The organism is Methylobacterium sp. ap11 (assembly GCF_900110515.1).
GTDB lineage: Bacteria > Pseudomonadota > Alphaproteobacteria > Rhizobiales > Beijerinckiaceae > Methylobacterium > Methylobacterium ajmalii.
On record NZ_FOEB01000001.1, the window covers coordinates 453,207 to 509,623 of the forward strand.

The window sequence follows — 56,417 nt, forward strand, 5'->3', positions numbered from 1 at the left end:
TCCGCTCGCCGACCCGTCTTTTGCGGAGATCGCCCGTGACGACCTCGACCCAGTGGCAGCGGACCCTCGACGCGGTGGTCGAGCTCGCCGAGGAGATCGCCCGCCTCGCGCCCGACTGCGCCGACCGGGCGGTCCAGATCGTCCGGCTGATCCGCGCGGTCGACCCGCCGGACCGGGAGCTGGAGGGAGACGCCCTCGCGGTCGACGACGTGCTCGACGGGCCCGATGTCGGCCCGCTCCGTCGCAGCCGCCCCGCGGACCTGGCGTGACCCGCGCGAGGCCGCGAGCCGACCTCCGGACGCGGGCGGGAGCCCGCCGGCCATGAAAAAGGGCGGGCGCCGGTCTGGCGCCCGCCCCGTCCGTCCAGGGCCCGGAGCCGCCGGGGCTCCGGACCGAAGACGGTCGATCTTACTCGGTGATGGAGGCGACGACGCCGGCGCCGACGGTGCGGCCGCCCTCGCGGATGGCGAAGCGGAGCTTCTCCTCCATGGCGATCGGCACGATCAGCGTGACGTCCATGGTCACGTTGTCGCCCGGCATCACCATCTCGGTGCCCTCGGGGAGCTGGCACACGCCGGTCACGTCGGTCGTCCGGAAGTAAAACTGCGGACGGTAGTTGGTGAAGAACGGCGTGTGGCGGCCGCCCTCCTCCTTCGTCAGGATGTAGGCCTCGGCCTTGAACCGGGTGTGCGGCTTCACCGAACCCGGCTTGCACACGACCTGGCCGCGCTCGACGTCCTCGCGCTTGGTGCCGCGCAGCAGCACGCCGACGTTGTCGCCCGCCTGGCCCTGGTCCAGCAGCTTGCGGAACATCTCGACGCCGGTCACCGTCGTCGTCGTGGTCGGGCGGATGCCGACGATCTCGACCGACTCGCCGACCTTGACGATCCCGCGCTCGACGCGGCCCGTCACCACCGTGCCGCGGCCCGAGATCGAGAACACGTCCTCGATCGGCATCAGGAACGGCAGGTCGATCGGACGCTCCGGCTGCGGGATGTAGGCGTCGACCGTCTTCATCAGCTCGAGCACCGCTTCGTGGCCGATCTTCGGCTCACGGTTCTCGAGCGCGCACAAAGCCGAGCCCTTGGTGATCGGGATGTCGTCGCCCGGGAAGTCGTACTTCGAGAGCAGCTCGCGCACCTCGAGCTCGACGAGCTCGAGCAGCTCCGGATCGTCGACCATGTCGACCTTGTTCATGAACACCACCAGCGCCGGCACGCCGACCTGGCGGGCGAGCAGGATGTGCTCGCGGGTCTGCGGCATCGGGCCGTCGGCCGCCGACACGACCAGGATCGCGCCGTCCATCTGGGCGGCACCCGTGATCATGTTCTTCACGTAGTCGGCGTGCCCGGGGCAGTCGACGTGCGCGTAGTGGCGGTTGGCGGTCTCGTACTCGACGTGGGCGGTCGAGATCGTGATGCCGCGCGCCTTCTCCTCCGGCGCCTTGTCGATCTGGTCGTAGGCGGTGAAGGTCGCGCCGCCGGACTCGGCCAGCACCTTGGTGATCGCCGCGGTCAGCGAGGTCTTGCCATGGTCGACGTGACCGATGGTGCCGATGTTGCAGTGCGGCTTCGTCCGCGAAAACTTTTCCTTGGCCATATCCATCACCTGCGGCAAGCCCGCCCACGACGTCCAGCCGGGCGGAAGGCGCGGCCCGCTTAGAGGGTTAGCGCCGGTTGATCAAGTGCGCGCATGCGCCCGGAGGCCTGCGCGACGGTCGGCACGGTCCAGCCATGCGTCGCGGCTCACGGCTCGGCGCCGCCCGCCACGCGCCGGCGGCCGACGCTGCGCGCATAGGCCTCCGCCGTGTCGCGCTCGTGGTCGGAGAGCAGCTGCTCGACGGCGCCGACGAGGTCGGGCGCCTCGGTGAAGCCCGCCGCCACCAGGGCCACGGCCTTCGCCCGCGCGGCGTCGCGCTTGGCCGGCAGGCAGATGTGCTGCGCCCGCACGGCGAAATGCTCCGGCGTCTCGCGGCGAACCCGCGCAGCCGCGGATTCCCGGGCGAGGCAGCCCTTCAGCCGCGCGATCGCCGCCGCCTCCCGGTTCGGCCGCGCCCCGTCGAAGGCGTGGCTCGCGGTGACGTGGATCGGTCCCGACAGGGCGACGAGCAGCAGCGGCATCACGGCGCGCATGACGGTGTCCCGGGGCGTTTGTTCCTGTTACGTTCCATACCACCACTGATTCCCTGCTGCCAAGGTAAAGCGGTGGATGGATGGGGACAACGCCCAAGGGAGAGGCCCCGCCGCGTTCCGGCGGGGCCCGGCAGATCCTCAGGCCGCCTGCGGCGTGCCGCGGCTTTCGAGGAACGCGGCGTGCTCCTCGGCGAGCGCTCCCGACAGGGCGCGGGCGATGAGCGCGCGGGTCTCCGCGACGCCGTAGAGGGCGACGAACGAGCCGAAGCGCGGGCCCCGCGCCTCGCCGAGCAGGATGCCGTAGAGCGTCGTGAACCAGGTCTGCGACACGCCCGGGCGCCCGTCCGGGCTCTTCGACTTGCCCGACAGGTCGGGGAAGTGGCGCCGGCCGACCTCGTAGACCGCGGCCTGCAGGGCCTCCGGGTCGGTCGACCCCGCCTGCGCCGCCAGCGTCTCCGACAGGTCGGCGAGCGCCGCCGCTTCCCCGGCGCTCGGCGTCCGGTAGGTCTTCTCCGGGCGCACGAAGTCGCGGAAGTAGCGCACCGCGTGGTGCACCAGCCGGTCGAGGCGCGGATGCGTCTCCGGCGAGGCCTCCGGCGCGTAGCGGCGGATGAAGCCCCACAAGACCGCCGGGTCTTCGGTGTTGGCGACCGCCACGAGGTTCAGGAGCATCGCGAAGGGCAGCGCTCCGCCCTCCCCCACCCGCTCGGGCTCGGGCGGGGTGCCGGCATGGAGGTGCCAGGTCGGGTTGCCGAGCTTCAGCTTCGGTTCCTGGCCGGAAAACTTCTCTAGGAACGACAGGTAGTCGTCGACGTGGCGCGGGATGACGTCGAAGTGCAGGCGCTTGGCCTCGCGCGGCTTGTTGTACATGAACAAGGCGAGGCTCTCGGGCGTGCCGTAGGCCAGCCACTCGTCGATGGTGAGCCCGTTGCCCTTCGACTTCGAGATCTTCTGGCCCTTCTCGTCGAGGAAGAGCTCGTAGTTGAAGCCCTCGGGCGGCTCGGCGCCGAGCACGCGGGCGATCTGCCCGGAGAGCTTGACCGAATCGATCAGGTCCTTGCCGGCCATCTCGTAATCGACGCCGAGCGCGACCCAGCGCATCGCCCAGTCGGGCTTCCACTGCAGCTTGGCGTGGCCGCCGGTGACCGGGGTCTCGTAGGCCTCGCCCGTCGCGGGGTCGCGCCACACGATGGTGCCGGACGAGACCTTCACCTCGTCGATCGGCACCTGCATGACGTGCCCGGTGACCGGGTGCAGCGGCAGGAACGGCGAGTACGAGGCCGAGCGCTCGGCGCGCAGGGACGGCAGCATCACCGCCATCACGGCGTCGTAGCGCTCCAGCACCCGCAGCAGCGTCGCGTCGAAGCGGCCCGCGCGGTAGCACTCGGTGGCTGAGAGGAACTCGTACTCGAAGCCGAACTTGTCGAGGAAGCGGCGCAGTTCGGCGTTGTTGTGGGCGCCGAAGCTGTCGTGGGTGCCGAACGGGTCCGGCACCGCGGTCAGCGGCTTGTTGAGGTTCTCCGCGAGCAGCGCCTTGTTCGGCACGTTCTCCGGCACCTTGCGCAGGCCGTCCATGTCGTCCGAGAAGGCGACGAGGCGGGTCGGCACGCTGTCGTTGGTCAGCGTCCGGAAGGCGTGGCGCACCATCGAGGTGCGAGCGACCTCGCCGAAGGTGCCGATATGCGGCAGGCCCGAGGGGCCGTAGCCGGTCTCGAACAGCACCTCGCCTTTGCCCGTCCGTTCCAGCCGGGCGACGAGCTTGCGCGCCTCCTCGAAGGGCCAGGCGGACGCGGAGGCGGCGGCCTCCGCCAGGGCGGGATCGATGCGGAAAGGTGCGGGCATTCGCGTGTCGAGGCCGCGCGGACGCGGCCTTCCGGTGAGCGTTGAAGGGAGCCCGGCACCCTATGGGCCGCGCTCCCGGGGGTCAACGCGATGCGATCGTCTTACGCGGGGACGGGTTCGCGCGACGCCGCTTCCGTTCGCGCCCCGGCCATGATGTCGGCCAGGATCTCGTAGGAACGCAGGCGCGCCCGGTGGTCGTAGATCGCGGCGGCCACCATCAGTTCGTCGGCCTGCGTACGGGCCGAGATCGCGTCGAGGCCGCGCCTTACGGTGTCGGGCGAGCCGACCACCGAGCAGGCCAGCATCCCGGCCGCCTGCACCTTCTCGTGGCCCGACCAGTAGGTCTCGATGTCGTCGATCGGCGGCGGCAGCTGGCCGCGGGTGCCGCGGAAGATGTTGGTGAAGGCCTGCTGGGCCGAGGTGAAGAGGCGCCTCGCCTCGCCGTCGGTCTCCGCCGCGATGACGTTGACGCCGACCATGGCGTGGGGCTTCGCGAGCTGTGCCGACGGTTCGAAGCGGGCGCGGTAGACCTCGAGCGCCTGCATCAGGGCGTCGGGCGCGAAATGCGACGCGAAGGCGTAGGGCAGGCCGAGCATCGCGGCGAGCTGCGCCCCGAACAGGCTGGAGCCGAGGATCCACAGCGGCACGTTGGTGCCCGTGCCCGGCACCGCCTGGATGACGCGGCCGGCATCGAGCGGCCCGAGCAGCGTCTGGAGCTCCAGGACGTCCTGCGGGAAGTGGTCGGAGGCGGCGGGATCGCGCCGGAGCGCCCGCAGGGTGCGCTGGTCGGTGCCGGGCGCGCGCCCGAGGCCGAGGTCGATCCGGCCCGGATAGAGTTCGGCCAGCGTGCCGAACTGCTCGGCGATCACCATCGGCGAGTGGTTCGGCAGCATGATGCCGCCCGCCCCGACCCGGATGCGGTGCGTGCCACCGGCGATGTAGCCCACCACCACCGAGGTCGCCGCGCTGGCGATGCCGGTCATGTTGTGGTGCTCGGCCACCCAGTAGCGGGTGAAGCCCCACCGGTCGGCGGCTTGCGCCAGGTCGAGGGTGTTGCGCAGCGCATCACCCGGCGAGGCACCCTGCGGAATCGGCGCGAGATCGAGGACGGAGAGTGGCGGCATCGGCGGGTCCCGGAGGTTGTGAGTGCATGTCCCCTGCTGGGCCCCAAGATTTGGCCTGGGGGCGGCGGATACAAGCGCCCCGGACCGATGCGTGACATGCAGGGGTTGCGTGGGCAGCCGTCATCCGCCCGCGAGAGGCGCGGCCATACCGCCTGTTCCGACCGACGGAATGCCTGAGCGACAGCGCCCATCCCGGCCGTTCGAAACCGGACCTTGCCCGGCCCGAACGATTCCCCGATGCTGACGCCCGCGCTCGCGGCGGCAGTGAGACGGGCGGCGATCCGGGGAGGAACCATGGTGGGCTTGTTCGATCTCACCGGCCGGGTGGCGGTGGTCACCGGCGGCAATGGCGGCATCGGGCTCGGCATGGCGGAGGCCCTGGCCGGCGCCAGCTGCGCGGTCTCGATCTGGGGCCGCGACGCGGAGAAGAACCGGCGGTCGCTCGAACGCCTCGGCCGGACGGGCGCGCCGGTGGCGGCCGAGACCTGCGACGTCGCCGATCCGGAGGCGGTGCAGCGCGCCTTCGACGCGACGCTCGCGCGCTTCGGCCGGGTCGACGGGATGTTCGCCAATGCGGGCGTCGCCGGGGGCGGCCGGCGCTCGTTCCTGGAACGGGACGCGGCGGAGTGGCGGCAGACCTTCGCGGTCAACCTCGACGGGGTGGTGGCGAGCTTTCAGGTCGCGGCCCGGCACATGGCCGAGCGCGCCGGCGCGGGCGACGCCTTCGGGCGCCTCGTCGCCACGTCGAGCGTCGCCTCGCTGCTGGGGGCGGCGCGCAACGAGCATTACGGCGCCACCAAGGGCGCGCTCAACGCGATGGTGCGGGCGCTCGCCGTCGAACTCGCCCGCTACGGCGTCACCGCCAACGCGATCCTGCCGGGCTGGATCGAGAGCGACATGACGGCGGGACTGATGGCGAACGAGAAGTTCGTGAGCTTCAACCTGCCGCGCATCCCCGCCCGCCGTTTCGGCCGGCCGGAGGATTTCGGCGGCATCGCCGTCTACCTGATGAGCGGGTCGTCGTCCTACCAGACCGGCCAGGTGGTGGTGATCGACGGCGGCTACACGGTGGCGTGACGGGATTCGCACGATGGCACGCTTCACCGACAGGGCGGTTCTCGTCACCGGCGCGGGCAGCGGCATCGGCCGCGCCTCCGCCCTGCTGTTCGCCCGCGAGGGCGCGGCGGTCGCGGTCGTCGACCGGGACGCTGCCGGAGCCGAGGAGAGCGCGGCCCTGATCGCCGCGGAGGGCGGCCGGGCGCTCGCGCTCCCGGCGGATGCCGGCCGCGAGGCCGACGTGACCGGGTGCCTGGCGGCGGCCGAGCGGACTTTCGGCCGGCTCGACGCGATCCACGCCAATGCCGGGATCGGCGGCGGCACGGTGCCGTTCACCGAGCAGAGCGTCGAGCAGTGGGAGGAGGTGCTCCGGATCAACCTGATCGGCGCCTTCCTGGCGATCAAGCACGGCGGGCCCCTGCTCCTGCGCCATGGCGGCGGGGCGATCGTCTGCACCGCCTCCGTCGCCGGGCTTCGCGCCAACGCGGCGGGCGCGGCCTACAGCGCCAGCAAGGCCGGGGTGATCAGCCTGGTCCAGACCGCCGCCGACGCCTTCGCGGGGACGGGGCTCAGAATCAACGCCGTCTGCCCCGGCTTGATCGAGACCGGCATGACGGCGGGCCTGTTCGCCGCGGCGCGGGCGAAGGGCAGGCAGGACCGCATCGGCCAGTTCAACCCGCTGCGCCGGGCGGGCCTGCCCGAGGAAGTCGCGTCCGCCGCCGTATTCCTGGCGAGCGACGAGGCGGCCTACGTCAACGGGCAGGCGCTCGCGGTCGATGGCGGGCTGTCGAGCACCCATCCGTTCGTGCCGCGGGCGCCGCGGGGCTGAGCGCCGGCCGTCTCCGTCGCGTCTGCGGCGTCCCTGACGGCGGCGCTCTCTCAGGCGGCCCGGTCCAGGGGCGTGATCCGGGCGATCTCGTCACCGATCTCGCGACCGATCGCTTCGAGCTCGAATTGCCGCTGCAGGTTGAGCCAGAAATCCGGCGTCGTCCCGAAATAGCGGCCGAGGCGCAAGGCGGTGTCGGTCGAGATGCCGACCTCCTCCCCGGCGATCCGCTCGATGCGGGTGCGGGGCACGCCGCAGGCCTTGGCGACCACACCGGCCGATAGCCCGAGCGGAACCAGGAACTCCTCGCGCAGGACCTCTCCCGGATGCATCGGCGGGAGAACCGTGTCGGTCTCGAACTCGATGGTCATGCCGGCCTCCTCGGGCCCGGGGTCAATGGTAATCGACGATCTCCACACGGTCCGGTCCGGCCTCCGTCCAACGGAAGCAGAGCCGGTACTGGCTGTTGATCCAGATCGCGTGCTGACCGAGCCGGTCCCGCTCGAGCGGATGCAACTTGTTGCCCGGAGGCTGCTTGAGGTCGTCGAGTATCCGGGCGGCGTCGAGCATCTTCAGCGTCCGGCGCGCCGTGCCGACGATCGTGGCCGGAAGTCCCTTCGGTGCCCTCCCCCGGAACACCGCTTCGGTCCTTTCGTCCGCGAAGCTCTGGATCGCCACGACACTCCCGCTCTCAGCGAGGCATCAGTATCAAGCAATGATACAATATCGTCAAAGGTTTGGTCTCGGGAACCGGGGCGAATTCACGCCCGTCGTCCGAGCGGATGCGCTCAGAACGGGCTCACCGGAAAGAACCGCAGGTACAGCTCGGCATACTTGCCCTCGTCCCACAGGCGCTGGAGCGCGTCGTCCAGGGCGCGGGCCAGCGCCTCGTCCTCCTTGCGGGTGACGAAGCCGATGCCTTCGCCGAAATAGCGGTTCTCCAGGTAGTCGCCGCCGGAGAAGGCGCAGCACCCCGCCGCATCCGTGCCGCCGATCCAGAGCGCCAGCGCCAGCCCGTCGCCGAACAGGTAGTCGATCTCGCCCCGGCGCAACGCCGCCTCGGCGGTGCCGAGATCGGGATAGGTCTTCGGGGTGACCTGGAAGAAGGTGCGCAGATACGCCTCGTGCGCGGTGCCCGAGACCACGCCGACCGGGTGCTGGGCGAGCCCCTTCGGGTCGGGCGCGGGCAGGCCCTTGTCGCCGCGCACGACGAAGCGGGCGGGCCAGCGGAAATACGGCCGGGTCACCTGGTGGCCGGTCCGGAGCGAGGCGGTGAGCGGGATCGCGGCCGCCACCACGTCGCCCTGGTTGGCCTGGAGCGCGTCGAGCAGCGTGTCGAAGCGGCGCGCCTGCACGGTGCAGGTCAGGCCGAGCTTCTCGCAGGCCGCCCGGGCGAGCTCGACCGAGAACCCGGTCGGGTGGCCGTCCGGCCCGGCGAAGTGCAGCGGCGGGTATTCGTCGTCGGTGAGGAAGCGGATCGGCCGGGTAGCCTGCGGCGGATCGGGCCGCTCCAGCCGGGCGCGGGGATTCCAGAAGTTCGGGATCGTCACCGGCTCGGCCGCCAGCGCCGGACCCGCGGCGAGCGCCAGAAGCGCCGCGAGCAGCGCCGCCAGCAGATCTGCCGGCAGACCTGCCACTTGGCCGCGACGATGACGCTGCGGCATACGCGCAACGATTGCGAAAAAACCGCCGGTCGGGCGGCGGGGCGCTGTTGCGGAAGCGGGACGAGCCATAGGCTCCCGATACCACGAACCTCCGCCGGAGGGAGTCCGCAAGTTCGGGGTCAGCAGGTTCGGAGCCCGTCATGTTCGTCGAGGTCCGGTCTCCCCACGGCGCCACCGCCATCGTCCTGCCGGGCGAGCTGGCCTTCCTGCTCGGCCAGGGGGTCGACCTCGCGGTCGTCCGGGAGGCGGCCGTGCTCGCGCGGCGGGAGGGGACGGAGCCGGTCGCGGCCCTGCTGCGCGCCGGCCTGATGAGCGAGGCAGCCTATTACGCCGCCCTCGCCCGGGCGCTCGGCCGGCCGTTCCGCGGCGCCGGGCTCGTCCTGGATCCGCGGGCGCGGTTTCCCGAGGACGTCCGCCAGGGCGCGACGCGCGGGGCCGGCGGGGAGTGGCTGCTCGCGCCGCCCCCCGGTGCCGTGGCCGCCCTGCTGGCCGCCGGCGTGCCGCCGAACGCGGTGTTCACGACGCCGGCGGCGCTCGCCGCCGCGGTGCTCGCCACCGCCGGTCCCCGCGCCGCCGCCCGGGCCGCGGAGGCGCTGGAGGTGCGCGCGCCCGACTGGGCCTACCGCCCGGGGCTGCATCCGGGGCAGATCCTGGCCCTGATGCTCGCGGGCGCCGCGTCCCTGCTCCTTCTCGACGCGGCGCCCTGGATACAGCTCGCCATCCTGTCGCTCCTCAACCTCACGGTGCTGGCGGTGATCGTCTTCCGCCTCGCCGCCCCCCTCCTCGTGCCCGATCCGCCGCCCGCTCCCGGCCGGGTGCCGGACGCGGAACTGCCGGTCTACACCGTGCTGGTGGCGCTCTACCGCGAGGCCGAGGTGGTGCCGCGCCTCGTCGAGGCCCTGGAGCGGCTCGACTACCCGGCCTCCAAACTCGACCTCAAGTTCGTGATCGAGGCCGACGATGCGGCCACCGCGGCGGCGCTCGCCGCCCGTCCGCTGCCGGCGCGGTTCGAGATCGTGACGGCACCGCCGGGCCTGCCGCGCACCAAGCCGCGGGCCCTCAACGTCGCCCTGCCGCTCGCCCGCGGCGAGCACCTCGTGGTCTACGACGCCGAGGACGTGCCCGATCCCGGCCAGCTCCGGGCCGCCGCCGCCCTGTTTCGGGCCGGCCCGGCGCGGCTCGCCTGCCTGCAGGGGCGGCTGGTGATCGACAACACCGACGATTCCTGGCTCACGCGCTGCTTCACCCTCGAATATTCGGCGCTGTTCGACGTGGTGCTGCCGCTGCTCAGCGCCGCGCACCTGCCGGTGCCGCTCGGCGGCACGACCACCCATTTCCGCACCCGGGTGCTGCGCGAGGTCCATGGCTGGGACGCCTGGAACGTCACCGAGGATGCCGATCTCGGCCTGCGGCTGGCGCTCGCCGGCTACCGGGTCGGCGATCTGCCGCTCTCGACCCTGGAGGAGGCGCCCGCCCACCTGCATCCCTGGCTGCGCCAGCGCGTGCGCTGGATGAAGGGTTTCGTCCAGACCGCGATCACCCACAGCCGGCACCCGGTCCGGGCGTGGCGCCGCCTCGGGCCCCTCGGCCTGCTCTGCGCGGTGGCGATGGTGCCGGGCACGGTGATCTCGGCGCTGGCCTGCCCGTTCGGAATCGCGCTGGCGGCCTGGGCCCTGACCGCCTACCCGCTGCCGGACGCCCCTGACTTCCTCGCCAATCTCCTCACCGCCACGGGCGTCACGGTGTTCCTCGCCGGCCTCGGGGCGATGTGGCTGCCGGCGCTCGCCGGTTGCCGGCGGCGGGGCTGGTGGCGCCTCGCCCCCTGGGCGCTCGCCCTGCCGGTCTACTACCTCTTCGTCAGCCTGGCGGCCTGGCTCGGCCTCGTCGAGCTGCTGCTCGCGCCCTACCGCTGGAACAAGACCACGCACGGGCGCGCCGCCACCTCCCGCACCGGGGCGATGCGGCGCGACCGACTCAGAGCTGACGCGCCACCTCGGCGGCGGCGTCCGCGGCCGGGCGCATCAGGTTGAGCGACCCGACGAAGTGGCCGCGTCCGTCCATGATGTAGACGAGCGCGGTGTGCTCCATCGTGTAGTCGCCCTCCTTGAGCGGCACCTTGCGGCTGTAGGCGCGGTAGGCCTTGACGGTGGCGGCGACCGCCTCGGGCGAGCCGGTCAGCCCGACGATGCGGGGATCGAAGCTCGACAGGTACTCCTTGAGCGCCGCCGGCGTGTCGCGCTCGGGGTCGACGCTGACGAACAGGGCCTTCACGTCGCGGCCCTTGGGGCCGAGCGCCACCAGCACGTCGGAGATCTGCTGCAGGGTGGTCGGGCAGATGTCCGGGCAGTGGGTGAAGCCGAAGAACACCAGGTGCGGCGTGCCGGAAAAGTCGCGGTCGGTGACGGTGCTGCCGTCCTGGTTCACCAGGGTGAACGGCCCGCCGACCGTGCTGGTGCCGGTGGCCGGGCGGCCGAGCATCAGGCTGGCGGCGAGCCCCAGCACCGCGAGACCGAGGGCGAAGACGAGGAGCGGGATCGCGGCGCTGCGCATCCGGGGCGTGAGGGGCATCGGCGGTCTCCATCCTGGCTTGCCGGGGGCGGACGGCGCCGGTGGAGCATCACCCGCCCCCGGCGGCAAGGGGGCACGGGGTCGCCCCGGTGAAGAAATCGGGCACGGGGTCGCCCCGAGGAAGAAAGCGGGCGCGGAGCGCTCCCTGGGGACGGAATCGTCCCGCGGCGGCGGCGGTGGCGGCGGGGCGGATGCCCGCGCGATGGGCGCAGCACTGCCCTGCGTATGGGCAGCCCTCCGCGGCCGGCCTCCGTGTTGCGTTGCGGCGCGGCCTCTCCTATCGCTCGCGCCCAGCGGTGCCGTGCCTGACGCGGTGTCCGACCCCGTTTTCAAGACGACCTGCCAAGAAGACCGCCATGGCCGACAAACTCTCGCTGCCCAAGGACAAGATTCGCGTCCTGCTGCTCGAAGGCATCAACGACAGCGCCGTCGCGCTGCTCGAAGCCTCGGGCTACGTGACGGTGACCCGGCTCGCCAAGGCCCTCGATCCGGCCGACCTGCGCCAGGCGATCAAGGGCGTCCACATCGTCGGCATCCGCTCGCGCACCCAGCTCGACGAGGCCGCCTTCGAGGCCGCCGACCGGCTGATGGCGGTGGGCTGCTTCTCGGTCGGCACCAACCAGGTCGATCTCGAGGCGGCGCGCCGGCGCGGCATCCCGGTCTTCAACGCGCCGTTCTCCAACACCCGCTCGGTGGCCGAGCTCGTCATCGGCGAGATCGTGATGCTGCTCCGCCGCATCGTGCCGCGCTCGGTCTCGGCCCATGTCGGCGGCTGGGACAAGTCGGCCAACGGCTCGTTCGAGGTCCGCGGCAAGACGCTCGGCATCGTCGGCTACGGCAACATCGGCTCGCAGCTCTCGAACCTCGCCGAGGCGATGGGCATGCGGGTGATCTTCCACGACCTCACCGACCGCCTGCGCCACGGCAACACCGAGCCGGTCGACAGCCTGAACGCCCTGCTGTCGCAGAGCGACGTGGTCTCGCTGCACGTGCCCGAGACCACCTCGACCCACAACATGATCGGCGAGGCCGAGATCCGGGCGATGAAGCCGGGCTCGTACCTGATCAACAACTCGCGCGGCACGGTGGTCGACCTCGACGCCCTGGCGGCGGCGCTGAAGGACGGCCACCTGCGCGGTGCGGCCGTCGACGTCTTCCCGGTCGAGCCGAAATCGAACCAGGACCGTTTCGTCTCGCCGCTCCAGGGCCTCGAGAACGTGATCCTGACCCCGCATATCGGCGGCTCGACCGAGGAGGCGCAGGAGCGCATCGGCGCCGAGGTGGCGCGCAAGCTCGTCGACTACTCGGATATAGGCTCGACGGTCGGCGCGGTGAACTTTCCGCAGGTGCAGCTGCCGGCCCGCCCGACGGGCCTGCGCTTCATCCACGTCCAGCGCAACCTGCCGGGCATGCTCGGGCGCCTCAACGACACCTTCGCCCGCAAGCAGATCAACATCGCGGCGCAGTTCTACCAGACCGACGGCGAGGTCGGCTACGTCGTGGTCGAGACCGATGCCACCGACGTCGACCCGGAGGCCCTGCTCGAGGAGTTGCGCGCCATCGACGGCACGATCCGGGCCCGGCTGCTCTACGAGCGTCGCTGAATCGACGACGGCGCTCGGCCGCAAGGCCGGGCGCCACTGTCACAGAGACACCGTTCGCAAAGCCCCGACCCGTCGGGGCGTTTTCTTCTAGTGTGCGGCCGACGCCAACGCCTCGGTCACCACCGCCTCGCGCTCGCCGCGGCCGAGCGCATCGCCCACCATCACGATCGCCGGGCCTTCCAGCCCCGACGCCTCGACGCGGTCGGCGAGGTCGTGGGCCGTGGCCTGCACCACCGCTTGGTCGGGCCGGGTGGCGTTGAAGACCACCAGCGCGGGGGTCGCGGGCGGCAGACCCTCCGAGATGGCCTGGGCGAGGAGCGCACGCATGGTGCGCTTGGGCATGTAGATCACCGTGGTGACCGTCGGATCGGCGAGCGCCGCCCAGTTGAGGTCGTCCGGGAGCGTGCCGCGGCGGTCGTGGCCGGTGACGTATTGCAGGCGGCGCGCCGCGTCCCGGTGGGTGAGCGAGATGCCGAGCGAGGCCGCCGCCCCTTGCGCCGCCGTGACGCCGGGCACCACCGTGACCGGGATGCCGGCCTTGCGGCAGGCATCGATCTCCTCGCCGGCCCGGCCGAAGACCAGGGGGTCGCCGGACTTGAGCCGCACCACCCGCTTGCCGCCCTTGGCGAGCGACACCATCAGGGCGTTGATGTCGTCCTGGCGGCAGGACGGGCCGTGGCCGGTCTTGCCGACCAGCATCGTGCGGGCCTCGCGGCGCGCGTAATCCAGGATCTCCGGGGCGACGAGGTCGTCGTACAGGATCACGTCGGCGCTGCGCAGGGCCCGCAGGGCCTTGAGGGTGAGGAGTTCGGCGTCGCCCGGGCCGGCCCCGACGAGGACCACGCTGCCGCCGGTCGGCGCGGCGTCGCTCTCGGCGATGAGCGCGTCGAGATCGGCGCGGACCGGCGCCCGCTCGGGATTGGCGAAGGCGAGGTCGGTGAAGCGCTCCCAGAAGGCGCGGCGCTCGCCGAAGACGTGGTAGCGGGCGCTCACCTCGGCGCGCCAGTCGCGGGCGGCGGCGACCCAGGCCTTGAAGCCCGCCGGCAGCATCGCCTCGATGCGGGCCCGCACGGTCTGGCCGAAGACCGGGACCGCGCCCTCGGTCGAGATGCCGACGACGAGGGGCGAGCGGTTGACGATGGCGCCGAACGAGACGTCGCAGAGATGCGGCCGGTCGATGGCGTTGACGATGGCGCCCGCCGCGCGGGCCGCCCCGACGAAGCACGCGCACTCGCCCTCGTCCTCGAAGGCCGCGATGGCGAAGGCGGCGCCCACGAGGTCGGCCGGCGACCAGTCGCGCTCGTGCAGCACCACCTTGCCGGCGACGGCCTCGGCAGGCGCGCCCCGCATCTCCTCGGTCGGTTCGGGGGCGAAGACGTCGACATGGGCGCCGGCGGCGGCGAGCAGCTTCACCTTCCAGGCCGCGCCGCCATTGGCGCCGGCCAGCACCGCGCGCTTGCCCGTGAGCGTCACGAAGACCGGCAGCACGGCCAGGGGCTCGAGGCCCGGGGAGCGGGTCTCGCGGGGAGCACGGGGGGTACGCATGGGAGGGTGAGCTTCTGCAACCAGTCTCGGGAAATCCTGAGCCATCAGATGCGCCTATGCGGAAGCCGGTGCAAGTTCCGAGGCCAGCAGCTTGCGGATCTCCGGGATGCACGAGCCGCAATTGGTGCCGGCCTTGCAGGCCGCCCCCACCGCCTCGACCCCGTGCGCCCCGCCCTTGATCGCCGCCCGGATCGTGTCGAGGCCGACGGTGTGGCAGGCGCAGACGAGCGGACCGGTGCCGGGCCCCTCGGCCCGTCCCGAGATCAGCGCCCGACGGGCCGAGGGCTCCAAGAGTTCCTGGGTGCGGAAGAACGCCTTGGCAGCGTCCCAGGTCGGGCGCTCCGAGGCCGGCGCGAGCGCCAGCACGCCGAGAAGCTTCCCGTCCCGGAAGGCGGCGGCGCGGTAGCGGCCGCGGGCCGGGTCGGCGTACTCGCTGAACGTCGCGCCGGGGAAGAGGTCGCGCATCAGAGCGCTCGCCTCCGGCGCCCCGTCCTGGCTGGCGAAGATCAACCCGGTCGCGCCCTCCAGGCTCGCCCGCGCCCACCACCAGCCGTAGGGCGCCACCGCCGTGTCGCGGGTGATGAGGTAGCCGCGGGAGCGGTAGGGCTCGGGGGCGATCGAGGCCGGGGTCGCCTTGAGCTCGGGCTGGCCCGAGACCGGATCGACCGCGCCCTGCGCCAGCGCGCCGACGCGGCCGTCCGAGGTGTTAGCCTCGCTCCAGTGCATCGGGGCGAACAGCACGCCCGCCTGCGCGCCCGGCGTCACCATGACCTCCAGCACCGCCGCGCCGTGGGCGGTGCGGACGCGGGCGAGGTCGCCGTCGGTCAGGCCGGCCGCCGCCGCGTCGTCGGGATGGATCTCGACGAAGGGCACCGCGCGGTGGGCCGAGAGGCGCGGGCTCTTTCCGGTGCGGGTCAGCGTGTGCCAGTGGTCGCGCACCCGCCCGGTATTGAGGCGCAAGGGAAGCGCATCGCTGGTGGCTTGCGCGAGCGCCGGCTTCTGCACCGCGACGAAGCGGGCCTTGCGGTCGCGGGTGAAGAAGCCGCCCTGGGCGAAGAACCGGGTCTGCGGCGCCCTGGCCTTGCGGGTCAGGGGCCATTGCACCGGCGCCGCCGCGTCGTAGGCGGCGTCCGTGATGTCGGCCAGCCCCCCGAGATCGAAGTCGCGGGTGCCGCGATTCTCGAACTCCGACAGGGCGGCGTGCTCGCGAAACACCGCGGCAGCGTTGCCCCAGGCGAAGGCCTTGGCGTGGCCGAGGCGCTTGGCCACCTGCGCCATGATCCACCAATCGGCCTTCGCCTCGCCGGGGGCGGCCAGGAAGGCGCGCTGGCGCGAGATGCGGCGCTCGGAATTGGTCACCGTGCCGTCCTTCTCGCCCCAGGCGAGGGCCGGGAGGACGATGGCGTTCCGGGCCCGCACCGTGTCGGTCTCCGCCACCACCTCGGAGACGACGTAGGTGTCGAGCTTTTGCAGCGCCGCCCGCACCCGGTCGGCCCGGGGCATCGAGACGGCGGGGTTGGTGCCCATCACCCAGAGCGCCTTGATCTTGCCCCGCTCGATCGCCTCGAACAGGGCCACCGCCTTCATGCCCTCGCCGGTGATGATGTTCGGCGCGTTCCAGAACCGGCGCACCAGGTCCACTTCTTCCGGGGTGAAGTGCATGTGCGCCGCCAGCATGTTGGCGAGCCCGCCGACCTCGCGCCCGCCCATGGCGTTGGGCTGGCCGGTGAGCGAGAACGGCCCCATGCCGGGCTGACCGATGCGGCCGGTGGCGAGGTGGCAGTTGATGATCGCGTTCGCCTTGTCGGTCCCTTGCGCCGACTGGTTCACCCCCTGCGAGGTCGCGGTGACGACCCGCTGCGTGGTGCGGAACAGGGTGAAGAAGGTCTCGACCTCGGCCTCGCTCAGGCCGGTCGCGGCGGCGGTCGCCGCGATGCTCGGCGCGATCTGGCGGGCACGCTCGAGCGCCGGCTCGAAGCCGGCGGTGTGCTCGGCGATGTAGCGCGGATCGAGCGCGCCGTGGTCCGCGAGGTGGACCAGGAGGCCGGAGAACAAAGCGGTGTCGGTCCCGGGCTTGATACCGAGGAAGAGGTCGGCCTCCTCCCCGGTCTGGGTCTGGCGCGGGTCGATCGCGACGATTCTGGTGCCGCGCTTCTCCCGCGCATCGAGCATGCGGCGAAACAGGATCGGGTGGCACCAGGCGGTGTTGGAGCCGACCAGCACCAGGAGGTCGGCCTCGTCCAGATCCTCGTAGCAGCCCGGCACCGTGTCGGAGCCGAAGGCCCGGCGGTGCGCGGCCACCGAGGACGACATGCAGAGGCGCGAATTGGTGTCGACGTGCGGCGTGCCGATGAAGCCCTTCGCGAGCTTGTTGGCGACGTAGTAATCCTCGGTGAGTAGCTGGCCCGAGAGGTAGAACGCCACCGAATCCGGCCCGTGCGCGGCCATGGTGCGCTTGAACCCGTCGGCCACGGCATCGAGCGCCTCGTCCCAGGTCGCCCGCCGCCCGGCGATCTCCGGGTGCAGCACGCGATCGTCGAGGGAGAGGGTTTCCCCGAGCGCCGAGCCCTTCGAGCACAGCCGGCCGAAATTCGCCGGATGCTGCGGATCGCCCGCGACGCTCGCACCCCCCTGGCCGTCCGGCCGGGCGAGCACGCCGCAGCCGACGCCGCAATACGGGCAGGTGGTGCGGGTGTTAGCGGCCTCGTTAGGGAGGGCCGGCACGTGCAGGTTCATCGCGGGAGCCTTTCGCCGGGCGTGGGGTGAGGCCGGTGGGTTATGGGCAAGCAAGGGGTGGGCCGGCGGGCACAGGACGGCCCTTGCGTCAGTCAAGACAAACGTCCTGCCCGGCAGCGCGGAATGCCCCGCACGTCGTTCCGGTTCACCCCACCCGCGACCTCATCCTGAGGTGCGAGGCGATCTCCGATCGCGGAGCCTCGAAGGAGGGCTCCCGTGATTGCAGAGACTACTGGAACCCTCCTTCGAGGTCAGTCCATCTTCGATGAACTGACGCCTCAGGATGAGGTCGCGAGTGGGAAGGAGAGAATACTTGGATGACCGCCCTCAGTAAACGTCCGCCTGATACCGGTTCGCCTTCTTGAGCGCCGCGAGGTACGCCACCGCCTCCTCGGGGCTCTTGCCGCCATGGGTCGCCGCCACGTCGATGATCGCGCGCTCGACGTCCTTGGCCATGCGCTTGGCGTCGCCGCAGACGTAGAAATGGGCGCCCTCCTCGAACCAGCGCCACAGCTCGCGGCCGTTCTCGCGCATCCGGTCCTGGACGTAGGTCTTCTCGGTCCCGTCCCGCGACCAGGCCAGCGACAGGCGGGTCAGCACGCCCTGGTCCTTCAGGCCGTTGAGCTCGTCGCGATAGAAGAAGTCCGAGGCCTGGCGCTGGTGGCCGTAGAACAGCCAGTTCCTGCCCGGCGCCGCGGTGGCGGCGCGCTCGCGCAGGAAGGCGCGGAACGGCGCGATGCCGGTGCCCGGGCCGACCATGATGACCGGGGTCTCGGGCGTCGAAGGCAGGCCGAAGCCGTGGGCCTTCTGGAGGTAGACCTTCACCTTCGCGGTCTCGGACAGGCGCTCGCCGAGATGGGTCGAGGCGACGCCCAGCCGCAGGCGCGAGCGGTGGCTGTAGCGCACCGCGTCGACGGTGAGCGAGACCCGGCCCGGATCGGCCTTGGGCGAGGACGAGATCGAGTAGAGCCGCGGCTGCAACTCGTCGAGGGCTTCGAGAAAGACCTCGGCGTCGGGGCGCGCGCCCGGGAACTTGTGCAGGGCGCCGAGCACGTCGAGATAGGCCGCATCGCCGTCCGGATCCTCGCCGGCGCTCAGCGCCTGGGCCTTCTTGCGCTGCGCGCCCGAGGTCAGCAGCGAGAGGAGCTGAAACAGCCCGTCGGGGGCGCCGCCGAGCGAGTAGTTGGTGAGCAGGTGATCGCGCAGCGTCTTCTCGCCGAGCTTCGTCGCGATGATCCGCTCCGGCCGGGCCCCGAGCTCGGCGATGACCGCATCGGCGAGCGCCGGGGCGTTGGCGGGAAACAGGCCCAGCGAATCGCCGACCACGTAGTCGATGCCGGTACCGGCGAGGTCGATCTCGATGTGCCAGGTCTCCTTCTCGCCGCCGGGCGCGTTGAGGCGGCGGCGCGACAGAAAGACCGCCTCGGCCGGGTTCTCGCGGCAGAGGCCGTAGGGGCCAACCGGGGCGTCGGCCTTCGGGGCATCGTCGGAGGCGGGCGCCGCGGTGCCGGCCGGGGCCGCGGCACCGAACTCCGCCTCCAGCTTCTTCAGCATCCGGAGCGTGTCCTTGCCGCCGGGCTGGCACAGGTTCAGGCGCTCCTCGGTCTTGAGGAAGAGGGCGTTGGCATAGTCGGCGCAGTTGTAGCCGCACTGGCCGCAATCCTGCTGGGCCATGGCGGCCATCAGCTTCTGCGGCTCGGAGCGGTCCTTGGCCAGCACCATGCGGTCGTCGAGCGGCATCGACGGGTCGTGCCAGGGCGCGTCGCCGTTGTCGGCGAGCGCCGGCCCGCCGGGCGCCGCGCCGGGGCCGAGCGCGGTCGCGCCCTCGACCGCCGGCCCGAGCAGGGCCGCGAAGTAGCCCGACAACCAGGCGCGCTGGTCGGTGGTGAAGGGGGCGGATTCGGGGATCAGGACGAGCGGGGGAGCGACGTGCTGGGTCATCGAAGGCTACCGGAGAAGAGTGGCGTTCCGCCGGTGATGCACCGGCCGTCTCCTCTCCCCACAGATCCCGGGCTCGCCAGGGATCTGCAGGTGAGGAGTGAAGTCGGGCGAGCCCGACTTCGTTGCGGGGAGAGGAGAAGGGCGCCTTATTCGGCCGCCTGCAGCAGCCGGGCGTCGGCGAGGCCCTTCAGTGCCTCCGGCCCGCGGCGGGCGGTGTAGGCCTGGAAGGTCTCCTCCGGGCCGGTGCGGTTGGCGAGGTAGTCGTTGAGCAGGGCCTCGATCCGGCCGGGACACTCCTCGGCCTTCACGGCCTTCCAGATCTCGGTGCCGATCCTGGCGGCCTCGCCGAAGCCGCCGCCGACCACGATGTCGTAGCCCTCGACGGTGTCGCCCTCCTCGCTCACCGTCACCTTGGCGCCGATGAGGCCGATATCGCCGATGTAGTGCTGGGCGCAGGAATGGTGGCAGCCGGTGAGGTGCACGTTCACCGGCACGTCGAGCCCCGGCACCGCCGCCTCGACGTGGTCGGCGATGAGGAGCGCGTGGCCCTTGGTGTCGGCGGCGGCGAACTTGCAGCCGCGGTTGCCCGTGCAGGCGACGAGGCCGGCGCGGATGCTCGACGCCTTGGTGGACAGCCCGAGGGCCGCGACGCGGGCCTCGACCTCCGCCACACGATCGTCCGACACGCCCGAGAACAGGAAGTTCTGCCAGACGGTGAGCCGGATCTGGCCGTCGCCGCACTCGCGGGAAATCTCGGCGAGCGCCCGCATCTGGTCGGTGGTCAGCTTGCCGACCGGCAGGACCACGCCGATCCAGTTGAGGCCGGGCTGGACTTGGGCATGCACGCCGACATGGGCGTAGCGGTCGAACCCGCCGCGGGGCTTCACGTGGGCCGGATCGACCCGCTCCAGCTTGCGGCCGAGCGTCTCCTCGACGGCGGCGAGGTACTTGTCGTAGCCCCAGGCGTCGAGGACGTACTTCATCCGCGCCTTGTTGCGGTTGGTCCGGTCGCCGTTCTCGATGAAGACCCGCAGGATCGCATCGGCGACGGCGTTGCACTCCTTCGGCCTCAAGACCACGCCGGTGTCGCGGGCGATGTCGCGGTGGCCGGTGATGCCGCCGAGCACGAGGCGCATCCAGATGCCCGGCTCGATGCCCGCGCCCTCCATCACCTCGACCGCCTGGAAGCCGATGTCGTTGGTCTCCTCCAGCACCGGCAGCACGCCGCCGCCGTCGAAGGCGACGTTGAACTTGCGCGGCAGGCCGAAGAGCGAGCGGTCGTTGAGGACGTGGTTGTGCCAGGACTTGGCGAGCGGCCGCGTGTCGAGGAGCTCCTGGGCGTCGATGCCGGCGGTGGGCGAGCCGGTGACGTTGCGGATGTTGTCCGCCCCCGCCCCCCGTGCCGTCAGGCCGAGATCGATCAGCCCGTCGAGGAAGGGCTGGCCGTGCTCGGGAGAAATCTCCCGCACCTGGAGATTGGCGCGCGTTGTGACGTGGCTGTAGCCGCCGCCATGGGCGTCGGCGAGGTCGGCGATGCCGGCGAACTGCCAGTGGTGCAGGATGCCGTTGGGGATCCGCAGGCGGCACATGTAGGAGTTCTGGGCCGGCGCGACCCAGAACAGCCCGTGATAGCGCCAGCGGAAATTGTCCTCGGGCTTCGGGGCCTTGCCGGTCTCGGCCTCGGCGATCAGCCGGTTGTGGCCGTCGAACGGGTTCTCGGCCCGCTTCCACTTCTCCTGGTCGGCGAGCTTGCCGCCGTTCTTCACGGTGCGGTCCTGCGCCTTGATGTGGATCGCGTCCGGCCCGGTCGGCTCGGCGGCGGGAGCCGTGGCGGATCCGCCGCCGGCGAGGCCGCCGGTCATGCGGAGGGCGGCGATGCCGTGGGAGAAGCCTTCGAGGTAGCGCTTCTGCTCGGCGTCGAAGTCGTCGGCCATCGCGGGCTCCTTCACGCTGCGAGGGGGTGGGAGACGGGACGCCCGAACATCAGGTCGTCCCGGTCGTCGGACGTGAGGGTGTCGCCGGTGCGGATCAGGGCCTTGCACCAGCCCTGCTCGGCGACGTCGCCGACGAAGACCGCGCCGATCAGCCGGTCGCCGTCGATCACAAGCTTGCGGTAGAGGCCCGTCGCCGGATCGCTCCAGGTCACGGCCTCGGCGCCGTCCGGCACGTCGACCGCGCCGGCGGAGAAGACCGGCAGGCCCGACACCTTGAGGCTGGTCGCGAGCGAGGTGCCGGCGTAAGTCGCCTCGATCCCGCAGAGGTGGCGGGCCAGCACCTCGGCCTGCTCGTAGGCCGGCTCCACGAGGCCGTAGGTCTGGCCCCGGTGCTCCGCACACTCACCCAAGGCGTAGATGCCCGGGACCGAGGTCGCCATCGTGTCGTCGACCCGGATGCCGCGGCCGACCGCGAGGCCGGCACTGGCAGCGAGAGCCGTCGAGGGACGCACGCCGACCGACATCACCACGAGGTCGGCCGGCAGCACCGTGCCATCCGAGAGGATCAGACGCTCGACCTTGCCGTCGCCCTCGACCGACGCGGTGTCGGCGCTGAGCAGAACCCGCACGCCGCGGGCCTCCATCGCCTCTCGCACGAGGCCTGCGGCGGCGTGGTCGAGCTGGCGCTCCATCAGCCGGTCCATGACGTGAAGGAGCGTGGTTTCGACGCCGAGGCGCGCCAGGCCCACCGCCGCCTCCAACCCCAGCAGCCCGCCGCCGATGACGATGGCCCGGGCGCCCGACACCGCCGCCCGGCGGATCGCCGTCACGTCGGCGAGATCCCGGAAGGTGATGACGCCCGGAAGGTCCATGCCGGGCTTCGGCAGCCGGATCGGCACCGAGCCGACCGCCAGGACCAGCTTGTCGAAAGGAAGCACCAGCCCTTCGCCGACACGGACGATGCGCTCCGCCGTGTCGATCGCGGTGGCGGGCGCGCCGGTGACGAGGGTGATGCCGTGCTCGGCGTACCAGTCGAGCCCGCGGAAGGTGCAGGCCGCCTCGTCGACCTCGCCGCCGAGCAGCGACGACAGGAGCACCCGGTTGTAGGCCGCCACCGGCTCGGCGCCGACACATGTGACGGCGTAGCGGCCGGGGGCGGCATCGAGCAGCCGCTCCAGGAAGCGGAGCGAGGCCATGCCGTTGCCGATGACGACGAGGCGCTCGGACATGCGCGTCAGGCCGCGATCGCGGGTTTGGCGTGGCGGGCGTAGAGGAATTCCAGCACCTCGGCCCGGGCATGGGTGTAGGTCGGGTCCTCGACGAGCTCCAGGCGCTTGCGCGGCCGGGCGAGCGGCACGGACAGGACCTCGCCGATCGTCGCCGAGGGGCCGTTCGTCATCATGACGATCCGGTCGGAGAGCAGCACCGCCTCGTCGACGTCGTGGGTGATCATGATCACGGTGTTCTTCAGCCGCAGGTGGATCTCCATCAGCTGATCTTGCAGATGGGCGCGGGTCAGGGCGTCCAGCGCACCGAAGGGCTCGTCCATGAGGAGCACCTTCGGCTCCATGGCGAGCGCCCGGGCGATGCCGACGCGCTGCTTCATGCCGCCGGAGATCTCGTGCGGGCGCTTCTCGGCGGCGTGGGTCATGTTGACGAGCGCGAGGTTGTGCTCGATCCAGTCGCGGCGCTCCGCCCGGCTTTTCTTCGACCTCAGGACCTTGTCGACGGCGAGCGCCACGTTCTCGCGCACCGTCAGCCAGGGCAGCAGCGAGTGGTTCTGAAAAACCACGGCGCGTTCGGGGCCGGGGCTGTTCACTTCCTTGCCGTCGAGGAGCACGCCGCCGGTGGAGGCCTTGAGCAGGCCCGCCACGATGTTGAGCACCGTCGACTTGCCGCAACCGGAATGGCCGATCAGGGAGACGAACTCGCCCTTGGCGATCTTCAGGTCGACGTCGCGCAAGACCTCCGTGGTGCGCCCGGCGCGGGTGAAGCTGATGCCGACCTGTTCGAGGCTGAGATGGGTCATGGTTGGCCTCCTCAGGCCGTGGCGGTGCCGCGGGTGACGAGGTGGCCGAGGCCGGCGACGAGGCGGTCGAGCACGAAGCCGATCACCCCGACATAGACCAGGGCCACGATGATCTCGCTGATGTGCGAGGAGTTCCAGGCGTCCCAGATGAAGAAGCCGATGCCGACGCCGCCGATCAGCATCTCGGCCGCCACGATGGCGAGCCAGGACAGACCGACGCCGATGCGAAGACCGGTGAAGATGTAGGGTGCGGCGGACGGCAGCATCACCTTGGCGAAGAACTCGAAGGCGTTGAGGCGCAGGACCGCCGCGACGTTGCGATAGTCCTGCGGGATGTTGCGGATGCCGACCGCGGTGTTGATGATGATCGGCCAGATCGAGGTGATGAAGATCACGAAGATCGCCGAGGGCTGGCCGTCCCGGAAGGCGGCGAGCGACAGCGGCAGCCAGGCGAGCGGCGGGATGGTGCGCAACACCTGGAAGATCGGGTCGAGCCCGCGCATCGCCCATTCGGACTGGCCGACGAGGGTCCCGAGCATCACGCCGGCGATGACCGCCAGGGTGAAGCCGAGGGCGACGCGCTGGAGGCTGGCGCTGATGTGCCAGAAGAGCCCCTTGTCGGTGCCGCCGTTGTCGTAGAACGGGTGGGCGATGATGTCCCACGCCTCCGTGACCACGCGCGAGGGCGGCGGCAGGCCGGCGCCGGGGCGCTGGCACAGAACCTCCCAGAGCAGCAGGAAGACCGCCAGCACGACGAGCGGCGGCACGATCCTGAGCGCCAGCCCTTTCAGGGCGGCGCGGGTGACGAGGGGGCGGCGGGCCCCCTCCGGTTTGGCCGCGGCGACGCGCCCGAGGGTGGTTCCGAGAGCCATGTCACGCCACCTTCTTGATGCCGAGGCTGTTGAGGTAGGCGGACGGATCCGCCGGATCGAAGACCTTGCCGTCGAAGAAGGTCTCCTTGCCGCGCGAGGTCGAGGACGGGGCGGTCACGCCCATGGTCTTGGCCACCTCGCGCCAGATGTCCTCGCGGTTGACCTTTTCGATGAGGGCCTTGGTGTCGGTCTGGGGATCGAACTTGCCCCAGCGGATATCCTCGGTGAGGAACCAGAGGTCGTGCGACTTGTACGGGTACGAGGCGTCGTCGGCCCAGTACTTCATGATGTGGGGGCTGTTCATGACCTTGCGGCCGTCGCCGTAATCGAACTCGCCCTTCATCCGCTTGACGACGTCGCTCGCCGGAACGTTGATCCACTGGCGCTTGGCGACGATGCCGGCGAGCTCGTCGCGGTTCTCCGGCTTGTCGCACCAGGCTTGCGCCTCCATCACGGCGGCGAGCAGGGCCTTCGCGGCATTCGGGTACTTGTCGACCCAGGAGGCGCGCATGCCGAGCGCCTTCTCCGGGTGGTCCTTCCACAATTCGCCGGTGGTCAGCGCGGTGTAGCCGATGCCCTGCGTGATCAGCTGCTCGTTCCACGGCTCGCAGACGCAGAAGCAATCCATCGTGCCGACCTTCATGTTCGCCACCATCTGGGGCGGCGGCACGACAATGGTCTCGATGTCCTTGTCGGGGTCGATGCCGCCGGCGGCGAGCCAGTAGCGGATCCAGAGGTCGTGAGTGCCGCCCGGGAAGGTCATCGCGGCCTTCACCGACTTGCCGGACGCCTTCTTGCGCTCCAGGGCCACCTTGAAGGGCTTGGCGTCGAGGGCGACCTTGTCGCCCATGTGCTCCTTGGCGACCGAGATGCACTGGCCGGCGAGGTTGAGCCGGGCGAGGATGTACATCGGGACCGGAACGTTGTTCTGCGTCACCCGGCCGGCGCTGATCAGGTAGGGCATCGGGGTCAGGATGTGGGCCCCGTCGATGCCGTTGCCCTCCGAGCCCAGCACCAGGTTGTCGCGGGTGGTGCCCCAGCTCGCCTGTTTCAGCACCTCGACGTCGGGCATGCCGTGACGCGCAAAGATCCCCTTCTCCTTGGCGACGAAGAGGGGCGCGGCATCGGTGAGCGCGATGAAGCCGAGCTTGGCGCCCTTCACCTCGGGTCCGGCTCCTTGCGCGAAGGCGCCGCCCGGCAGGGCGACGCGGCTGGCCGCTGCCAGCGACAGGGCGCCGGCCGCCCCCTTGAGGAGACCGCGACGCGTGGTGTGCTCAACGCTGCTCATCGATGACTCGCCCTCAAGTCGTTCGCGCCGCCGAGGCGCTCGATCCGGTTCGGAACGCAAAAAGCCGCTGCCCAAGGTCTTCCGCCGGCCGCGCGGATGCGGGCCCGTCGGGAACTCGGGTCAGCGGCTTTGCTGACGGTCGGTGCCCGTCGACGCTGACGGACGAGAAGGGGTGAGCAGGTTTCGTGCCAACCGCCTCGCGGGCGATTCAAGCGATTGAAATCGAAACCGTTCGCTGCGTGACCGGCAGCGATGGAGCCTCGGCTTGGCCGGTTGGTGCAATGCACAAATGATGGGCTGGGCGGGCGGCGAAATGGGCAGGGAGGGGCGATGCCCAGGATTTTGGCGGACCCAGAAGAAGGCGCATCTGCCCGGAGAAGGCACACCTGCCCCTTGCGGCAGGATGGTTCGAAGGAAGAAGTGGCGCGTGTTTCTCCCGCCCCATTCCCTTTCCCGGACAGTCCGTCCCTATGGTTATGAAAAAACTTTTCCTTACAGAAGCTTAGACCTATGACCACCCGCCATCACGCCACCGCCAGCAGGTCCGGCCGGTACAGACCCACCGCCTCGGCCCGGACCGTGCCCGCCGCGACCTGCCCGGCCGCCGCCATCTCGTCGGCGAGCCAGTCGAGGGATGCCGGGTCGGGGGTCAGTTCCCGCTCCCCGAGCACGAGATATTCCGCGGCCTCGACCACCGGCCCGCCCGGCGCGAGCCGCAGCGTCCCGGCCAGGCCTCTCAGGATCAGCGCCGGATCGAGGCCGAGATGGCGCCGATCCCCGAGGAGCGCGGCCAGCGCCTCGCGATTCCCCGGATCGCCGCACCAGCGGGCGCTGCGCTTCAGGGCGCGCAGGAGCGGGGCGGCGCGGTCCGCCACGTCGGCGGTCAGGGCCAGCACCTTTTCCGGGCAGTCCGGCGCGATGTGGGCGCCTAGCGCCGCGATGCGGCCAACCCCGGCCTCGACCGCGACGGTGCTCCACGGCGCGCCGACGCAGAACCCGTCGATCAGCCCGCGCTCCAGCGCCTCGACGGTGCGGGGCGGCGGGACCACGACGAGGCGCACCACCGACAACGAGCTGCCGCCGAGCGCCAGCAGGCGCCGCAGCTGGTAGGTGTGGCTGGAGAACGGATGGACGGTGCCGAGCGTCAGCGGCCGCCCCTCCCCGGCCCGGTTCTCGGCGACCCGGGCGAAGGCGCGGGCGACGTCCGCCACGGCGTCCGATCGGGCATCGAGTGCCTGCCAGAGCGGCAGCGACAGGGTCACGGCGTTGCCGTTGCGGGCGAGCGCGGCGGGCGCGATCAGGCGGGCCTGCGGTCCGGAGAGGCCCAGGTGGCAGGCGAGGGCCAGAGGCGCCAGCATGTGGGCGCCGTCGAGGAGGCCGAGCGCCAGGTGATCGCGCAGGGTGGCCCAGGACGGCGCCGGGGCGAGGTCGACGCCGAGCCCCTCCTCCTCCGCAAAGCCGCGCTCCACCGCGGCGATCAGCACCGCGGCGTCGGTGAGCGGGACGTAGCCGAGCTGGAGCCTCATCCGAGCAGGTCCGCGGCGGTGACGATGGCGCGGGCGATGTCGACGATCTTGCGCTTCTCGTTCATGGCCTTGCGCCGGAGCTGCTTGTAGGCCTCGTCCTCGGTCAGCCCCTTGGCGCTCATCAGGATACCCTTGGCGCGCTCGATCAGCTTGCGGTCGGCCAGCTCGCCCTTCGCCTCGCTGAGCTCGCGCTGGAGCCGCGCGAAGGCGTTGAAGCGCAGGATCGCGATCTCGATGATCGGCTTGATCCGCTCGGCCCGCAGGCCGTCGACGATGTAGGCCGAGATGCCGGCATCCACCGCCGCCTGCATCATCGGCGTATCGGAGCGGTCGACGAACATCGCCACCGGCCGCTCGACGAGGCGCGAGACGCCGAACATCTGTTCGAGGAGGTCGCGGCTCGGGCTCTCGAGGTGGATCACCACCACGTCGGGCGAGACGGCCGACAGCCGGTCGAGGAGGTCGGCGGTGTCGGGGATCACCACCACCCGGGCGCCCTCGACGGCACGCAGGCCCTCCTCCAGGATCGCCGCCCGGGCACGGCTCGGGTCGACGACGGCGATGGTCAGGCTGTCGCCCGGGGACGGGGCGGGGGTCGCGCGGTCGGGCATGTCGGCGTCGGATCACGCAAAAGTCGGGCCGTGCGGGCGGAAGCCCGCGCGACGACCCGGGAACGGGGTGGTCACGTCCGCTCCCTAACCCAAGGGCGGGCACGTGGCATCCCCGCCCTGCGTCCGGGGCGGCCGCCGCCCGGACCGCACGCGGACACGAAAGCGCAAAGAAACGGCCCCGCTTCGGCCCGAAACCGGGGCTTCACTGCGGCATCGGCGGCGAGGAGGCTGGGATGCGGGACAAGGGGTGGATGCGCGAGACGGCGACGACCGGCGCCATCGGAAGCCTGCCCGGCGCCTCGCGGGGCTACCTGCCGCTGCTCCCCACCGCCTGCGTGGCGATCTGCCTCGCCGCGGGCTCGCTGTACTGGCGCGAACCGGAGCCGCGGGCGCCGGAGGGCCAGGTCGTGGCAATGCAGCCGCTGCCGCCGGGGGCGGACCTGTTCCGCGTCCCGGAGGGCGACGGGCGGGTGCGCGCCCCCTACCCGTTCGAGTTCGAGCGGCAATTCCCCCTGGTCGCGACCCTGCCGCCCGAGGCCGCCATGCCGGCGGAGTCCACCATGCTGGTCCTGCCGGTGATCGCCGAGGCCAGGATCGCCGAGAAGGCCGCCGAGGAGAAGCCGGAGGGCAAGGCAGCCCGCCGCGCCGCCACCCCCCACCGCTCCCGTGCGGTGCCGGCGCTCGCGGGCCTGCGCCCGCCGGCCCGGCCCGAGATGCCGAAGGCCAAGGCCCAGATGGAATCCGCGCCGGAGACCGGGCGAACCCCCGCGACCCGTACGGCGAGCACCGGCCCGGAGACCGGGCGGTCCTCCTCGCCCTGGCTGCCCTTCATGCCGACCGGCCGGGTGGTGACCCAGACCGTGGCGGCGATGGGCGACGGGATGGTGAATGCCGGCGCCGCGATGATCGACCTGATCGACAGCCGGCGCTGAGCGAACGCGGCCGGAATCGGGTTGGACCGAGGGGAAGGCCGCTCTAGCTACGGGCGTCACGGCTTACGTTCGGGACGCATCATGGCGTTGCTCATCGAGGATTACGCGCTCGTCGGGGACGGGCGCAGCGCGGCGCTGATCGGGCGCGACGGCAGCGTCGACTGGCTGTGCTGGCCGCGCTTCGACGCGTCGGCCTGCTTCGCGGCCCTGCTCGGCACCCGCAAGGATCACGGCCACTGGAAGATCGCGCCGGCGGGCGCGGCCACCACCACCCGCCGCTACCTCGACGACACGTTGGTCCTCGAGACCATCCACGAGACCCCCGAGGGGGTCGTGCGGGTGCTCGACTACATGCCGGTCGAGGACGGCACCCACCTGGTGCGGCTGGTCGAGGGCGTGCGCGGCCGGGTGGCGATGCGCATGGACCTGGTGGTGCGCTTCGATTACGGCTCCGCCGTCCCCTGGGTGTCGCGCAGCGAGAACGACGACCTGCGCGCCATCGCCGGGCCGAACAAGCTGGTGCTGCGCACCCGTGCGCCGCTCAAGGGGGTCGGCCAGTCGACGGTCTCGGACTTCACGAGCGAGGAAGGGCGCAGCACCGCCTTCGTGCTGAGCTGGGGCCTCTCGCACGAGGAGGACCCACCGCCGATCGAGCCGCGCAAGGTGCTCTCCGGCACCGTCGATTACTGGCGCTCCTGGTGCCGGCGCTGCCGCGGCGGCACGCCCTGGGACGCGGTGCTGACGCGCTCGCTCCTGACCCTCAAGGCGCTGATCTACCGGCCGACCGGCGGGATCGTGGCAGCACCCACCACCTCGCTGCCCGAACAGATCGGCGGCGTGCGCAACTGGGACTACCGGTTCTGCTGGCTGCGCGACTCGACCTTCACGCTGCTGGCGCTCATGGATGCGGGCTACATCGACGAGGCCCGGGCCTGGCGCGACTGGCTCACCCGGGCGGTGGCGGGCAGCCCCGCCCAGGCCCACATCCTCTACGGCATCGCCGGCGAGCGCCTGCTGCCCGAGATCGAGCTCGACTGGCTGCCGGGCTACGAGGGCTCGCGCCCGGTGCGGGTCGGCAACGCCGCCGCGCAACAGTTCCAGCTCGACGTCTACGGCGAGCTGTTCGACGCCCTCTACCAGGCCCACCAGCGCGGGATGCGGGCCGACGAATCGGGCGTGCGGGTCGGGCGCGCCCTCCTCGACCACCTCGAGCGGGTCTGGCGCGAGCCGGACGAGGGCATCTGGGAGGTGCGCGGCGGGCGCAAGCACTTCGTCCACTCGAAGGTGATGGCCTGGGTCGCCTTCGACCGGGCGGTCAAGTTCTACGAGGAGCACGTCGCCGACGAGGAGCCGACCGCCGGTGACGAGACCGCGGTGGCGCGCTGGCGCGCCGCCCGCGACGAGATCCACCGCGAGGTTTGCGACAAGGGCTTCGACAAGGAGCGCAACAGCTTCGTGCAGTACTACGGCGCCAAGGATCTCGACGCGAGCCTGCTGCTGATCGCCCATATGGGCTTCCTGCCCCAGGACGACCCGCGGGTCGTCGGCACCGTGGAGGCGATCGGCCGCGAGCTGATGCATGACGGCTTCGTGCTGCGCTACGACACCAGCGGCCAGACCACCGACGGCCTGCCCGCCGGCGAGGGCGCCTTCTTGCCGTGCAGCTTCTGGTACGCCGACAACCTGATCGGGCTCGGCCGCTGCGACGAGGCCCGCGCCCTGATCGAGCGGCTGCTGGCCTTGTGCAACGACGTCGGGCTGCTCGCCGAGGAATACGACCCGGTGCGCAAGCGCCAGGTCGGAAATTTTCCGCAGGCGTTCAGCCATGTCGCGTTGGTCAACACGCTTCTGAACTTCAGTCGCGCCGTCGGACCCGCTAAGGAGCGCGGCGGAGACCCTGACGCGGCGGGGCAGACGGGCGAGCGCCCGGTCATGCTGCCGCAGGCGGCCCAGGACGCGACGTCGTGAGGCGGCGCATCCCGACACCCCATTTCGACGAGGCCCAGACATGAGCGCAGCCGACACCAAGGCGAAGGCCGGCACCAGCGAGATCGACCAGCGCTGCATCGACACGATCCGCACGCTGACGATCGATGCGGTGCAGAAGGCCAATTCCGGCCATGCCGGCGCGCCGATGGGCCTGGCCCCGGTCGCCTTCACCCTGTGGAACCGCTACCTCCGCTACGACCCGGCGAACCCGCACTGGCCGAACCGCGACCGCTTCGTGCTGTCGGTCGGCCACGCCTCGATGCTGCTCTACAGCCTGCTCCACCTCGCCGAGGTGGCGGAGAAGGACGGGGGCAACGCCCCGGCGGTGAGCCTGGAGGACATCAAGAAGTTCCGCCAGCTCGACAGCCGCACCCCGGGCCACCCGGAATACCACTTCACCACCGGCGTCGAGGTGACCACCGGGCCGCTCGGCCAGGGCGTGGCGAATTCGGTCGGCATGGCGATGGGCGGCCGCTTCCTCGGCGAGCGCCTGGCCCACGGCGACCGGCCGGTCTTCGACTACAACGTCTACGCCATGTGCAGCGACGGCGACCTGATGGAGGGCGTCTCGGCCGAGGCCGCCTCGATCGCCGGGCACCTGCGCCTGTCGAACCTGTGCTGGATCTACGACAACAACACCATCACCATCGAGGGCCACACCGACCTCGCCTTCAGCGAGGAGGTCGCCGCCCGCTTCCTGGCCTATGGCTGGCAGGTGCTGCGCGTCGCCGACGCCAACGACACCGCGGCGGTCGCCCACGCGCTGGAGACCTTCCTGCAGTCGGGAGACCGCCCGACGCTGATCATCGTCAACTCGGTGATCGGCTACGGCGCGCCGACGAAGCAGGGTACGCCGAAGGCGCACTCGGACGCGCTCGGCCCCGACGAGGTCAAGGGCGCCAAGCGCGCCTATGGCTGGCCGGAGGATTCGCAGTTCCTGGTGCCGGACGGCGTCTACGACACCTTCCGCAACGGGATCGGCGCCCGCGGCAAGGCCCTGCGCGAGGAGTGGCTGGCGCTCGTCGAGGAGGTGAAGGCCGGGGATGCCGGCCTCGCCAAGGATCTCGACGCCTATCTCGCCGGCGAGCTGCCGGAGGGCTGGGACGCCGAGATCCCGGTCTTCCCGGCGGACGCCAAGGGGCTGGCCACCCGCGAATCGTCCGGCAAGGTGCTCAACGCCATCGCCAACCGGGTGCCGTGGCTGCTCGGCGGCTCGGCCGACCTCGCGCCCTCGAACAAGACCAAGCTCGAGAGCCCGGAGGCCGGCACCCTCGGGCCGTTCACGCCCGGCGGGCGCAACATCCATTTCGGCGTGCGCGAGCACGCGATGGGCTCGATCGTCAACGGCCTGGGGCTGGTGGGCCTGCGCGCCTACGGGGCGACCTTCCTGGTCTTCTCCGACTACATGCGTCCGCCGATCCGGCTCGCCGCCCTGATGGAGCTGCCGGTCTTCCATGTCTTCACCCACGATTCGATCGGGGTGGGCGAGGACGGGCCGACCCACCAGCCGGTGGAGCACCTGCTGGCGCTGCGCGCGATCCCCGGCCTCGTCACCTTCCGGCCGGCGGACGCCAACGAGGTGGCGGAGGCCTACCGGGTCATCATGACGCTCAAGCACCAGCCGGCGGTGCTGGCGCTGAGCCGCCAGCCGCTGCCGACCGTCGACCGCGACACCTACGCGCCGGCCTCCGGCACCGCGAAGGGTGCCTACGTGCTGGCCGGCACCGAGGAGGCGAAGCCCGACGTGATCCTGATCGGTACCGGCTCGGAGGTGCAGCTCTGCCTCGGTGCCTACGAAACCCTGAAGGCCGAGGGCGTGAAGGCCCGGGTGGTGTCGATGCCGTCCTGGGAGCTGTTCGAGCAGCAGGACGAGGCCTACCGCAACAGCGTGCTGCCGCCCGAGGTGACGGCCCGCGTCGCGGTCGAGCAGGGCTCGGTGATCGGCTGGGACCGCTACACCGGCAGCGCCGGCACGATCCTGGGCATGCACACCTTCGGCTCCTCGGCGCCGATCAAGGACCTGCAGTCCAAGTTCGGCTTCACGCCGGAGAAGGTGGTGGAGGCCGCCCGCGCCCAGGTGGCGAAGACGAAGAGCTGAGAATCAAGTCGAAGAGCTGAGACAAGACGAAGGGCTGAGAACCGTGTGCAGCCCGCCGGATGTCTCCGGCGGGCTGCACCGCCTCCGTCATCTCCCGGGGTCGCGCCGCGGAGCCCGGGATCCATGGCCGGTGACGATGCCCGATGGAGCGGGATGGGCTCCTCCTTCGATCGGGAGCTTCCGGCCCACCGCCCGCTTTGGTCATCGCTGGGCGAGCACCTGCGCCCCGTCAGCTCACCGAGCCGGTCGCCGCCATCGAAAGACCCCGCCCGGCCCAAGCCCCCGGCCATCGCCGTCAGCTACAGGGCGGTGATCAAGGCGCTGAAGGCGGCCTGCGCCGAGGTTGAAGCCGCCCTCGAGGCACGCCCGACCACAAGGCGGCAGCTTCGTGCGGGACCCGGCATGAGTTCACGGCACTATGCCGGCAGCACCACCACCTTCGTCTTCACCGGCGTCTGGCTGTACAGGTGGATCATGTCCTGGCTCAGCAGGCCGACGCAGCCGCTGGTGATGCCGGAGCCGATCGAGTCCGGCTCGCTGCTGGCGTAGATCGTGTAGAGCGTGTAGGCGCCGTTCTGGTACAGGTGCAGGGTGCGGGCCCCAAGGGGGTTCTCGAGGCCGCCCGGCATGCCGCGGGCCCACTTCGCCACCTCGGGCTGGCGCTTGATCATCTCGCGCGGCGGGGTCCAGGTCGCCCACTCGCTCTTGCGGCCGACATAGGCGTCGCCGCTCCAGCGGAACCCGTCGCGACCGACATTGGCGCCGTAGCGGGTGGCGAGGCCGCCCTCCTCGATCCGGTAGACGTAATAGTTCTTCGGGTCGACGACGATCGTGCCCGGCGCCTCCTTGGAGGCGTACTGCACCGTGCGGCGGTAGTATTTCGGGTCGACCTTGCTGATGTCGGTCGCCGGGATCGGGAACTTCTCCGTCGGGACCGGCCCGTAGAGCGCCGAGGCCTCGGCGAGGCTCATGCCGTCGCGGGTGGCGCAGCCGGCGAGCCCGAGGGCGCCGAGGCTGGCGGCCGAGCCGGCCAGGAAGGAGCGGCGGTCGAGGAGCCGGGCGCGGTGCGTCGGCGAGGTCGCAATCATGAGTCTGGCGTCCCGTCTTCCTGCCATCCGGCCGGAGAAGGGGTCGGCATCCCCCCGCCGCATGGTCGTTCCGGCGCGGACCCTGCCGCCCCACGGCCGCGCTGGCAAGATCGCGCAGGCCACGGTGCGAGACTTTCCGGCCCCGCCGGCGTTGACGGGGCGTTTCCAGGAGGACGATGCGATGCTGCGCGGCCATCCCGATCCCGATCCCGCGGGTCCCGGCCAGGAGAGCGTGTGGGACTATCCCCGCCCGCCCCGGCTGGAACCGGTGCCCGAGCGCCTGCGGGTGGTGTTCGACGGCACCACCATCGCCGACACGATGCGGGGCTGGCGCGTGCTGGAGACCTCGCACCCGCCGAGCTACTACCTGCCGCCCGACGACATCCTGCCCGGTTCGCTGGCGCCGGCCGGCGGCGGATCGCTGTGCGAGTGGAAGGGCCGGTCTCTCTACTACGACGTGGTCGGGCGCACGCGGCGGGCGGAGCGGGCGGCCTGGGCCTATCCGCGGCCGACCGCCGCCTTCGCGGCGCTCGCCGGGCACGTCGCGTTCTATGCCGGGGCGATGGAGGCCTGCTTCGTCGGCGACGAGCGCGTGACGCCGCAGCCCGGCGGGTTCTACGGCGGCTGGATCACCCGCAGGATCGTCGGCCCGTTCAAGGGCGAGCCCGGCACGATGGGGTGGTGAGACGGGCGACGGCGGGGGGCGACCGCCCCTCCCCTCACGCCGCCTGGTCGGCCGGGCGCTCCTCGACGAGGGTCACGACATCCTCCCAGCGCGACAGGAAGGCGGCGACGCAGGCCGGGTCGAAATGCGCGCCGGACTGCTCCTCGAGGAAGCGGCGGGCCCGATCGAGGGGCCAGCCCGGCTTGTAGACCCGGGCCGAGATCAGGGCGTCGAACACGTCGGCCACCGCCGTGATGCGGCCGGCGAGCGGGATCTCGGTGCCCTTGAGGCCCTGCGGGTAGCCGCCGCCGTCCCAGCGCTCGTGGTGGGTCAGCGCGATCTCGGCGGCGAGCCGCAGCAGGGGCGAGGGGCTGTCGTGCAGCATCCGGTAGCCGCGTAGCGCGTGCTGCATCATCTCGGTCCGCTCGGCGTCGGTGAGCGGCCCGGCCTTGCGCAGGATGCTGTCGGCGACGCCGATCTTGCCGATGTCGTGCATGGTCGAGGCGAGGGCGATATCGTTGCCCTCCTCCTCCGACAGGCCGAGCCCGTCGGTGATCGCCAGCACGCAGCCGGCGACCCGGGTCAGGTGGCCGCCGGCCTGGTCGTCGCGGTACTCCGCCGCCACCATCAGCCGCCGGATGGTCTCGCGCTCGCGCTCCTGGCTCTCGGCGAGCGCCCGCTCGACCTCCTGCGCCAGGGCGCGGTTCCGCCCCTCGGCCGCGCTCTGGGCCCGGGCGAGCGCGATCAGGTTGCGGCCGCGTAGGGCGAGGTCCGAGGCGTCGAGCGGGGCGAGCACCACGTCGGTGGCGCCGGCCGCGAGCGCCCGGTCGCGGGTCTCCGTCGGGTCGCCGGCGGCGACGACGAGGATCGAGGCCTGGGCAAGGAGAGGGCGCCCGCGCAGGTCGCGCACGAATCCGAGTCCGGTCCCGAGCGCGTCGAGGCCGGGCCCGGCCTCGATCAGCACGAGGTCGGCCGGCCGGCGGTCGAGGATCGCCAGCGCGGCGGCGGGATCGGAGACGGCCAGGGTCGGGAAGTCGGAGGCGAACAGCCGGGCCAGCCCGCCGGGATCGGGCCGGGCCGTGACGATCACGACGGCGGGATCGGCTGCGTTGGTCATGGTCCCCGGGTTTCCCTTCGCACCGGATGATGGCTCAAGCTACCGCGGCTTGATAAACCGTTCTTTAAGCCTGGGAAGCTTCGCGGCGACCGCCGCGGCGTCCCGTTCGTCGCGCAAAAGCCTGATCCCGCTCCGCTTCCGACCCGCGACACCGGAAGAGTACCTAGATGGTGAAGTCCGGCCCGGCCCGGGGGCCCGCGACCCGGGCGGCCTCGGCGCGGCCGCACAGGTCCTCCACCGTCACCGCGTCGAGCGTTGCAAGGTATGCGCCGGCCGCCTCCGCCACCAGGGGTGCCACCACGAGGCCGAGCACCGACCCCTCGGCCTCCGCCGTCGTTTCCTGGCCGAGCACCGCCCGGGCGATGTCGCCGGCGCTGATGCGGCGGCGCTCGCGGGCGAGCTCGTAGCCGCCATGCGGTCCCCGCAGGCCCTTGAGCAGGCCGTGATGCACCAGGGCCTGGAGCACCGCCTCGAGGTGGCGCGGCGGCAAGGCGTGGCGGGCCGCGAGCGCCTTGGCGCTCACCGGCTGGGGCCGGGCGTGGAGCGCGATGTCGACCATGGCGGCGAGCGCCAGGGCGAGGCGGGGTGGGGCCAGCGCGTCCACCCGCGTCCTCAGCCGCGGCCGGTGGAGCCGAAGCCGCCGACACCGCGGGCGCCGGCCTCGGCCTCCAGTTCGGGAAACGCCTCGACCACCCGCAGGGACGGCCGCACCACCCGGGTGAAGACCAGCTGGGCGATGCGCTCGCCCGGCCGCACCACGATCGGCGTTGCGCCCGGCGGGTTGCGGTTCCAGGCCGAGATCATCAGCGGGCCCTCGTAATCGGCGTCGATCACCCCGACGGTGTTGCCGAGCACCAAGCCGTCCCGATGGCCCAGGCCCGAGCGCGGATACACCATCGCGCACCAGCCGGGATCGCGGATCGCCAGGGCGAAGCCGGCCGGGATCAGGATCGCCGGGGCCTGCGGCAGGATCGGGGTCTCCGCGTCGAGGCAGGCATGGAGGTCGAGCCCGGCGGCCAGGGCCGAGCCCCAGCGCGGGAAACCCCAGCCGGCCAGCCGCGGGTCGAGGAGCCGGATCGCGACGTCGAGGCCGTGCGCGGGCTCGCTCATGCCTTGTGGCCGGTACGGGACGTCACCGCGTCGGCGAGCGCGACGAGGCGGCGGGCCTCGTCGGCCTCGCGCCGCAGCACGGTGCGGCCGAGATGGGCGAGGCCGGCCTGGCCCCTCCCCTCGGGCGCGTCGAAGGCGGCCACCAGGGCGCGGGCGGCGGCGACCGAGTCCGGGTCGGGCGCGAAGGCCGCCTCGGCCCGGCGGGCGCCCGCGGCCGAGGTCACCACCGCGCCGTCGAAGCCGAGGCCGCGGGCGCGGCCGATGTCGAGGCGGTCGGCGGGATCGAGCAGCACGTCGAGGTCGTGGGCGCGGGCGGCCGCGAGCGCCGTGGCGAGCCAGGCGAGCAGCGGCCCGGCCTCCGGCGCGCCGGGCGGCAGCCGGCCCTCGCGGGCGAGCGCACCGGCATCGACCACCAGGCAGGCGAGGCGCGCGTCGACGTCGCGCACCGCGCTCGCCACCGCCTCGGCCGACAGGATGCCGAGCGGCGTGTCGAGGCAGGCCCAGATCCGTACCCGCTCCGGCGCGTGGAGGCGGCGCAGGCGGCTGCCGAGGCCGGCGAGGTCCTCGGGCTCCTCGACCCGCGGCACCAGGACGGCGTCGGGCCCGGCCTGCGCCACCGCGGCGAGGTCGTCCTCCCCCCAGGGCGTGTCGAGGCCGTTGACCCGCACCACCACCTCGGCGGCGGAGAACCCGCCCTCGGACAGGCCGGAGACGACCAGGGCCCGGCCCGCCTCCCGGTCGGCGGGTGGGAGCGAATCGGCGAGGTCGAGGATCAGGGCATCGACGGGCTCGGACCGCGCGGCGGCCAGGGCGGTCGCGGTGGCCGGCACCAGAAGGGCGCTGCGGCGGGGGCGGATGTCGGTCATCGGTCGCGTGACTCCCCGATTTGGCGGCGCATCTATGCCCCGGGGACAGGCGGGATGCCATAGGCAAGCGCGGGTCGTCCGCAAGCGCAGATCTTCCGCAAGCGCGGGTCTTCGCCAAGTGCAGGTCTTGCGACCGCGAGCAATCCCCGTTCCGCCCGGCCGTGCCGCGGAGCGGGGCGCCCGATGTCGGCTCGTCAGTCCCGGTCCGCCAGCCAGTCGCGCGTCAGGCGGGCATCCTCGCCCGCCTCGTCCAGGCCGTGGCCGAGAGGCAGGATCCGCGCCGTGACGCGGGCGCCCGCCCGCCGAAGCTGCTCGGCGAGGGCGGGGGTGTCGGCGGGATGCCGTCGCGCATCCGATGCGCCGCCCAGCAGCAGGACGGGATAGCCGTCGAGCGCCGGAAACCTCGCCCCCGGGTCAGGCGAGAGCGGGCGCAGCAGGACCGCGCCCGAGGAGAGCGCAGGGGCCGCGAGCATCGATGCCGCCGCCATGACGGCTCCATTGGAGAAGCCGACGAGGAGCGGGGGCCGGCCTTCGCTCGCGGCGAGGCGGCGCAGGAGGTCGCAGAACTCGTCGCACCGCGCCGCGAGGTCGGCGTGATCGAGGCTTCGATCGCGATTGCGCCGGAAGAAGGCGTAGCCGCCCTCCCACGGAACCCGCCCGCGCACGAACAGGCAGGCGCGCGCGCCCGCGACGCGGTGCCCGAAGCTGGTCAGCGAGCCCTCGGAGCCGCCGCTGCCATGAAGCAGGACGACGGGGGCACGACCTCCCGCGGCGTCGCCGGATCGCACGACGTGGAACCCTGCCGTCTCCGCCATGCGTCCTCCGGGCTCCAAGACAGGTCCCTCACCCCAGCCGCGAGGCGAGCGTGCGGGCAAACGAATCGATATGCGCGGTCATCGCCGCCGCCGCCCCGTCCGGGTCGCGCCGGCGCAACGCCGCCAGGATCTCGGCGTGCTCCTCGGCCACCTCGGCCTGGTGGTGGCCGGTGGCGAGCGACAGGGCCCAGAACCGGACCGAGCGCCCGTGCAGCCCGGCCAGCACCTCGGCCAGCACCCGGTTGCCGGAGGCTTCGGCGATGACGGCGTGGAACAGCCGGTCCGATTCAAGGATCGCGTCGAGGTCGTCCGGGGCCGCGGCCAGGATCGCGTCGAGCCGCTCCAGCGCCTCCGGCCCGATCCGCGCGGCGGCGAGGGCGGCGCAGGGTGGCTCGGTCAGGCGGCGCACCTCGATCAGGTGGGCGAACTCGTCCATCGAGAGCGGCTGCACCAGGATGCCCTTCCGGGGCAGGATGCGCACCAGCCCCTCGTGCATCAGCCGGTGCAGGGCCTGGTTCACCGGCGTGCGGCCGAGGCCGAGCTCGGCGCACAGGCCGGATTCGTTGAGCGCATCGCCGGGCTTCAGCCGCAGCGAGACGATGTCGTCCTTCAGCCGCCGGTAGGCGCGCTCGTTCTGCGACAAGGTTGGGCACGAACCTGCACGCGTTCTGGCCACCGACACCGCTCCGCTCCATCGCCGTCGCTTTACCACGGGGCAGGCCCCACTTGGACCGTCTTGTGAAATATCACAGGCATGGTACTTGCAGAACCACACGCCGGGCGGCCGGTTCGCGGACCGCGGGAGAAGAGCGATGCCGAGGGTGGACGACGTGAGAGCGCACGATGCGAGAGCGCAAGACGCGACCGTGGGGGAACTGGACGAGGGCTATCGCCGGGCGACGCTCCGGCTGATTCCATTTCTGGTGTTCCTGTTCATCCTGGCCTGGATCGACCGGGTGAACGTCGGCTTCGCCAAGCTGCAGATGCTGTCGGATCTCAAGTTCAGCGAGGCGGTCTACGGCTTCGGCGCCGGCATCTTCTTCATCGGCTACTTCCTGTTCGAGGTGCCGAGCAACCTGCTGCTGGAGCGCATCGGCGCCCGCAAGACGCTGGCGCGCATCACCATCCTGTGGGGGCTCGCCTCGATGAGCCTCGCCTTCGTGCAGTCGGAATGGGCCTTCTACGCCATCCGCTTCCTGCTCGGGGTGTTCGAAGCCGGGTTCTTCCCCGGCGTGGTCCTCTATCTCACCTACTGGTTCCCGAGCGCGAAGCGCTCGCGCATCAACGGCCTGTTCATGACCTCGTTCGCCATCGCGGGCGTGATCGGCGGCCCGCTCGCGGGGCTGATCATGGGCACGATGGGCGGCGTCGCCGGGATGGCGAACTGGCAGTGGCTGTTCGTCCTCGAGGGCATCCCGTCGCTGATCGCGGGCGCCGCCGTGCTGGCCTTCCTGCCCGACCGGCCGAAGGACGCCCGCTGGCTCACCCCGAAGGTCGCGGCCGCGATGACGGCGGTCGTCGAGGCGGAAGGCCGTGCCGCCGGCAAGGAGGCGAGCTTCAAGGCCGCCTTGCGCGACGGCCGGGTCTGGCTCTGCGCGCTGATCTATTTCTGCATCGTCAGCGGCAACGCCACGATCGCGTTCTGGACGCCCTCGATCATCAAGGAGATCGGCGTGCAGGGCCCGATCGCGATCGGCTTCCTGGCCGCCGTGCCGTTCATCGCCGGCACGATCGCGATGGTGTGGACCGGGGCGCATTCCGACCGCACCGGCGAGCGCCGGCTGCACTGCGCGATCGCCAGCCTGATCGCGGCGGCGGGGCTCGCCGCCACCGGGGCGCTCATCGGTCACGCGATGCTGGCGCTCGTCGCGCTCACGGTCGCGGCGATCGGCATCCTGGCCGCCTTCCCGGTCTTCTGGTCGCTGCCGCAGACGTTCCTCGCCGGCACCGCGGCGGCCGGCGCCATCGCGGCGATCAACTCGATCGGCAACCTCGCGGGCTTCGTCGCCCCCTACGTGGTCGGCCTGTCGAACACGCTCACCGGCACGTCGAGCAACGGGCTCTACGTCGTCGCCGGCTTCGAGTTGCTGGCCGGCCTCCTGGTGCTGGGCTTCGCCCGCTGGCGCGAGGACCGGGCGGCCGACCTCGCCCCGGCCGAATGAACCGCCGCGCGATCCCTCGAGAGATCCGGAGACACGATACGATGCTGACCTTCCATCGCGAGGCCGCCGGCCGCCGGGACACGATCGCGCTCTCGCCCGAGGCGCTGGTGATCGCCGGCTGGGCCGGCCGGGACGAGGCGGCGATCCGCCACCACATCGACGAGCTCGCGGCGATCGGCGTTCCGCCGCCCTCCTCGGTCCCGGTCTATTACCGGGCCGCCGCGGCGACGCTGACGCAGAGCCCCCGCCTCGAGGTGCTGGGGCCGGATTCCTCGGGCGAGGCCGAGCCGGTGATCGTCTCGCTCGCCGACGGGCTGTGGCTCGGGCTCGGCTCCGACCACACCGACCGCAAGGCCGAGACGGTCGGCATCGCGCTCTCCAAGCAGATGTGCGGCAAGCCGGTCGGTACCGGCCTGTGGCGCCTCGACGAGGTCGCGGACCACTGGGATGACCTGATCCTGCGGTCCTACGCCACCATCGACGGCGCAAGGCTGCTCTACCAGGAGGGGCGCTTGACGGCGCTGCGCACGCCGGGCGACCTGATGGCGCGCCGCCCCGGCGGTCCGGATCTGCCCCCCGGCACGGTGATGTTCGGCGGGACGCTCGGGGCGATCGGCGGCATCCGCCCGGCCGTCCGGTTCGAGATGGAACTGGAGGATCCGGTCATGAAGCGCACGCTCGCCCACGCTTACGACATCGCCGTGCTGCCGGTCGTGGCCTGACGACCGCGATGACGACCGCGCTCGCCGGGATCGGGGACGGCGCCTTCTGGGCGGCGCTCCTCGTCAAGATGCTGACGAGCGCGGTCATCGTGGTCCTGGCCTCGCTCGCGGTCGAGCGGGCCGGGGCCCTGGTCGGCGCGATGATCGCGACGCTGCCGCTCTCGGCCGGGCCGGCCTACCTGTTCCTCGCCCTCGACCACGACGCCGCCTTCCTGCGCGACAGCGCGGTGGCGAGCCTGCCGGCCGTCGCCGCCACCGCCCTGTTCATCGCCGCCTATGCGGCTCTGGCCCGCCGGCACGGCGTCGCGCCCTCCCTCGCGGCGGGCCTGGGCACCTGGACCGCCGCCGCCCCGGCGCTGCGGGCCCTCGGCGGCGGTCCCGTCGGGGCCGGGTCCGTCACCGTCCTGGTGATCGTCGCCTGCATGGCGCTGTGCCGCCGCCTCCGCGCCGGCCCCCCGGTGCCGAAACGGCCCGGGCGGCGGAACGACGTGCTGGTCCGGGCCGGCATCGTCATGACGCTGGCTGCCGCCGTGGTGCTGGCCGGCCGGCTCGCCGGACCGGGCGCCGCCGGCCTCCTCGCCCTCGCCCCGGTGGTGATGGTCAGCCTGGCGGTGATCCTGCATCCGCGCCTCGGTGGGGCGGCGACCGCGCGGATGCTGGTGCTGAGCCTGCCGGGCATGCTCGGCTTCGTGGCGGCGCTCGCCGTCCTCGCCCTCACGATCGAACGGCTCGGGCCCGCCCTCGCCCTGCCGCTCGCCCTCCTGATCACGATCCTGTGGAACGGCGGGATCCTGCTCGCCGCCCGCACTCGCCCTGCTCCCATCCGAGAGACCGACCGATGCGCACGATCCGCGACGACCTCGAACGCCGCCTCGCCCTGATCGAGGAGCCGGCGAGCCGCCACGTCTTCACCAGGCTCTACCCCGAGGCCGCCCGCGCGGCGGCCGACGCCGGCGACGCGCGCCGCGCGGCCGGCCTGTCGCTCGGCGCCCTCGACGGCGCCATCGTGTCGATCAAGGACCTGTTCGACGTGCAGGGCGAGGCGACCACCGCCGGCTCGTCGCTCCGTCGCCGGGCCGAGGCCGCGCTCACGGACGCGCCGACCGTCGCCCGCCTGCGTCGCGCCGGCGCGGTGATCGTCGGAAAGACCAACATGTCCGAGTTCGCCTTCTCGGGCCTCGGCCTCAACCCGCACTGGGGCAATCCCGGCAATGCCGCCGATCCGAGCCTGGTGCCGGGCGGCTCCTCGTCTGGGGCGGGCGTCTCGGCGGCGCTCGGCACCTCCGACATCGCGATCGGCACCGATACCGGCGGATCGATCCGCATTCCGGCTGCGCTCAACGGCGTCGTCGGGTTCAAGCCCACCGCCCGCCGGGTGCCGCTCGCCGGCGCCTTCCCGCTCTCGCCCTCGCTCGATTCGATCGGCCCGCTCGCCCGCTCGGTCGAGGCCTGCGCCGCCACCGACGCGGTGCTGACCGGCGAGGAGTATCGCCCGCTCACGGCGCTCCCGCTGCGCGACCTGCGGATCGGCGTGCCCCGCGGGCTCCTGTTCACCGAGACCGAGGCGGCGGTGGCGCAGGCCTTCGAGACCGCCCTGTCGCGCCTGAGCGCGGCCGGCGCCCGGGTGCACGACACCGCCTTCGACGACCTCCTCGCCCGCATGGCCGAGGCGACGGCCGCGGGCCCGATCGCCGCGATCGAGGCCGCCGAGATCCATGCCGACTGGCTCGACGCCGAGGCCGCCGCCTTCGACCCGCGGGTGCATGCCCGCATCACCCGCGGCCGCACCGTGACGGCGGCCGCCTATATCCGGATGATGCGCGCCCGCGCCGGGCTGATCGAGGCCGGCGACGAGCGCCTCGCCCCCCTCGACGTCATGGCCCTGCCGGCGACCGCCATCACCGCGCCGCCGATCGCCGCGGTGGCCGAGGACGATGCGGAATTCTCGCGCCTCAACCTGCTGATGCTGCGCAACACGATGGTGGGGAACCTGTTCGACCTCACCGGCATCTCGCTGCCGCTCCCCGGCCAGTCGAAGCCCATCGGCCTGATGCTGGTCGCCCGCCACGGCCACGACCGGCGGCTTCTCGAGATCGCCGCGGGGGTCGAGGCGGCCCTGCGGTGACGGGTCCGGGGTGGGCCGGTCATCCCGGCCTCCCTTCGACCGCGCGCCCTCCTCCGCGGGATCGAGCCGTGCGGTGGCGAGGCGCTCGGGAGCCTGGGTGCCGGTCCCGGTCATGGACCGCAGTGCCCGAGGGGCATCGGGCAAGGCGCCTCGTGTCGAGGGTAATTCCCGGCCGCGTCGCCGCGAGGCGGGATCGTGAAACGCCCGGGGCGTGCCGCCGGCGAAGATCGTCCCGGCCGCACGAATCAGGCTGTCGACACGGCTTTAGTGATTTCGGGGCCGAAAAACTCGCCCAACCGCAACCCGCGATCACCGCAATCGACAGGATAATAGGTCGACCGATCGGCGTGATTGCTTGTGAGATTGCTTGGGAAATGGCGCCTGTCGCGGCGCGCCTTCAGCGATATTGGAACTAACAACTGAGAGAAGCCGGAGCGACATTACGTCACCCCTCAGGTTTCAATCCATAAAATGCCGCGGTCCGTCTGCCGGCCCGCGGCACTTCTATCAGCAAGTCTGCGGCTCAGGCCGCCTGTCGTCCGAGATGTGCCGCCACGGTGGTGACCCGTGAGCCCACCATCTTCACGGCGTCGCGCAGCTCGTCGCCGCTGACACCGAATTGACCGGCCCAGTAGGCGCGGTCGTCCGGGCAATGAATATCGATATGTTGGGCGAAACGAGGCTTGAGACCGTCCTGGGAGGCGGACATGATAGTTCCTCGACTGTCGAAAGAGCCAGTATCCGCTGGCGCGGGACGCTCTGCGTCGCGTATCTGAACAACGTCCGAACGATGGAAAAGTTGCCGGCTCGCCGCGCGCCCCCACGAGCCGGGCACGCGGAGACCAAGCGCGGCCGCTGGCGGGAAACGCCCAAGGCTGTTACCGGCTCCGCCCGTCCGATTCCCCACTCGTTCAGGACTCGACCATGACCCGTTTCCGTCCCGCCCTCGCGGCGCTCCTGCTCGCGACCGTCTCCCTCGCCGGTCCCGCGATCGCCCGCGAGATGCCTCAGGGACCGACGAACCAGACCACGGCGCCGCCGGCCGCCGCCGCCAAGGCCAACGTGGTGATCCTCGCCACCGGCGGCACCATCGCGGGTGCGGGGGCGGACGCCACCAACAGCGCCACCTACCAAGCCGCCAAGGTGCCGGTGGACAAGCTGATCGCCGCGATCCCGTCGCTGGGCGAGCTGGCGAACGTCCGCGGCGAGCAGGTCTTCCAGATCGCCTCCGAGAGCTTCACGAACGCCCAGCTGGTGCAGCTCGCCAAGCGCGTCTCCCAGCTCCTGAAGCAGAACGACGTCGACGGCGTGGTCATCACCCACGGCACCGACACCCTGGAGGAGACCGCCTACTTCCTCGACCTCGTGGTGAAGAGCGACAAGCCGATCGTCGTCGTCGGCTCGATGCGGCCCTCGACCGCGCTCTCGGCCGACGGCGCCCTCAACCTCACCGACGCCGTCGCCACCGCGGCCAACCCGGCCTCCCGGGGCAAGGGCGTGCTGGTGACGATGAACGACGAGATCCAGGCCGGCCGCGACGTCACGAAGCGCGTCAACATCAAGCCGAGCGCGTTCTTCAGCCAGTGGGGCCCGCTCGGCATGGTGGTCGAGGGCAAGACCTACTGGTTCCGCGCGCCCGTGAAGCGGCACGGCACCTCGTCGGAGTTCGACATCGAGACGATCGACACCCTGCCGGAGGTGGCCATCGTGTACGGCTCGGGCAACATGAACCCGGCCGCCTACACCGCCGCCGTGCAGGGCGGCGCCAAGGCGATCGTCAATGCCGGTACCGGCAACGGCTCGGTGGCGGGCTACGCCGTCGACACCCTCAAGGACCTGCGCTCCAAGGGCACGATCGTCATCCGCTCCTCGCGCGTCGGCGACGGCTTCGTCCTGCGCAACGCCGAGCAGCCCGACGACAAGTACGATTGGGTCGTGGCGCACGACCTGAACCCGCAGAAGGCCAAGATCCTCGCCGCCGTCGCGATGACCAAGACCAGCGACACCAAGGAGCTGCAGCGGATCTTCTGGGAGTACTGAGACCCCTCTTTTCGGCCCGACGGTCCGATCCTGCCGCGACGAACGAAAGCCTGCTTTCGACGACGTGGCGGGATCGACGATTAAATTGCGGCGTCCGGTCGCCTCGCGACCGGGCGCCGCTGCGTTTCGTCCCGGGGCCGTGCCGCGCCCGCGAGACGCCGTGCCGGTGGGAGCACCGCCCCGACCCCCGATCATGCCACGTCGCTCCGCGCCGTCGAGCCGCCCGGGCGGCGCACCCCCGATGCATCCGGCGGCCCTGGACAACCCTCTCCCCGCCCGCCACTCTCCCGCGAAACAAGATTTCGCAGGGTGGAAACGACATGATCAGTGCGGATCTGCACGGGCGCCGCGTGCTCGTCACCGGCGGCGCCTCGGGCATCGGGCTCGCCGCCGTCACGCTCTTCGCGCGCTGCGGCGCCGAGGTGATGCTCAACCACCTCGCCGAGGATGGCCGCGGGCCGGACGCCGCCGCGCGGCTGGCCGCCGAGGGGCTGAAGGTCCGGGCGATCCCCGGCACCGTCTCGGTGCCGGGCGAGGCCGAGGCCATGGTGGCCCGCGGGATCGACACGCTCGGCGGCCTCGACATCCTCATCAACAATGCCGGCACCCCGGCCTCCGCGACGCCGATCGAGTTCACCGATCTCGACGCGATGACCGAGGAGTTCTGGCAGACCATCCTGGCGACGAACCTGATCGGTCCCTACCGCTGCACCCACGCGGCGGCGCCGGCCCTGCGCCAGGCAAAGGGCGCCATCGTCAACACCGCCTCGGTGGCCGGCCTCGGCCGGCGCGGCTCCAGCATCGCCTACTCGGCGAGCAAGGCCGGGCTCGTGAACCTCACCCGCAGCCTCGCCCGGGCGCTCGCACCGGAGGTCCGGGTCAACGCCGTGGCGCCGGGCCTCGTCGAGACGCCCTGGACGCAGGGCTGGCCCGAGGCACGCAAGGCCGACACCCTGTCGCGCACCCTTCTCGCCCGGCTCGCCAAGCCCGAGGACATCGCCGAGGCGATGCTGTTCCTCGCCGCCGGCGCCGCCTACGTCACCGGCGAGACCCTGGTGGTCGACGGCGGCATGCTCTGAGGGGGATCGCCATGTCGTCGCGCAAGACCGTCATCACCTGCGCCCTCACCGGCTCGTTCGACACCGCCTCGAAGAATCCGGCGGTGCCGGTGAGCCCGCAGGCCATCGCGCAATCGGCCCTGGAGGCCGCCGCGGCCGGCGCCGCGATCGTCCACATCCACGTCCGCGATCCCGCTACCGGCAAGCCCAGCATGGAGCTCGCCCTCTACCGCGAGGTGGTGGAGCGGATCCGCGAGAAGAACGCCGAGGTCGTCCTCAACCTGACCACCGGGGCCGGCGGGCGCTACGTCGCGGGCGATCCCGACCCGGCGGTGGCGGGGCCCGGCACGACGCTCGCCTCGCCCGAGGCGCGCACCCGCCACGTCACGGCGTTGCGCCCCGAGATCTGCACCCTCGACGTGGCGACGATGAATTTCGGCGAGCACGCCTTCATGAACACGCCCGCGCACCTGCGGGCGATGGCGGCGATGATCCGAGAGGCGGGCGCCAAGCCCGAGATCGAGGTGTTCGACCTCGGCCAGATCGAGCTCGCCCGCCACCTCCTGGCGGAGGGGCACCTCGATTCGCCGCCCCTGTTCCAGATCTGCCTCGGCATCCCGTGGGGCGCCCCGGCGACGCCCGAGACGCTGCTGCAGATGCGCGACCGCCTGCCCAAGGACGCGCTGTGGTCGGCCTTCGGCATCTCGCGGGCCGAGTTCCCGATGGTGGCGCTCGCCGCCACCGCGGGCGGCCACGTCCGGGTCGGGCTCGAGGACAACCTGTATCTGGCGCGGGGAACTCTCGCCCCGAGCAACGCGGCCCTGGTCGAGAAGGCGGTGAGCCTGCTCGCCCATCTTGACTGTGCCCCGGCGACTCCCGCCGAGGCGCGGGCGATCTTCGGCCTGCCCGGCTGATTCGCCCCGGAGCGGCGTGGCCTGGGCGCCACGCCGCCGGACTTTTCTCCTGTCCCGCTCCGCCTCGCCCTACATCCCGCCCGACGGTACCGGCCAGGTCGTCGTGACGAGGACCGGGACCTGCGGGCGTGTTGCAGTTCCGCCGTAAAGCTTTCGCAGAGGGCGGGGTCGTAGCGTCGCCCGACGGGCAGGCGGAACAAGCCGGAATGGGAGCCGCGGGCGGCCCGACGTCCCGAGGCCGGCGACGCGGCTCCGATGGAGAAGTCGAGATGATCGGTAACGGTTACGGGAGGGCCCTGGTCGCCGCGAGCCTCGCGGTGCTGGCCGGCGGGGCGCAGGCCGCGCAATGCGGCAACACCTCGGCCGGGTTCGAGGCCTGGAAGCGCGAATTCGCCGACGAGGCCCGCGGGCGGGCCAGCCCCGCCGCGATCTCGGCGCTGATGGGGACGTCGTACTCCTCCGCCACCATCTCGGCGGATCGCGGCCAGAAGAGCTTCAAGCTCTCCCTCGACCAGTTCATGGCCAAGCGCGGCGCCGCCGCGATCGTCTCCCGTGGCCGGGCGATGAAGCGCTCGCAAGGAGCCCTGTTCGACTCGATCGAGCAGCGCTACGGCGTGCCGCCGGGCCCGCTCCTGGCGATCTGGGGCATGGAGACCGGCTTCGGCGCCGTGAAGGGCAACGTCAACACCCTCTCGGCGGTGGCGACGCTGGCCTACGATTGCCGCCGCTCGGCCTTCTTCACCGACCAGCTCTACGCCGCCCTGACCCTGGTCGACCGCGGCGTGCTGACCCCCGGCACCCGCGGCGCGGCCCACGGCGAGGTCGGCCACACCCAGTTCCTGCCGAAGAACGTGCTGAACTACGGCACGGGCGGCAGCCTCGACAACGCCTCGGTGGCGCTGAACTCGACCGCGAACTTCCTCAAGGCCCATGGCTGGCGCGCCGGGGCCGGCTACCAGCCCGGCGAGCCGAACTTCGCGGCGATCCAGGGCTGGAACGCCGCCTCGGTCTACCAGCGCGCAATCGCGATCATCGGTGCCAGGATCGACGGCGAGTGAGCTAGACAGCACAGCAAGACCTTCGAGAGCAGTGCTCCCGAAGGTCTTCGGATGCGAATTTACTCGGCGAGCGACGACAGTGCGCGCGCCGTCGCCATCCTGTTCTCGACCTCATCCCGAGGTGTCAGTCGATCGACGGTCGACTGGCCTCGAAGGAGGGCTCCAGTGATCGCGGTGGTTCCTGGAGCCCTCCTTCGAGGCCGGCCGATCTTCGCTCGGCCGGCACCTCAGGATGAGGTCGCGATCGGGATGGATTGCCCGACACGCCCCTCGCAAAGGTCTCAGCCCCGCGTCGCGCGGTCGGCCGGGCCGCCGCGCCCGATCCGCGGCAGGTCGCTCGCGCCGGCGCCCGGCACCACGACGAGGCGGCGGACCTCGCCGCGCAGGAAGGCCTGCAGGAAGCGGTCGTAGTTGCGGAACGAGACGCAGCCGTTCGAGGCGCCGCTCGGGCCGAGCATGTAGGTGTGGGCGAGGAGCCCGACGCGGCCGTGGATCGCGCCGCTGCCGCCCACCGGGTTGAGCCGGATCGCCCGCACGCCGTGGAAGAGCGCCTCGCGCTCGGTGAGGTCGTAGGTGCCCGGCGGCGTGGCGCCGCGCATCTTCAGGTGGACGTTGCGGGGGTCGTCCATGTGCGGCCCGAGGCCGGAATGCGCCTCCAGCGACTCGCCGCTCGGCAGCGTCACGACGCGGGCGCTGATGTCGTAGACGGCGATGCCCGGGCTGGCGCTCAGGCGGGGCCGCGGCGTGCTGGCCTCGAGCCCGCCGGGGGCGGCATAGGCGAGGGTCTGGGTCGGGGCCGAGCCCCCTCCCCCGAAGATCCGGTCGAACAGCGACGGCTCCTCGGGCAGGGCGGCCTTGAACACGCTCTCGGTCGAGGCCATGGCCCGGACCGGGCGCCGCGGCGCGCGGGTCGCCAGCACGGTCGGCGTCGGGCGCAGCTCGGGCGGGCGCGGCACGGGAAGGGGGGCGACGGCCAGCGGACCGGGCGCCGCACCGGGGGATTCGGCCAGGGCGAGCGGACCGGGCGCGGGTGCCGCCGGCACGACGGCCGCGCGCAGAGCCGCGACGGTCGGCGCCGCCTCGGCGAGGCGCGCCGTCTCGGGCGGCGGCGGCGTCAGGGCGGCGACGGTCCGGTTCGCCTCCGGGAGGACCTCGCGGGTGAAGCCCGCCGCGTCGTGCCCCAGGGTCGGCAGCGGCGCCAGCATCCAGCCGAGCTCGGCCTGTGCCGCGACCGACCGGGGCAGCGGGGCCTGGGCGACCGGAGACGCAGGAACCGCCGTCTCCGCCACCGCCAGCCGCGCCTCCTCGCGCGGCACCAGACCGGCGGCCGCGCCGATCCCGGCGAGCGCCGCGGCGATACCGATGAGCCGCCGGTTGCGGCGGCGACGGCGGAAGGAGCCCGGGGCGAGGCGACCGGACGAATACGCGACGAGGTCCATGCGGCCTGTACTCGATGGCTTGTCCCGCACGGACCCGCCCGGCCGGCCGCCGGCGCACGGGCGCGCGGCGGGCCGGAGAGTTCGGCCGTTTAGGAAAGGATCAACCTTAAGCCCCCGTATTGAGCGGCCTCTTGGTTAATCCCGGCTAAATGACATCGAGAGAATCCGTAGAATTCATGGCGTCCTGATGGCGCCGGGCACGGGCGCTCCGCCGACGCCCGCGAACGCGGCGCGGGCCGGCACCGACCCACGCGGGAGCGGCGGAGCCGGATGACGTCAGTCCGCGATGACGGCCTTCACCCGGGACGCACGCTCGATCCGTGCGGCTAGACGTGGCGTCGCGACCAGCTCGACCATGCCGAACGCGGTCGGTTCGCCGAACCGTCCCAGCTCTTCCTGAAGATGCTCCCGGATGACGAGCGCCCGGAGGGATTTCAGATCGTTCTCCGTCTTGCGCACCTGCTCGTTGACGAAGGCGGTCCGCTCCTGTTCGGCCTTGGCGATGCGTCCCTTGAAGACAACCATGTAGTGGTTCATCCCCTGTCCGGTCTGCCTGGAACCGGGGAGGCGGGCAGGCTGGACCGCCTGCGGGGAGTTGCGACGAGCCGTCGTCATCAGACGTATCGCGCGATCAAGGCCGAGCGCCGGCCGGTCTTGACGGTTTGCGCGTTCGCCAGAAGGGCTGTCCGCAGCGCCGACGCGGACATGCGGGACCGCGACAGATAAAGCGCCGCTATCCCGGCGACGAAGGGCGCCGCCATGCTGGTGCCGTCGAGAGGGCCGTAGAACGACTGGTTCGCCATATCGCGCTCAAGGCTCGAGTAGATGCCCACGCCGTACCCATAGATATCGGGCTTGCGGGTGCGCGGCGAGGTGCGACTGCCGGAAAAAGGCGCGATGATGCCGTTATGATCCACAGCGCCGACGCCGAGGGCGTTCCGGAAGCCGCCGGGATACCCGAAGCGTCCCGGCCCGTCGTTGCCGATCGCCACGATCGGCAGGACGTTGGCCTGGATGAGCAGATTCAAGACCGCCTCCATGGCGCGCAGGCGCGTCCTGTACTCCTTGAGCGGCACGTTCAGCACCCCGGTCGACGGGAAGCCAAGGGACAGGTTGACGACCGCTGGCTTGATCGCGTTCGCCGGTGCCGTAAATTCTTGCAGCAGCCAGTTCAACCCGTAGACGACCCGGATGAGGCTCGTGCGCGCGGTCTCGCTCTCGATCACCGAGGCAACCATCAGCTCCGCCTCGGGGGCGACCCCGACCGTCGATCCGGCGATGATGCCGCAGACATGGGTTCCGTGGCCGTCGAGATCGAAGCCGCGCACGTCCCGTGGCGGGCTCGCCGGGTTGTTGGGATCGAAGGATACGTAACGGAACGGGATGGTCCTGGCGTGGAACTGCTGGTGGTCGGCGTCGATGCCGGTATCGAGCACGCCGACCAGGACACCGGCCCCCCGCACGTTCTGGCGATGCGCCGTGTCGATGCCGGAGGCTGTCGGCCAGCCCGTCCCGACCGGCATCGACGTCGCGTGCATCAGGCGTGCGCCCGGCGCCCGGAGCCGGGTCGGCAAGGCGAGACTGAAGTTCGTCACGACCTCAAAATCGTCCTGCAGCGCGCCGCGGGCGGCCGCGATCCGCCTCTCGTCCCGGAAGTACGCGGCGGTGAGGCCGAGCGAGGTGAAGCGGGCGAAGACGCCCTGCGTCTCGCTGAGGGGCACCGTCGGCTGGGCGACCAGATCCGAGGTGGCGACCTCCTGAAGACCGAGACGCTCGAGACGGCGGGCTGCCGTCTCCTCGACATGGCCCAGACCCTGCCGCGCCGACGGTGAGGTACGGTAGGCGGCAACTCTCGACGGAGTGACGACGCTGTCCGGATCGAAGGCGGATTTAGGCACCAGCAGCACGCCGGTTCCGTCGCTGCCTGCCGTGAGGATATCGGCCTGGGAGAAAAGGTTCGTCATATCGGGCCATTCGCTTCAAACGAAAACATGCCTGACGGAAACTAAGGAATCTCTTTCGCTTGGGAAGAAATAAACCGATGCGAAAGCATCACATGTCTCAAAAATAATCCGATACTTTGAAAAACACTTTTCTATGAATGGCTATCATCGAGATATGACATACATCGTCTATTATTAATTTATATAATCATTGTATTGAATTTATTATTTTTGATTTTTTCATATGTTATATGATGATTGGCAGACGGAATCCAATGCAGCTGTAATTCGAACAGTGTTCGTCACGACAAGGCCGGCAACACCTTCGCGGCGTTGCCGGCCTTGTAAGATTGCGGGGATTGTCCGGCAGCCGTGGACAGGCGCAGCCCTAGCCTCGTGCCCGGGCATCGCCGCACCAGCGCCGGATCACGGTCTGGCTTGGCCCAGCGCCTCCGCGCGGATTCGGTCGAAGGCGCGGCGTATCACTCCACCGTGACGGACTTCGCCAGGTTGCGCGGCTGGTCGACGTCTTTCCCGAGCACCACGGCGGTGTGGTAGGCGAGGAGCTGCACCGGCACCGCGTAGACGATCGGCGCCACCACCGGGTCGAGGTCGGGCATCATCAGGGTGGCGAGCGTGTCGAGGCCGGCGGCATCGGCGCCGCGCGCGTCGCCGATCAGCACGATCTTCCCGCCGCGGGCCGCGACCTCCTGCATGTTCGAGACGGTCTTCTCGAACGTGGCGTCGTGGGGCGCGATCACGATCACCGGCACCGCGTCGTCGATGAGCGCGATCGGGCCGTGCTTCAGCTCGCCGGCGGCGTAGCCCTCGGCGTGGATGTAGGAGATCTCCTTGAGCTTCAGCGCGCCCTCGAGCGCCATCGGGTAGGCGGTGCCGCGGCCGAGATAGAGCACGTCGCGGGCCTTCGCGATCTCGCGGGCCAGGACCTCGATCTCCTCCTCGCGCTTCAGCGCCTCGGCCATCAGGCCCGGCACCTTGATCAGCGCGTCGACGAGGCGCTTCTCTTCCGGCCCGTCGAGGGTGCCCCGCGACCGGCCCGCCGCGAGCGCCAGGCAGAGCAGCACCGTGAGCTGGCACGAGAACGCCTTGGTGGAGGCCACCCCGATCTCGGGCCCGGCGAGCGTCGGCACCACCGCGGAGGCCTCGCGGGCGATGGTCGAGGTCGGCACGTTGACGACCGCGAGCGTGTGCTGGCCTTGCGCCTTGGCGTAGCGCAGCGAGGCCAGGGTATCGGCGGTCTCGCCCGATTGCGAGATGACGATGGTCAGCCCGCCCTTCTCCAGCGGCGGCTCGCGGTAGCGGGTCTCGGAGGCGACGTCGATCTCGACCGGCAGGCGGGCGATCTTCTCGAACCAGTACTTGGCGACGAGGCCGGCGTAGTAGGCGGTGCCGCAGGCGGTGATCGAGATCCGGCTGAGATTCGCGAAGTCGAAGGGCAGCGCCTCCGGCAGGGCGACCCGGCCGGCGGCGAGGTCGACGTAGTGGGCGAAGGTGCGGCCCACCACCTCCGGCTGGTCGTAGATCTCCTTCGCCATGAAGTGGCGGTAGTTGCCCTTGTCGACCAGGAAGGCCTGCGTGGCGATCTTCTGGCGCGGCCGGGCGACGACGTTGCCGGCGAGGTCGCGGATCTCGGCGCCGTCGCGGGTCAGGATCGTCCAGTCGCCCTCGTCGAGATAGGTGATCTCGTCGGTGAAGGGCGCGAGCGCCAGCGCGTCGGAGCCGAGATAGGTCTCGCCGTCGCCGAAGCCGACCGCGAGCGGCGCGCCGTGGCGGGCGCCGATCAAGAAGTCCTCCTCCCCGGCGAACAGGAAGGCGAGCGCGAAGGCGCCGCGCAGGCGCGGCAGGGCCGCCTCGACGGCGGCGACGGGGCCGAGCCCGGAGCGCATCAGGTGGCTGACGAGCTGGGCCACCACCTCGGTGTCGGTCTCGGTCTCGAAGACGCAGCCCTCGGCCTGGAGCTCGCCCTTCAATTCGCGAAAATTCTCGATGATGCCGTTATGGACCACCGCCAGGCGCTCGGTGGCGTGCGGGTGGGCGTTGGTCTCATTGGGCCGGCCGTGGGTGGCCCAACGGGTGTGGCCGATGCCGATGGCGCCCGAGAGCGGGCTCTGCAGCAGCTTCAACTGGAGGTTCGACAGCTTGCCCTCGGCGCGCCGGCGCTCGAGCCGGCCCGATTCCAGGGTGGCGATGCCGGCCGAGTCGTAGCCGCGGTACTCGAGCCGGCGCAAAGCGTCGACCACCTGTCCCGCCACGGCATTCCGGCCGACGATTCCAACGATCCCGCACATGCTCACAGCCTCAGATGTCGTTCGGCCGCGCGTCCCGGACCGGGACGCACGAGGCCATATGGGGGGCGGTGGAGCAGATTTCCTGCCGGACCGCCCCCGCTACGCTCTGGGGCCGTTCTACCGGACCGGCCGGTCCCGAGGCGAGTCAACTTCCGTAACGGATTGTGACGGCCAAGGTTCGCGGCCCGGCTGCATCGTGCGGCGGCCGGGCGGAGCCTCCGCCCGGCCGAGCCCGTCAGGGCATCATCACGGTGTCGATGACGTGGATCACGCCGTTCGACTGCATCACGTTGCCGATCGTCACCCGGGCGGTGTTGCCCTTGTCGTCGGCGACGAAGAGCCGCTTGCCCTTCTGCATCACCGTCAGGTTGTCGCCCTCGACGGTCTTCAGCTCGGCCTGGCCGCCGCCCTTCTTCACCAGAGCCATCAGGTCCTTGGCCGTGTAGGTGCCGGGCACGACGTGATAGGTCAGGATCTTGGTCAGCGTCGGCTTGTTCTGCGGCTGGACCAGGGACTCGACCGTGCCGGCCGGCAGCTTGGCGAAGGCGGCGTTGGTCGGGGCGAACACCGTGAACGGGCCGGGGCCGGCGAGCGTGTCGACGAGGCCGGCGGCCTTCACGGCGGCGACGAGGGTGGTGTGGTCCTTTGAGTTGACCGCGTTCTCGACGATCGTCTTCGAGGCGTACATCGGCGCGCCGCCGACCATCGGGTTCTTGGCCTGTGCGGCCCCGGCGGTCGCCGCGAGGGCGAGGGCGAGGACCAGGGTGCGGGCGTGGGTCCGGATCGTCATGGGGTTCGTCCCGTCTCTCGTGTCAGCCCCGCTCTCGTCGGGGTCGAGGGCCGGTACGGAGGGCCGGACGAGAAAGTTTCGGGAGCCTCGCGATTTTTTCGTGCGCCCGAGCAGAATGGTTTTTTGGTTCTCGACGGATGGCCATCGTGATTCGATCGGCTCGGCGCGGAGATGCGACCGATCATGGCCGGCCGATCCAAACTGACGGCGACTGCTGAGCAATGCGGGGAATCGGCGGTCCCGGCGAGCGGTCCGGACCGTTCGTGGGCGATCCTGCCGACGCGGTCGGGTTGGAACGGCCCGCGGATCGCCGACGCGTCCGGGGTGAAGGAGACTTCGCGGGTTTGCCGGAGCGGCTCGGCACCCTCCACGGGCCCAGGCCCGGTCATCCGTTCGAGGCGGTCGTGCCGGTGCCCGGCACCGGGCCCATCCACGCCGCCCCCACCGCAATGAGACACCGGCTCGGCATCCGGCGGTGAACCCGAGACCACCCGATCAGGCCACCCCGAGATCCAGCGTCAGGGCGAAGCACGCCCCGTCCGTTCCCGTGACGGTGAGCTCGCCGCCGAGCTGGCGCGACAGGCCGTGGATCACCCGCATGCCGAGGCTGCGGCGGGCGGCGCCCGCGTCGAAGCCCTCCGGCAGGCCGACGCCGTCGTCCGACACGCTCAGGCGCACCCGGCCCTCGTCCCGCGCCTCCGCCTCGACCCGCACCGGGCCGTGGCCGTCCGGGTAGGCGTACTTGATCGCGTTGGTGACGAGCTCGTTGACGAACAGCCCGAGGGGAATCGCGAGGTCGGCCGGGATCGGCATGGCGGGGGCCCGGCAGGTGATGGCGTGGCCGGGGGCGCTCTCGCGCAGCTTCTCGCACAGGCTCTCGAGGAAGCCCGACAGCTCCACCGCCGCGAGGTCGGGCTGGCGCCAGAGCTGGTCGTGGACCTGGGCCACCGCCTCGACCCGCGAGCGGGCATCCGCCAGGGCGTCGCGCGCCTGCAGGTTCTCGGTGGTGCGGGCCTGGAGCGACAGCAGCCCCGCCACGGTGGCGAGGCTGTTCTTGACCCGATGGCTCATCTCGCGGGTCAGCAGCTCCTGCCGGTCGAGGGCGGCCTGGAGCCGAGCCTCCGAGCGCTGGCGCTCGATGGCGCCGCCGAGCAGGTTGGCGAAGCCCTGCATGAAGGCGATGTCGGCCTCGTCGAATTGGCCCTCGCGGGTGTCGTCGACCTCGAGCACGCCGAAATCGCCCTGGCGGTTGCGGATCAGCACGTTCAGCGCCCGGCGCACGCCATGATCCGCCATCAGCTGCGGGGTGCGGAAGCGGCGCTCGTTCTCGAGGTGGTTGGAGATCACCGGCTGCCCGGTCTTGAGAGCGTAGCCGGCCGGCGAGGCGAGGTCGGCCCCGACATGCGCCTGGCCGACGACGTTCGGTCCCCAGCCGACGCCCGCGATGACGAGCAGCGTGTCCTGGCCGGGCTTGTATTCGAGCGCCTTGCAGAACTGGGCCGACATCCCCTCCGCGCACAGCTCGGTCGCCCGCTGCAGCAATTCGCCGAGATCATCGGCGCGCAGCGCCTCGACTCCGAATTCCGACAGGATCTGCTGCTGCTTCAGGCGGTAGTCGAGGTCCGAACGGCTGAGTTCCGCCATCGTGCGTGATCCTGTCCTTTCCCCTGCGACAGAGGCGGGAGCGGTCCTGTCCGGGGCCGTAGCGTGGCCGGTGCCGGCTATGACAGAGGGTTCATGTCTGCGCGGGCGGGTCAAGCGCGCCGATCGATTCGGATCGGGGATGGCGGGCCTGTCGGCGCGGCGCGCGCGTGCCATATGGTGGAGTGCCGTACACAGAGCAGGAGTGCGGATCCGTGCTGCGCCTCGTCGCCTTGGGC

At 71.5% G+C, this 56,417-nt stretch carries 50 protein-coding genes (1 of these 50 only partly in view); 18 read left to right on the top strand and 32 right to left on the bottom strand.

All coding sequences use genetic code 11. From position 1 onward, the window contains the following. Positions 1–35 precede the first annotated feature (35 nt). Complete coding sequence (locus tag BMX97_RS02005) at positions 36–269, top strand: hypothetical protein (RefSeq protein ID WP_091744869.1); 234 nt, start codon at positions 36–38, stop codon at positions 267–269. Positions 270–408: 139 nt separating this feature from the next. Here BMX97_RS02005 and tuf read toward each other — a convergent pair whose 3' ends face one another. The 4 genes from tuf to BMX97_RS02025 all read right to left on the bottom strand — a co-directional run bounded on the left by tuf (position 409) and on the right by BMX97_RS02025 (position 5,098). Then, a complete protein-coding gene (gene tuf / locus BMX97_RS02010) occupies positions 409–1,599 on the bottom strand; it encodes an elongation factor Tu (RefSeq protein ID WP_091744871.1) in 1,191 nt (396 codons plus the stop codon). A 146-nt stretch (positions 1,600–1,745) separates the two neighbouring features. After that, entirely contained in the window at positions 1,746–2,132 is a 387-nt protein-coding gene (locus BMX97_RS02015) for a hypothetical protein (RefSeq protein WP_091744873.1), read from the bottom strand. A 138-nt stretch (positions 2,133–2,270) separates the two neighbouring features. Then, on the bottom strand, positions 2,271–3,974 hold the full coding sequence (locus BMX97_RS02020) for a lysine--tRNA ligase (protein ID WP_091744875.1): 1,704 nt from the start codon (positions 3,972–3,974) through the stop codon (positions 2,271–2,273). 101 nt (positions 3,975–4,075) lie between these two features. Further along, positions 4,076–5,098, bottom strand: a complete 1,023-nt coding sequence (locus tag BMX97_RS02025; protein ID WP_091744877.1) for an LLM class flavin-dependent oxidoreductase — start codon at positions 5,096–5,098, stop codon at positions 4,076–4,078. 297 nt (positions 5,099–5,395) lie between these two features. Between BMX97_RS02025 and BMX97_RS02030 the strand changes: the two genes are divergently transcribed. Continuing rightward, entirely contained in the window at positions 5,396–6,175 is a 780-nt protein-coding gene (locus BMX97_RS02030) for an SDR family NAD(P)-dependent oxidoreductase (protein WP_177202101.1), read from the top strand. A gap of 13 nt (positions 6,176–6,188) precedes the next feature. Further along, positions 6,189–6,983, top strand: a complete 795-nt coding sequence (locus tag BMX97_RS02035; RefSeq protein WP_091744881.1) for an SDR family NAD(P)-dependent oxidoreductase — start codon at positions 6,189–6,191, stop codon at positions 6,981–6,983. Positions 6,984–7,033: 50 nt separating this feature from the next. Here the strand turns inward: BMX97_RS02035 and BMX97_RS02040 are convergent, their stop codons facing one another. The 3 genes from BMX97_RS02040 to BMX97_RS02050 form a co-directional block, all read right to left on the bottom strand. Beyond that, the gene (locus tag BMX97_RS02040; RefSeq protein WP_091744883.1) at positions 7,034–7,351 is read right to left on the bottom strand and encodes a HigA family addiction module antitoxin; all 318 of its coding nucleotides are present in this window, start codon (positions 7,349–7,351) and stop codon (positions 7,034–7,036) included. A gap of 22 nt (positions 7,352–7,373) precedes the next feature. After that, positions 7,374–7,658, bottom strand: a complete 285-nt coding sequence (locus BMX97_RS02045; protein ID WP_091744885.1) for a type II toxin-antitoxin system RelE/ParE family toxin — start codon at positions 7,656–7,658, stop codon at positions 7,374–7,376. Between the two features lie 110 nt (positions 7,659–7,768). Further along, positions 7,769–8,584 (bottom strand): transporter substrate-binding domain-containing protein, encoded by an 816-nt coding sequence (locus BMX97_RS02050; protein ID WP_244538244.1) that lies wholly within the window; start codon positions 8,582–8,584, stop codon positions 7,769–7,771. 200 nt (positions 8,585–8,784) lie between these two features. Here BMX97_RS02050 and BMX97_RS02055 point away from each other — a divergent pair, with 200 nt between their 5' ends. Further along, positions 8,785–10,674 carry a glycosyltransferase family 2 protein gene (locus BMX97_RS02055; RefSeq protein ID WP_143074543.1) on the top strand — a complete coding sequence of 630 codons (1,890 nt, stop codon included), beginning with the start codon at positions 8,785–8,787 and terminating at the stop codon, positions 10,672–10,674. Here BMX97_RS02055 and BMX97_RS31895 read toward each other — a convergent pair. Continuing rightward, positions 10,619–11,212: an SCO family protein gene (locus BMX97_RS31895; protein ID WP_143074544.1), complete on the bottom strand. Its 594-nt coding sequence runs from the start codon at positions 11,210–11,212 to the stop codon at positions 10,619–10,621. The genes BMX97_RS02055 and BMX97_RS31895 overlap by 56 nt on opposite strands. 356 nt (positions 11,213–11,568) lie before the next feature. On the opposite strand from BMX97_RS31895, the gene serA reads away from it, so the two are divergent. Beyond that, a complete protein-coding gene (gene serA, locus BMX97_RS02060) occupies positions 11,569–12,816 on the top strand; it encodes a phosphoglycerate dehydrogenase (RefSeq protein WP_091744889.1) in 1,248 nt (415 codons plus the stop codon). 87 nt (positions 12,817–12,903) lie between these two features. Here serA and cysG read toward each other — a convergent pair whose 3' ends face one another. From cysG to BMX97_RS02110, 10 genes are all read right to left on the bottom strand, one after another. Then, a complete protein-coding gene (gene cysG, locus BMX97_RS02065; RefSeq protein ID WP_091744891.1) occupies positions 12,904–14,361 on the bottom strand; it encodes a siroheme synthase CysG in 1,458 nt (485 codons plus the stop codon). Between the two features lie 54 nt (positions 14,362–14,415). After that, positions 14,416–17,097, bottom strand: coding sequence for a nitrate reductase (locus tag BMX97_RS02070; RefSeq protein ID WP_091744893.1), 2,682 nt, complete (start codon positions 17,095–17,097; stop codon positions 14,416–14,418). Between the two features lie 327 nt (positions 17,098–17,424). Next, positions 17,425–19,038: a sulfite reductase subunit alpha gene (locus BMX97_RS02075; RefSeq protein WP_091744895.1), complete on the bottom strand. Its 1,614-nt coding sequence runs from the start codon at positions 19,036–19,038 to the stop codon at positions 17,425–17,427. A gap of 146 nt (positions 19,039–19,184) precedes the next feature. Then, positions 19,185–20,972, bottom strand: coding sequence for a NirA family protein (locus BMX97_RS02080; protein ID WP_091744897.1), 1,788 nt, complete (start codon positions 20,970–20,972; stop codon positions 19,185–19,187). 11 nt (positions 20,973–20,983) lie between these two features. Further along, positions 20,984–22,201, bottom strand: coding sequence for an NAD(P)/FAD-dependent oxidoreductase (locus tag BMX97_RS02085; protein WP_091744899.1), 1,218 nt, complete (start codon positions 22,199–22,201; stop codon positions 20,984–20,986). Positions 22,202–22,206: 5 nt separating this feature from the next. Further along, complete coding sequence (locus BMX97_RS02090) at positions 22,207–23,001, bottom strand: ABC transporter ATP-binding protein (RefSeq protein WP_091744901.1); 795 nt, start codon at positions 22,999–23,001, stop codon at positions 22,207–22,209. A gap of 11 nt (positions 23,002–23,012) precedes the next feature. Then, positions 23,013–23,873, bottom strand: a complete 861-nt coding sequence (gene ntrB, locus BMX97_RS02095; RefSeq protein ID WP_091744904.1) for a nitrate ABC transporter permease — start codon at positions 23,871–23,873, stop codon at positions 23,013–23,015. 1 nt (position 23,874) lies between these two features. Further along, positions 23,875–25,161, bottom strand: coding sequence for a CmpA/NrtA family ABC transporter substrate-binding protein (locus BMX97_RS02100; protein WP_091744906.1), 1,287 nt, complete (start codon positions 25,159–25,161; stop codon positions 23,875–23,877). A gap of 524 nt (positions 25,162–25,685) precedes the next feature. Continuing rightward, positions 25,686–26,687, bottom strand: a complete 1,002-nt coding sequence (locus BMX97_RS02105) for a CmpA/NrtA family ABC transporter substrate-binding protein (RefSeq protein ID WP_091744908.1) — start codon at positions 26,685–26,687, stop codon at positions 25,686–25,688. After that, a complete protein-coding gene (locus BMX97_RS02110; RefSeq protein ID WP_091744911.1) occupies positions 26,684–27,298 on the bottom strand; it encodes an ANTAR domain-containing response regulator in 615 nt (204 codons plus the stop codon). Before BMX97_RS02110 ends, BMX97_RS02105 begins: the two co-directional genes overlap by 4 nt. A gap of 233 nt (positions 27,299–27,531) precedes the next feature. Between BMX97_RS02110 and BMX97_RS02115 the strand changes: the two genes are divergently transcribed. From BMX97_RS02115 to tkt, 3 genes are all read left to right on the top strand, one after another. Beyond that, entirely contained in the window at positions 27,532–28,230 is a 699-nt protein-coding gene (locus BMX97_RS02115) for a hypothetical protein (protein WP_091744913.1), read from the top strand. 81 nt (positions 28,231–28,311) lie between these two features. Then, complete coding sequence (locus BMX97_RS02120) at positions 28,312–30,198, top strand: glycoside hydrolase family 15 protein (RefSeq protein WP_091744915.1); 1,887 nt, start codon at positions 28,312–28,314, stop codon at positions 30,196–30,198. Between the two features lie 40 nt (positions 30,199–30,238). Beyond that, positions 30,239–32,317, top strand: coding sequence for a transketolase (gene tkt, locus BMX97_RS02125; RefSeq protein WP_091744916.1), 2,079 nt, complete (start codon positions 30,239–30,241; stop codon positions 32,315–32,317). Between the two features lie 416 nt (positions 32,318–32,733). On the opposite strand, the gene BMX97_RS02130 is transcribed toward tkt, so the two are convergent. Continuing rightward, positions 32,734–33,405, bottom strand: coding sequence for a L,D-transpeptidase family protein (locus BMX97_RS02130; protein WP_244538229.1), 672 nt, complete (start codon positions 33,403–33,405; stop codon positions 32,734–32,736). A 181-nt stretch (positions 33,406–33,586) separates the two neighbouring features. On the opposite strand from BMX97_RS02130, the gene BMX97_RS02135 reads away from it, so the two are divergent. After that, complete coding sequence (locus BMX97_RS02135; protein WP_091745125.1) at positions 33,587–34,090, top strand: DUF427 domain-containing protein; 504 nt, start codon at positions 33,587–33,589, stop codon at positions 34,088–34,090. Between the two features lie 34 nt (positions 34,091–34,124). On the opposite strand, the gene BMX97_RS02140 is transcribed toward BMX97_RS02135, so the two are convergent. From BMX97_RS02140 to BMX97_RS02165, 6 genes are all read right to left on the bottom strand, one after another. Beyond that, entirely contained in the window at positions 34,125–35,186 is a 1,062-nt protein-coding gene (locus BMX97_RS02140; protein ID WP_091744918.1) for an HD-GYP domain-containing protein, read from the bottom strand. A gap of 163 nt (positions 35,187–35,349) precedes the next feature. After that, positions 35,350–35,790, bottom strand: a complete 441-nt coding sequence (locus BMX97_RS02145) for an RrF2 family transcriptional regulator (RefSeq protein WP_091744919.1) — start codon at positions 35,788–35,790, stop codon at positions 35,350–35,352. An 8-nt stretch (positions 35,791–35,798) separates the two neighbouring features. Continuing rightward, positions 35,799–36,296, bottom strand: coding sequence for a dUTP diphosphatase (dut, locus tag BMX97_RS02150; RefSeq protein WP_091744921.1), 498 nt, complete (start codon positions 36,294–36,296; stop codon positions 35,799–35,801). Further along, on the bottom strand, positions 36,293–37,162 hold the full coding sequence (locus BMX97_RS02155) for an aldolase/citrate lyase family protein (protein WP_091744923.1): 870 nt from the start codon (positions 37,160–37,162) through the stop codon (positions 36,293–36,295). Before BMX97_RS02155 ends, dut begins: the two co-directional genes overlap by 4 nt. A gap of 194 nt (positions 37,163–37,356) precedes the next feature. Beyond that, on the bottom strand, positions 37,357–37,977 hold the full coding sequence (locus tag BMX97_RS02160) for an alpha/beta hydrolase (RefSeq protein ID WP_244538230.1): 621 nt from the start codon (positions 37,975–37,977) through the stop codon (positions 37,357–37,359). 28 nt (positions 37,978–38,005) lie between these two features. Then, a complete protein-coding gene (locus BMX97_RS02165; RefSeq protein WP_244538231.1) occupies positions 38,006–38,620 on the bottom strand; it encodes a GntR family transcriptional regulator in 615 nt (204 codons plus the stop codon). A gap of 223 nt (positions 38,621–38,843) precedes the next feature. Between BMX97_RS02165 and BMX97_RS02170 the strand changes: the two genes are divergently transcribed. From BMX97_RS02170 to BMX97_RS02185, 4 genes are read left to right on the top strand one after another with little or no spacing between them, the layout of a single operon-like run. Beyond that, a complete protein-coding gene (locus BMX97_RS02170; protein WP_244538232.1) occupies positions 38,844–40,139 on the top strand; it encodes an MFS transporter in 1,296 nt (431 codons plus the stop codon). 41 nt (positions 40,140–40,180) lie between these two features. Further along, positions 40,181–40,861, top strand: coding sequence for a DUF2848 domain-containing protein (locus BMX97_RS02175; RefSeq protein WP_091744927.1), 681 nt, complete (start codon positions 40,181–40,183; stop codon positions 40,859–40,861). Between the two features lie 8 nt (positions 40,862–40,869). Further along, a complete protein-coding gene (locus tag BMX97_RS02180) occupies positions 40,870–41,742 on the top strand; it encodes a hypothetical protein (protein WP_091744929.1) in 873 nt (290 codons plus the stop codon). Further along, positions 41,700–42,986 carry an amidase gene (locus BMX97_RS02185; RefSeq protein ID WP_091744931.1) on the top strand — a complete coding sequence of 429 codons (1,287 nt, stop codon included), beginning with the start codon at positions 41,700–41,702 and terminating at the stop codon, positions 42,984–42,986. Before BMX97_RS02180 ends, BMX97_RS02185 begins: the two co-directional genes overlap by 43 nt. A gap of 523 nt (positions 42,987–43,509) precedes the next feature. Here the strand turns inward: BMX97_RS02185 and BMX97_RS02190 are convergent. Next, positions 43,510–43,695, bottom strand: coding sequence for a DUF3606 domain-containing protein (locus tag BMX97_RS02190; protein WP_060846453.1), 186 nt, complete (start codon positions 43,693–43,695; stop codon positions 43,510–43,512). Positions 43,696–43,910: 215 nt separating this feature from the next. On the opposite strand from BMX97_RS02190, the gene BMX97_RS02195 reads away from it, so the two are divergent. The 4 genes from BMX97_RS02195 to BMX97_RS02210 all read left to right on the top strand — a co-directional run bounded on the left by BMX97_RS02195 (position 43,911) and on the right by BMX97_RS02210 (position 48,056). Beyond that, positions 43,911–45,026: an asparaginase gene (locus BMX97_RS02195; protein WP_091744933.1), complete on the top strand. Its 1,116-nt coding sequence runs from the start codon at positions 43,911–43,913 to the stop codon at positions 45,024–45,026. Positions 45,027–45,346: 320 nt separating this feature from the next. After that, positions 45,347–46,105 (top strand): SDR family NAD(P)-dependent oxidoreductase, encoded by a 759-nt coding sequence (locus BMX97_RS02200; protein ID WP_091744935.1) that lies wholly within the window; start codon positions 45,347–45,349, stop codon positions 46,103–46,105. 11 nt (positions 46,106–46,116) lie between these two features. After that, positions 46,117–46,998 carry a beta-keto acid cleavage family enzyme gene (locus BMX97_RS02205; protein WP_091744937.1) on the top strand — a complete coding sequence of 294 codons (882 nt, stop codon included), beginning with the start codon at positions 46,117–46,119 and terminating at the stop codon, positions 46,996–46,998. Positions 46,999–47,267: 269 nt separating this feature from the next. Further along, positions 47,268–48,056 carry a lytic murein transglycosylase gene (locus BMX97_RS02210; protein ID WP_060846457.1) on the top strand — a complete coding sequence of 263 codons (789 nt, stop codon included), beginning with the start codon at positions 47,268–47,270 and terminating at the stop codon, positions 48,054–48,056. Between the two features lie 281 nt (positions 48,057–48,337). Here BMX97_RS02210 and BMX97_RS02215 read toward each other — a convergent pair whose 3' ends face one another. The 6 genes from BMX97_RS02215 to BMX97_RS02240 form a co-directional block, all read right to left on the bottom strand. Next, the gene (locus BMX97_RS02215; protein ID WP_091744939.1) at positions 48,338–49,495 is read right to left on the bottom strand and encodes a tlde1 domain-containing protein; all 1,158 of its coding nucleotides are present in this window, start codon (positions 49,493–49,495) and stop codon (positions 48,338–48,340) included. A 276-nt stretch (positions 49,496–49,771) separates the two neighbouring features. Further along, positions 49,772–50,032: a hypothetical protein gene (locus BMX97_RS02220; RefSeq protein ID WP_091744941.1), complete on the bottom strand. Its 261-nt coding sequence runs from the start codon at positions 50,030–50,032 to the stop codon at positions 49,772–49,774. A gap of 77 nt (positions 50,033–50,109) precedes the next feature. Beyond that, positions 50,110–51,459, bottom strand: a complete 1,350-nt coding sequence (locus BMX97_RS02225) for a S8 family peptidase (protein WP_091744943.1) — start codon at positions 51,457–51,459, stop codon at positions 50,110–50,112. A 461-nt stretch (positions 51,460–51,920) separates the two neighbouring features. After that, the gene (glmS, locus tag BMX97_RS02230; RefSeq protein WP_091744945.1) at positions 51,921–53,747 is read right to left on the bottom strand and encodes a glutamine--fructose-6-phosphate transaminase (isomerizing); all 1,827 of its coding nucleotides are present in this window, start codon (positions 53,745–53,747) and stop codon (positions 51,921–51,923) included. Positions 53,748–53,982: 235 nt separating this feature from the next. Further along, a complete protein-coding gene (locus tag BMX97_RS02235; RefSeq protein ID WP_091744947.1) occupies positions 53,983–54,537 on the bottom strand; it encodes a fasciclin domain-containing protein in 555 nt (184 codons plus the stop codon). 495 nt (positions 54,538–55,032) lie between these two features. After that, complete coding sequence (locus BMX97_RS02240) at positions 55,033–56,181, bottom strand: sensor histidine kinase (RefSeq protein ID WP_091744949.1); 1,149 nt, start codon at positions 56,179–56,181, stop codon at positions 55,033–55,035. 212 nt (positions 56,182–56,393) lie between these two features. Between BMX97_RS02240 and BMX97_RS02245 the strand changes: the two genes are divergently transcribed. Beyond that, positions 56,394–56,417, top strand: partial view of a hypothetical protein gene (locus BMX97_RS02245; protein ID WP_091744951.1) — the 5' end (the start) only. 183 nt of this gene lie beyond the right edge of the window; the window shows 24 of its 207 coding nt (coding positions 1–24); the start codon lies at positions 56,394–56,396; its stop codon lies off the right edge, out of view.

Coding starts and splice junctions, on each gene's coding strand:
- BMX97_RS02090 (WP_091744901.1), bottom strand. CDS start 23,001: ATGACCCATCTCAGCCTCGAACAGGTCGGCATCAGCTTCACCCGCGCC.
- BMX97_RS02085 (WP_091744899.1), bottom strand. CDS start 22,201: ATGTCCGAGCGCCTCGTCGTCATCGGCAACGGCATGGCCTCGCTCCGC.
- BMX97_RS02220 (WP_091744941.1), bottom strand. CDS start 50,032: ATGAACCACTACATGGTTGTCTTCAAGGGACGCATCGCCAAGGCCGAA.
- BMX97_RS02225 (WP_091744943.1), bottom strand. CDS start 51,459: ATGACGAACCTTTTCTCCCAGGCCGATATCCTCACGGCAGGCAGCGAC.
- BMX97_RS02185 (WP_091744931.1), top strand. CDS start 41,700: ATGCGCACGATCCGCGACGACCTCGAACGCCGCCTCGCCCTGATCGAG.
- BMX97_RS02055 (WP_143074543.1), top strand. CDS start 8,785: ATGTTCGTCGAGGTCCGGTCTCCCCACGGCGCCACCGCCATCGTCCTG.
- BMX97_RS02205 (WP_091744937.1), top strand. CDS start 46,117: ATGTCGTCGCGCAAGACCGTCATCACCTGCGCCCTCACCGGCTCGTTC.
- BMX97_RS02210 (WP_060846457.1), top strand. CDS start 47,268: ATGATCGGTAACGGTTACGGGAGGGCCCTGGTCGCCGCGAGCCTCGCG.
- BMX97_RS02070 (WP_091744893.1), bottom strand. CDS start 17,097: ATGAACCTGCACGTGCCGGCCCTCCCTAACGAGGCCGCTAACACCCGC.
- BMX97_RS02080 (WP_091744897.1), bottom strand. CDS start 20,972: ATGGCCGACGACTTCGACGCCGAGCAGAAGCGCTACCTCGAAGGCTTC.
- BMX97_RS02025 (WP_091744877.1), bottom strand. CDS start 5,098: ATGCCGCCACTCTCCGTCCTCGATCTCGCGCCGATTCCGCAGGGTGCC.
- BMX97_RS02015 (WP_091744873.1), bottom strand. CDS start 2,132: ATGCGCGCCGTGATGCCGCTGCTGCTCGTCGCCCTGTCGGGACCGATC.
- BMX97_RS02140 (WP_091744918.1), bottom strand. CDS start 35,186: ATGACCAACGCAGCCGATCCCGCCGTCGTGATCGTCACGGCCCGGCCC.
- BMX97_RS02040 (WP_091744883.1), bottom strand. CDS start 7,351: ATGACCATCGAGTTCGAGACCGACACGGTTCTCCCGCCGATGCATCCG.
- BMX97_RS02195 (WP_091744933.1), top strand. CDS start 43,911: ATGACCCGTTTCCGTCCCGCCCTCGCGGCGCTCCTGCTCGCGACCGTC.
- BMX97_RS02235 (WP_091744947.1), bottom strand. CDS start 54,537: ATGACGATCCGGACCCACGCCCGCACCCTGGTCCTCGCCCTCGCCCTC.
- glmS (WP_091744945.1), bottom strand. CDS start 53,747: ATGTGCGGGATCGTTGGAATCGTCGGCCGGAATGCCGTGGCGGGACAG.
- BMX97_RS02200 (WP_091744935.1), top strand. CDS start 45,347: ATGATCAGTGCGGATCTGCACGGGCGCCGCGTGCTCGTCACCGGCGGC.
- cysG (WP_091744891.1), bottom strand. CDS start 14,361: ATGCGTACCCCCCGTGCTCCCCGCGAGACCCGCTCCCCGGGCCTCGAG.
- tkt (WP_091744916.1), top strand. CDS start 30,239: ATGAGCGCAGCCGACACCAAGGCGAAGGCCGGCACCAGCGAGATCGAC.
- BMX97_RS02135 (WP_091745125.1), top strand. CDS start 33,587: ATGCTGCGCGGCCATCCCGATCCCGATCCCGCGGGTCCCGGCCAGGAG.
- BMX97_RS02120 (WP_091744915.1), top strand. CDS start 28,312: ATGGCGTTGCTCATCGAGGATTACGCGCTCGTCGGGGACGGGCGCAGC.
- BMX97_RS02105 (WP_091744908.1), bottom strand. CDS start 26,687: ATGAGGCTCCAGCTCGGCTACGTCCCGCTCACCGACGCCGCGGTGCTG.
- tuf (WP_091744871.1), bottom strand. CDS start 1,599: ATGGCCAAGGAAAAGTTTTCGCGGACGAAGCCGCACTGCAACATCGGC.
- BMX97_RS31895 (WP_143074544.1), bottom strand. CDS start 11,212: ATGCCCCTCACGCCCCGGATGCGCAGCGCCGCGATCCCGCTCCTCGTC.
- serA (WP_091744889.1), top strand. CDS start 11,569: ATGGCCGACAAACTCTCGCTGCCCAAGGACAAGATTCGCGTCCTGCTG.
- BMX97_RS02075 (WP_091744895.1), bottom strand. CDS start 19,038: ATGACCCAGCACGTCGCTCCCCCGCTCGTCCTGATCCCCGAATCCGCC.
- BMX97_RS02155 (WP_091744923.1), bottom strand. CDS start 37,162: ATGACCGACATCCGCCCCCGCCGCAGCGCCCTTCTGGTGCCGGCCACC.
- dut (WP_091744921.1), bottom strand. CDS start 36,296: ATGAGCGAGCCCGCGCACGGCCTCGACGTCGCGATCCGGCTCCTCGAC.
- BMX97_RS02175 (WP_091744927.1), top strand. CDS start 40,181: ATGCTGACCTTCCATCGCGAGGCCGCCGGCCGCCGGGACACGATCGCG.
- BMX97_RS02020 (WP_091744875.1), bottom strand. CDS start 3,974: ATGCCCGCACCTTTCCGCATCGATCCCGCCCTGGCGGAGGCCGCCGCC.
- BMX97_RS02190 (WP_060846453.1), bottom strand. CDS start 43,695: ATGTCCGCCTCCCAGGACGGTCTCAAGCCTCGTTTCGCCCAACATATC.
- BMX97_RS02215 (WP_091744939.1), bottom strand. CDS start 49,495: ATGGACCTCGTCGCGTATTCGTCCGGTCGCCTCGCCCCGGGCTCCTTC.
- BMX97_RS02240 (WP_091744949.1), bottom strand. CDS start 56,181: ATGGCGGAACTCAGCCGTTCGGACCTCGACTACCGCCTGAAGCAGCAG.
- BMX97_RS02130 (WP_244538229.1), bottom strand. CDS start 33,405: ATGATTGCGACCTCGCCGACGCACCGCGCCCGGCTCCTCGACCGCCGC.
- BMX97_RS02160 (WP_244538230.1), bottom strand. CDS start 37,977: ATGGCGGAGACGGCAGGGTTCCACGTCGTGCGATCCGGCGACGCCGCG.
- BMX97_RS02035 (WP_091744881.1), top strand. CDS start 6,189: ATGGCACGCTTCACCGACAGGGCGGTTCTCGTCACCGGCGCGGGCAGC.
- BMX97_RS02115 (WP_091744913.1), top strand. CDS start 27,532: ATGCGGGACAAGGGGTGGATGCGCGAGACGGCGACGACCGGCGCCATC.
- BMX97_RS02100 (WP_091744906.1), bottom strand. CDS start 25,161: ATGAGCAGCGTTGAGCACACCACGCGTCGCGGTCTCCTCAAGGGGGCG.
- BMX97_RS02110 (WP_091744911.1), bottom strand. CDS start 27,298: ATGCCCGACCGCGCGACCCCCGCCCCGTCCCCGGGCGACAGCCTGACC.
- ntrB (WP_091744904.1), bottom strand. CDS start 23,873: ATGGCTCTCGGAACCACCCTCGGGCGCGTCGCCGCGGCCAAACCGGAG.
- BMX97_RS02180 (WP_091744929.1), top strand. CDS start 40,870: ATGACGACCGCGCTCGCCGGGATCGGGGACGGCGCCTTCTGGGCGGCG.